This is a genomic window from Aquabacterium soli (genome assembly GCF_003933735.1).
Classification (GTDB): Bacteria; Pseudomonadota; Gammaproteobacteria; order Burkholderiales; family Burkholderiaceae_C; genus Aquabacterium; species Aquabacterium soli.
Genome location: NZ_RSED01000017.1, coordinates 1 through 56374, shown reverse-complemented (window position 1 = coordinate 56374; position 56374 = coordinate 1). Strand labels below are relative to the sequence as shown.

55 protein-coding genes (1 of these 55 cut by a window edge) are annotated in these 56374 nt (G+C 65.2%); 34 read left to right on the top strand and 21 right to left on the bottom strand.

Annotated elements, in window-relative coordinates; translation table 11 throughout:
- The 9 genes from EIP75_RS18255 to EIP75_RS18215 form a co-directional block, all read left to right on the top strand.
- Positions 1-148, top strand: the 3' portion of a protein-coding gene (locus EIP75_RS18255) for a hypothetical protein (protein ID WP_125244717.1). 767 nt of this gene lie to the left of the window's left edge; 148 of the gene's 915 nt are visible here — the last part of the coding sequence; its start codon lies off the left edge, out of view; the stop codon is at positions 146-148.
- A 7-nt stretch (positions 149-155) separates the two neighbouring features.
- On the top strand, positions 156-740 hold the full coding sequence (locus EIP75_RS18250) for a hypothetical protein (RefSeq protein WP_125244716.1): 585 nt from the start codon (positions 156-158) through the stop codon (positions 738-740).
- A 26-nt stretch (positions 741-766) separates the two neighbouring features.
- Positions 767-1357 (top strand): hypothetical protein, encoded by a 591-nt coding sequence (locus tag EIP75_RS18245; RefSeq protein WP_125244715.1) that lies wholly within the window; start codon positions 767-769, stop codon positions 1355-1357.
- Positions 1358-1393: 36 nt separating this feature from the next.
- Positions 1394-2035 (top strand): glutathione S-transferase, encoded by a 642-nt coding sequence (locus tag EIP75_RS18240; protein WP_125244761.1) that lies wholly within the window; start codon positions 1394-1396, stop codon positions 2033-2035.
- Positions 2036-2088: 53 nt separating this feature from the next.
- Positions 2089-2601 carry a hypothetical protein gene (locus EIP75_RS18235; RefSeq protein WP_125244714.1) on the top strand — a complete coding sequence of 171 codons (513 nt, stop codon included), beginning with the start codon at positions 2089-2091 and terminating at the stop codon, positions 2599-2601.
- 25 nt (positions 2602-2626) lie between these two features.
- Entirely contained in the window at positions 2627-3406 is a 780-nt protein-coding gene (locus tag EIP75_RS18230; protein ID WP_125244713.1) for a hypothetical protein, read from the top strand.
- Positions 3407-3467: 61 nt separating this feature from the next.
- Positions 3468-3857: a VOC family protein gene (locus EIP75_RS18225; protein ID WP_125244712.1), complete on the top strand. Its 390-nt coding sequence runs from the start codon at positions 3468-3470 to the stop codon at positions 3855-3857.
- Between the two features lie 13 nt (positions 3858-3870).
- On the top strand, positions 3871-4449 hold the full coding sequence (locus tag EIP75_RS18220; protein WP_158622902.1) for a pyridoxine/pyridoxamine 5'-phosphate oxidase: 579 nt from the start codon (positions 3871-3873) through the stop codon (positions 4447-4449).
- A gap of 23 nt (positions 4450-4472) precedes the next feature.
- The gene (locus EIP75_RS18215) at positions 4473-4652 is read left to right on the top strand and encodes a hypothetical protein (RefSeq protein ID WP_125244710.1); all 180 of its coding nucleotides are present in this window, start codon (positions 4473-4475) and stop codon (positions 4650-4652) included.
- Positions 4653-4659: 7 nt separating this feature from the next.
- Here EIP75_RS18215 and EIP75_RS18210 read toward each other — a convergent pair whose 3' ends face one another.
- Positions 4660-5142 (bottom strand): GNAT family N-acetyltransferase, encoded by a 483-nt coding sequence (locus tag EIP75_RS18210; protein WP_125244709.1) that lies wholly within the window; start codon positions 5140-5142, stop codon positions 4660-4662.
- Positions 5143-5201: 59 nt separating this feature from the next.
- Here EIP75_RS18210 and EIP75_RS18205 point away from each other — a divergent pair, with 59 nt between their 5' ends.
- The 12 genes from EIP75_RS18205 (at position 5202) to EIP75_RS18155 (ending at position 14124) form a co-directional block, all read left to right on the top strand.
- Positions 5202-5456, top strand: a complete 255-nt coding sequence (locus EIP75_RS18205; RefSeq protein WP_125244708.1) for a hypothetical protein — start codon at positions 5202-5204, stop codon at positions 5454-5456.
- 44 nt (positions 5457-5500) lie between these two features.
- Positions 5501-6109, top strand: coding sequence for a DUF1444 domain-containing protein (locus EIP75_RS18200; RefSeq protein ID WP_125244707.1), 609 nt, complete (start codon positions 5501-5503; stop codon positions 6107-6109).
- Between the two features lie 4 nt (positions 6110-6113).
- Entirely contained in the window at positions 6114-6683 is a 570-nt protein-coding gene (locus EIP75_RS18195) for a DNA-3-methyladenine glycosylase I (RefSeq protein WP_125244706.1), read from the top strand.
- A gap of 110 nt (positions 6684-6793) precedes the next feature.
- Positions 6794-7420, top strand: coding sequence for a hypothetical protein (locus tag EIP75_RS18190; RefSeq protein ID WP_125244705.1), 627 nt, complete (start codon positions 6794-6796; stop codon positions 7418-7420).
- Positions 7421-7435: 15 nt separating this feature from the next.
- Entirely contained in the window at positions 7436-8047 is a 612-nt protein-coding gene (locus EIP75_RS18185) for a transglutaminase-like domain-containing protein (RefSeq protein WP_199758647.1), read from the top strand.
- A gap of 145 nt (positions 8048-8192) precedes the next feature.
- A complete protein-coding gene (locus EIP75_RS18180) occupies positions 8193-8939 on the top strand; it encodes a hypothetical protein (RefSeq protein WP_125244704.1) in 747 nt (248 codons plus the stop codon).
- Positions 8940-9141: 202 nt separating this feature from the next.
- Positions 9142-9771 carry a hypothetical protein gene (locus tag EIP75_RS24370; protein WP_199758646.1) on the top strand — a complete coding sequence of 210 codons (630 nt, stop codon included), beginning with the start codon at positions 9142-9144 and terminating at the stop codon, positions 9769-9771.
- Between the two features lie 38 nt (positions 9772-9809).
- Positions 9810-10625, top strand: coding sequence for an MBL fold metallo-hydrolase (locus EIP75_RS24365; protein WP_199758645.1), 816 nt, complete (start codon positions 9810-9812; stop codon positions 10623-10625).
- Between the two features lie 62 nt (positions 10626-10687).
- Positions 10688-11578 (top strand): RNA polymerase sigma-70 factor, encoded by an 891-nt coding sequence (locus EIP75_RS18170; protein ID WP_125244703.1) that lies wholly within the window; start codon positions 10688-10690, stop codon positions 11576-11578.
- A 358-nt stretch (positions 11579-11936) separates the two neighbouring features.
- A complete protein-coding gene (locus tag EIP75_RS18165; protein WP_125244759.1) occupies positions 11937-12416 on the top strand; it encodes a carboxymuconolactone decarboxylase family protein in 480 nt (159 codons plus the stop codon).
- A gap of 39 nt (positions 12417-12455) precedes the next feature.
- Positions 12456-13214 carry an SDR family oxidoreductase gene (locus tag EIP75_RS18160; protein WP_125244702.1) on the top strand — a complete coding sequence of 253 codons (759 nt, stop codon included), beginning with the start codon at positions 12456-12458 and terminating at the stop codon, positions 13212-13214.
- 97 nt (positions 13215-13311) lie between these two features.
- Positions 13312-14124: a nitrilase-related carbon-nitrogen hydrolase gene (locus EIP75_RS18155; protein WP_158622901.1), complete on the top strand. Its 813-nt coding sequence runs from the start codon at positions 13312-13314 to the stop codon at positions 14122-14124.
- Here EIP75_RS18155 and EIP75_RS18150 read toward each other — a convergent pair.
- Positions 14045-15058, bottom strand: a complete 1014-nt coding sequence (locus EIP75_RS18150) for a DUF2804 domain-containing protein (RefSeq protein WP_233584937.1) — start codon at positions 15056-15058, stop codon at positions 14045-14047. The two genes, EIP75_RS18155 and EIP75_RS18150, sit on opposite strands and share 80 nt — an antisense overlap.
- Positions 15055-16056, bottom strand: a complete 1002-nt coding sequence (locus tag EIP75_RS18145; RefSeq protein WP_158622900.1) for an AraC family transcriptional regulator — start codon at positions 16054-16056, stop codon at positions 15055-15057. Before EIP75_RS18145 ends, EIP75_RS18150 begins: the two co-directional genes overlap by 4 nt.
- Before the next feature lie 189 nt (positions 16057-16245).
- Between EIP75_RS18145 and EIP75_RS18140 the strand changes: the two genes are divergently transcribed.
- Positions 16246-17235: a sterol desaturase family protein gene (locus EIP75_RS18140; RefSeq protein ID WP_199758644.1), complete on the top strand. Its 990-nt coding sequence runs from the start codon at positions 16246-16248 to the stop codon at positions 17233-17235.
- Positions 17213-18493 (top strand): RsmB/NOP family class I SAM-dependent RNA methyltransferase, encoded by a 1281-nt coding sequence (locus tag EIP75_RS18135; protein ID WP_125244699.1) that lies wholly within the window; start codon positions 17213-17215, stop codon positions 18491-18493. The genes EIP75_RS18140 and EIP75_RS18135 overlap by 23 nt, the downstream gene beginning before the upstream one ends.
- 82 nt (positions 18494-18575) lie before the next feature.
- On the opposite strand, the gene epsE is transcribed toward EIP75_RS18135, so the two are convergent.
- Both epsE and EIP75_RS18125 read right to left on the bottom strand, forming a co-directional pair.
- Positions 18576-19385 carry a polysaccharide export protein EpsE gene (gene epsE / locus EIP75_RS18130; protein ID WP_199758643.1) on the bottom strand — a complete coding sequence of 270 codons (810 nt, stop codon included), beginning with the start codon at positions 19383-19385 and terminating at the stop codon, positions 18576-18578.
- A 138-nt stretch (positions 19386-19523) separates the two neighbouring features.
- Complete coding sequence (locus EIP75_RS18125; protein WP_125244698.1) at positions 19524-21917, bottom strand: putative bifunctional diguanylate cyclase/phosphodiesterase; 2394 nt, start codon at positions 21915-21917, stop codon at positions 19524-19526.
- A gap of 183 nt (positions 21918-22100) precedes the next feature.
- Between EIP75_RS18125 and EIP75_RS18120 the strand changes: the two genes are divergently transcribed.
- Together EIP75_RS18120 and EIP75_RS18115 are read left to right on the top strand one after the other, a co-directional pair.
- Positions 22101-24428, top strand: coding sequence for an NADP-dependent malic enzyme (locus tag EIP75_RS18120; RefSeq protein ID WP_125244697.1), 2328 nt, complete (start codon positions 22101-22103; stop codon positions 24426-24428).
- 54 nt (positions 24429-24482) lie between these two features.
- Positions 24483-25391 carry a DMT family transporter gene (locus tag EIP75_RS18115; RefSeq protein WP_125244696.1) on the top strand — a complete coding sequence of 303 codons (909 nt, stop codon included), beginning with the start codon at positions 24483-24485 and terminating at the stop codon, positions 25389-25391.
- Between the two features lie 4 nt (positions 25392-25395).
- Here EIP75_RS18115 and EIP75_RS18110 read toward each other — a convergent pair whose 3' ends face one another.
- The 5 genes from EIP75_RS18110 to EIP75_RS18090 form a co-directional block, all read right to left on the bottom strand.
- A complete protein-coding gene (locus tag EIP75_RS18110) occupies positions 25396-27141 on the bottom strand; it encodes a sensor domain-containing diguanylate cyclase (protein ID WP_125244695.1) in 1746 nt (581 codons plus the stop codon).
- A gap of 41 nt (positions 27142-27182) precedes the next feature.
- On the bottom strand, positions 27183-28376 hold the full coding sequence (locus EIP75_RS18105) for an extracellular catalytic domain type 2 short-chain-length polyhydroxyalkanoate depolymerase (protein WP_125244694.1): 1194 nt from the start codon (positions 28374-28376) through the stop codon (positions 27183-27185).
- A gap of 108 nt (positions 28377-28484) precedes the next feature.
- A complete protein-coding gene (locus EIP75_RS18100) occupies positions 28485-29063 on the bottom strand; it encodes a VOC family protein (RefSeq protein WP_125244693.1) in 579 nt (192 codons plus the stop codon).
- A gap of 120 nt (positions 29064-29183) precedes the next feature.
- Entirely contained in the window at positions 29184-29831 is a 648-nt protein-coding gene (locus EIP75_RS18095) for an ANTAR domain-containing response regulator (protein ID WP_125244692.1), read from the bottom strand.
- On the bottom strand, positions 29818-30996 hold the full coding sequence (locus tag EIP75_RS18090; RefSeq protein ID WP_233584939.1) for a transporter substrate-binding domain-containing protein: 1179 nt from the start codon (positions 30994-30996) through the stop codon (positions 29818-29820). The genes EIP75_RS18095 and EIP75_RS18090 overlap by 14 nt, the downstream gene beginning before the upstream one ends.
- A gap of 379 nt (positions 30997-31375) precedes the next feature.
- On the opposite strand from EIP75_RS18090, the gene EIP75_RS18085 reads away from it, so the two are divergent.
- From EIP75_RS18085 to rpoH, 4 genes are all read left to right on the top strand, one after another.
- Positions 31376-32416 (top strand): aliphatic amidase, encoded by a 1041-nt coding sequence (locus tag EIP75_RS18085; protein WP_125244690.1) that lies wholly within the window; start codon positions 31376-31378, stop codon positions 32414-32416.
- 17 nt (positions 32417-32433) lie between these two features.
- Positions 32434-33258, top strand: coding sequence for a CbbQ/NirQ/NorQ/GpvN family protein (locus EIP75_RS18080; RefSeq protein ID WP_233584936.1), 825 nt, complete (start codon positions 32434-32436; stop codon positions 33256-33258).
- Between the two features lie 20 nt (positions 33259-33278).
- The gene (locus tag EIP75_RS18075; protein WP_125244689.1) at positions 33279-34976 is read left to right on the top strand and encodes a nitric oxide reductase activation protein NorD; all 1698 of its coding nucleotides are present in this window, start codon (positions 33279-33281) and stop codon (positions 34974-34976) included.
- Between the two features lie 221 nt (positions 34977-35197).
- Positions 35198-36124, top strand: a complete 927-nt coding sequence (gene rpoH, locus EIP75_RS18070; protein WP_125244688.1) for an RNA polymerase sigma factor RpoH — start codon at positions 35198-35200, stop codon at positions 36122-36124.
- A 78-nt stretch (positions 36125-36202) separates the two neighbouring features.
- Here the strand turns inward: rpoH and pgi are convergent, their stop codons facing one another.
- Together pgi and tal are read right to left on the bottom strand one after the other, a co-directional pair.
- Entirely contained in the window at positions 36203-37843 is a 1641-nt protein-coding gene (gene pgi, locus EIP75_RS18065) for a glucose-6-phosphate isomerase (protein WP_125244687.1), read from the bottom strand.
- Positions 37844-37874: 31 nt separating this feature from the next.
- The gene (gene tal, locus EIP75_RS18060; RefSeq protein WP_125244686.1) at positions 37875-38822 is read right to left on the bottom strand and encodes a transaldolase; all 948 of its coding nucleotides are present in this window, start codon (positions 38820-38822) and stop codon (positions 37875-37877) included.
- 100 nt (positions 38823-38922) lie between these two features.
- Between tal and zwf the strand changes: the two genes are divergently transcribed.
- Positions 38923-40389 carry a glucose-6-phosphate dehydrogenase gene (gene zwf / locus EIP75_RS18055; RefSeq protein WP_125244685.1) on the top strand — a complete coding sequence of 489 codons (1467 nt, stop codon included), beginning with the start codon at positions 38923-38925 and terminating at the stop codon, positions 40387-40389.
- Between the two features lie 4 nt (positions 40390-40393).
- Here the strand turns inward: zwf and EIP75_RS18050 are convergent, their stop codons facing one another.
- From EIP75_RS18050 to EIP75_RS18010, 9 genes are all read right to left on the bottom strand, one after another.
- Positions 40394-40681 carry an STAS domain-containing protein gene (locus tag EIP75_RS18050; RefSeq protein WP_125244684.1) on the bottom strand — a complete coding sequence of 96 codons (288 nt, stop codon included), beginning with the start codon at positions 40679-40681 and terminating at the stop codon, positions 40394-40396.
- A gap of 21 nt (positions 40682-40702) precedes the next feature.
- Positions 40703-41395, bottom strand: coding sequence for an MlaC/ttg2D family ABC transporter substrate-binding protein (locus EIP75_RS18045; RefSeq protein WP_125244683.1), 693 nt, complete (start codon positions 41393-41395; stop codon positions 40703-40705).
- A gap of 45 nt (positions 41396-41440) precedes the next feature.
- Entirely contained in the window at positions 41441-42511 is a 1071-nt protein-coding gene (locus tag EIP75_RS18040; protein ID WP_233584935.1) for an MlaA family lipoprotein, read from the bottom strand.
- Complete coding sequence (mlaD, locus tag EIP75_RS18035; protein WP_125244682.1) at positions 42511-42999, bottom strand: outer membrane lipid asymmetry maintenance protein MlaD; 489 nt, start codon at positions 42997-42999, stop codon at positions 42511-42513. The genes EIP75_RS18040 and mlaD overlap by 1 nt, the downstream gene beginning before the upstream one ends.
- Before the next feature lie 29 nt (positions 43000-43028).
- Positions 43029-43811, bottom strand: a complete 783-nt coding sequence (gene mlaE / locus EIP75_RS18030) for a lipid asymmetry maintenance ABC transporter permease subunit MlaE (RefSeq protein WP_125244681.1) — start codon at positions 43809-43811, stop codon at positions 43029-43031.
- A complete protein-coding gene (locus tag EIP75_RS18025; protein ID WP_125244680.1) occupies positions 43811-44659 on the bottom strand; it encodes an ABC transporter ATP-binding protein in 849 nt (282 codons plus the stop codon). Before EIP75_RS18025 ends, mlaE begins: the two co-directional genes overlap by 1 nt.
- A gap of 130 nt (positions 44660-44789) precedes the next feature.
- Complete coding sequence (locus tag EIP75_RS18020) at positions 44790-46265, bottom strand: glutamate synthase subunit beta (RefSeq protein ID WP_125244679.1); 1476 nt, start codon at positions 46263-46265, stop codon at positions 44790-44792.
- A 25-nt stretch (positions 46266-46290) separates the two neighbouring features.
- Positions 46291-50979, bottom strand: coding sequence for a glutamate synthase-related protein (locus EIP75_RS18015; RefSeq protein ID WP_420797178.1), 4689 nt, complete (start codon positions 50977-50979; stop codon positions 46291-46293).
- Positions 50980-51219: 240 nt separating this feature from the next.
- Positions 51220-51963: a transposase gene (locus EIP75_RS18010; RefSeq protein WP_125244677.1), complete on the bottom strand. Its 744-nt coding sequence runs from the start codon at positions 51961-51963 to the stop codon at positions 51220-51222.
- Positions 51964-52172: 209 nt separating this feature from the next.
- On the opposite strand from EIP75_RS18010, the gene EIP75_RS18005 reads away from it, so the two are divergent.
- From EIP75_RS18005 to flhD, 4 genes are all read left to right on the top strand, one after another.
- Positions 52173-53312, top strand: a complete 1140-nt coding sequence (locus EIP75_RS18005) for a ferredoxin reductase (RefSeq protein ID WP_125244676.1) — start codon at positions 52173-52175, stop codon at positions 53310-53312.
- 13 nt (positions 53313-53325) lie between these two features.
- On the top strand, positions 53326-54489 hold the full coding sequence (locus EIP75_RS18000; protein ID WP_199758642.1) for a fatty acid desaturase family protein: 1164 nt from the start codon (positions 53326-53328) through the stop codon (positions 54487-54489).
- Positions 54490-54492: 3 nt separating this feature from the next.
- The gene (locus EIP75_RS17995; RefSeq protein ID WP_125244675.1) at positions 54493-55692 is read left to right on the top strand and encodes a fatty acid desaturase family protein; all 1200 of its coding nucleotides are present in this window, start codon (positions 54493-54495) and stop codon (positions 55690-55692) included.
- A gap of 298 nt (positions 55693-55990) precedes the next feature.
- Positions 55991-56311 (top strand): flagellar transcriptional regulator FlhD, encoded by a 321-nt coding sequence (gene flhD, locus EIP75_RS17990; RefSeq protein ID WP_125244674.1) that lies wholly within the window; start codon positions 55991-55993, stop codon positions 56309-56311.
- Positions 56312-56374 lie beyond the last annotated feature (63 nt).

Here is a 56374-nt window from a genome sequence, read left to right as displayed (position 1 = left end):
CGTGCTCAGAGGCAACATGGACAACTGGGGCGGCACCGTGGGTGCGGCATCCCGGGAGATGCCCCACCAGGTCTGGATTTTCGTGAACCCGGCGCAGTACCGCTTCGATGCGGAGCCGCAGGAGCGGGTGGCCAACAAGCAACCGTGAGCATTCCATGAAGTACCTATCCCGCCGGCTGTTCATCGCCGCGACCGCATCGGCCATGGCCGGTTGCGCAACAAACTCGTTCACCTCCGTGAGCCCAGCCCCTGCCGGCCTCTCGCTCAGGAACACCAAGGTCTACGCCTATTCGTTCCTCGATCTGCGTGATCCCGAATTCGGCCCATCGATGCTGGACGAGCTCGACAGGCAGCTCACCGCGGCGTTTGAGGCCTCGGCCGTCACGCTGAAGGTGCTTCGCTTTCGGGACAGCGAGATCGGGCGATCGTATGCCTTGACCAACGGCGGCATGGCCGTTCCCATCCGGCAGACGATTGAAAGCAATGCCTACCGTGAAAAGGCATTGGGGAACGATTACCGCATCGTCATCTTCCCTAGAAGGATCGCACCGGCCGGTGCCTGGAAGAACTACGAGATCCGCTGGGACCTCATCGACGTGAGGACCGATCGCGTCGTCTGGTCAAGCATTTCCGAGGGCAGGCACCTGACCCTGTGGAAAGCCGACGAGGAGCCTCACGAGCGGTCCAAGGTTATTGTCGACAGCGTGATCAAGGAAATGAAGAAAGGTGAATTGATATGAGCATGAACAGAAGAGCGTGGTGGACCTTGCTGGCCGTCATCCTGGCCGTGGGATTGAGCGCGTGCGCGTCCAAGCCCAGATTCAATGAATCCACTCCGATTTATTCCGGCACCCAGCCGGTCACATCGTTGTTCATCTACTCGTTCCTGGATGTCCGCGAGCAATCGCTTGGCAAGAACTTCCTACGCGAGCTGGAGCGCCAGTTGAAGGATGAGCTGAGCAGCCATGGCGTCCAGAGCCGCCAGCTGTCATCGCTGGATTCGCCCTACATGGCGAGCTTCAGCCTGGGCTCCACCCAGACGGGCTATCTGAGAACAGGCATCTCTGTGCCCGTGGCAGAGGTGATCCAGGACAATGCGAGCGTTGAATCAGCGTCTGGTGCCAGCCATCGGCTCGTCATGTTTCCCAAACTGATCCATCGATATGGCGATGGCCCGCCGATCTACGAAGTCAACTGGGATCTCATCGACTTGCGAACCGGCCGGCTCAACTGGTCCGTCACGTCGTCCACCATGCACGGGGTGTGGCTCCACAATGACGAGAAGCCTGTGGAGCGCGCTCAATTGATGGTGCAAGGCATCATCGAGCAGATGAAAATCGGGCGCGTGCTGAAGTAGGCGGGCGCCTTCAGAGCCAACTGCAAGGACACCATGATGAAACTCATCGGCATGCTCGATTCGCCCTACGTGCGCCGCGTGGCGATCTCGCTGGATCTGTTGGGCGTGCCATTCGAGCACGAATCAGTCTCCGTCTTCAGCACCTTCGAGCGCTTCCAGGCCATCAACCCCGTGGTGAAGGCGCCCACGCTGATCGCCGACGACGGCACGGTGCTGATGGATTCGTCATTGATCCTGCAGTACGTGGAGGCAGCGCACACGAGCGGTCGCTCGCTGTGGTCAACCGACCCAGCCACATTGCTCGCGGAGTTCCGGGCCGTAGGCTTGGCGTTGGCGGCCTGCGAGAAGAGCGTGCAGATGGTCTACGAGCGCCAGCTGCGCCCGGCGGCCGCGCAGCACGAACCCTGGGTGCAACGCGTCCGGGGCCAATTGCTGGCAGCCTATGCCGCTCTGGAAGACCAAGTGAAACAGCGGCCCGCGCTGTTCAAAGGCAAGCACAGCCAAGCAGTGATCAGCGCCGCCGTGGCCTGGCAGTTCACGCAGTCCATGCTCGCGCATGAGGTGGATGCGAGCCACCACCCTGCTCTGGCGGCACTGTCTGCACGGCTGGAGCAAGAATCCGAGTTCCTCAAGTACCCGCCAGACGGGCCTGGCGTGCCGGCGGCCAGTGCTGCTTGAGCCCTGGCACATTCATCATCCCATTGATCCGATAGAACCCACAAGCCCTCGACATGAACCTCAACGCACTCGCCGCTGCGATCCTTATCAGCACCCTTGCGCCTACACTGGCCATCGCCCAGGAAGCCCCCGCTTCAAACGCCCAGGCCACCTCTGCCTCTCAAGCAGAGCCGTCCACAAGCCCATCTGCAGCGAGCACCGGCAACAGCGCCAGCAAAGTCGTACCCAACATCACCGTTCGCTGGGATTGCGGCAATTGTGAGGAGAACGCCAAGGTCGCCCCGTTGATCGAAAAGACCTACCAGGCAGAAGCACTCGCCAAGGGGCACACCGTGTCCGCCACAGAGACCGTGCAGGTCTCCATCAAGGAATACCACCAGCGCCACCCCGCCGCGCGATCGCTGTTCGGCGCTTTCTCGGGCAAGGACAAGCTGGCCACCAAGCTGAGCTTTCGCGGCAAGGACTACAGCGCTGAGGACTATTCGGCCAATGCGTTCCAGGGCATGAACAGCCTGTGTGAATCCATCGCGCGACAAACGCTGGCGCAGGTCATCACCGCCCAGTGATGCCCGGGCATCTCCTGAGTGAGCCGTGAAGCAGCAGATCAAGCCCTTCCAGGTGGTGCTGTACGGGCTCTTCATGGTGGTCATGTTGCCCTTGGCGTACCTGTTGCTCAGCACGATGCACACGGCGGTGCGGGACATCTTCCTGCCGGTGCCGCCGATATGGGCGTTGGAAGAGAAGACCGTGCCGCTCATCCAGTTGCACGGGTGCCAGCGCGTAGGGCGGTCGAAGCATGCCGTCATCGCGCGCATCCAGGATGGCGCACGCCAGCGGGATGTACACCTGCCGTGCTTTCCCGTGATGTACGACGAGCTGCCGGGGAAACCGGCGACCTTGAGGCTGCTGGAAGAGCCCCGCATCCCGTTCTACCTGCGCTCGGGCAGCACAAGGATGGTGTTCATCGACGGTGAGGAGCGTTATGTGGAAGACACGTCATCGCGCCGCGCTTTCGCGCTGTGGATGAGCGCTCTGGCGGCGGTCGTCCTGCCCATCGGATGGCAGGTTCTCAAATCGGCCGCGGCCTACCAGCGCGCGCTGCTCGCAGGCTTGCGGCAAGCGTTCGACGAGGCCTACCTGGGGCTGCGCGTGCCGGCCACGGTGGAGGGCCCCGTTTTCTCCGGCAAGGACGCCACCGTCATCCACGACAGGGAATTCCTCGACAAGCACCAGAACTACACCAGGACCGTGTACGCCCGCAACCACGCCGGCGAGTATTTCAAGTACCGCTTCGATGGTACCAAGGGTGTGCTGACGCACCTGCCCCGAAGCATCGCCAAGCTGGCGCTGAAAGACAAGTTCGTCGAATGACACAGGTGGGGTGATTCATCAAGGCTACGATCACCAGATCCGTCGACTCCAGGAGTTCGCCATGCCCCACCCTGCCTACAAGCCCCAGCAGTACACCTCCGTAGCACCCTACTTGGTCATCGACGGCGCTGCGGCCACCCTTGATTTCCTGGTGAAGGTGTTCGATGCAGAGCGCCTGCGCATCGTGCCGGGTGACAACGGCCGGCTCAGGCACGCCGAGGTGCGCATCGACGACACGGTGCTGATGCTGGCCGATTCGCTGGAGGGCTGGGGCGCCGTGCCTGCGCATGTGCACATCTACGTGCCCGATGTGGACGAGACCTACCGCCGCGCCATCGAGGCCGGCGCCACCGCCGTGCAGGAGCCTGTCAAGAAGGATGATGAAGACAAGCGGGGCGGCTTCCGGGATGCAGGTGGCACCACATGGTGGGTCGGTACACAAGTGGCATGAAAGACTGACACCCATGTCCAAACCCATCGATCTCTTCAAAGAGATCTGGCACCAGGCCAAACGCGAAGGCACGCTGAAGCACCGCAACGCCGTGTGCGTGTCGACCGTGGATGCAGACGGCTACCCCAACGCCCGCTTCGTCGACCTGAAAGAGGCCGAGGACACCGGTTTCGTCTTCTGCACGCACCTGGGCTCCGGCAAGGCGCACGACATCGCGCGCAACCCCAAGGCCGCCATCACGCTGTGGTGGGAGCACGTGGCCAGGCAGATCCGGATCAAGGGCCTGTGCGAGCCACTGCTTCCGCAAGAGGCCGATGCGCATTGGGCCAGCCGACTGAGGGATGCCCAGATCGCCACCGTCACGTTCAGCCAGAGCTGTGCGCTCGACAGCCTTGAGTCGCTGGAAGGCACGTATGCAAGGGCTGTGGCCGGTTTCGGTGAGGCCGACATCCCCCGCCCCGACGACTGGGGCGGCTTCAGGCTGCGGCCTGAGTACATCGAGTTCCTTGAGTTCAAGGAAAACCGCCTGCACCGCCGGACGGCCCATGCAATGGTGGATGGGCAATGGCACCAGCGCTTTCTGCAGCCCTGAAGCGCAGCGCCCTACGCTCACACATGCACATCAACCCGGACCACTTTCTGCAGACCGATACCGGCCGGGTCGTGACGCCCGAGCGCAACCGTGGGCGGCCGCCAGACGAAATCGTTGATGAACAGGCCATCCGCAACGTCTTCGCCGCGATGGAACCGCCGGGCCTGGACGAAGGCTTCGCTCAGGTCATCGAGGTAGCCTGAGCCAGTCTCACAGCTTCTTCTGCCAGAACAGCGCGCGCCCCATCCGCGGATCGAGCTGGTAACCCTCGAACCCCGCACGGCGGTAGGCGGTCTGCGCCACGGTGTTGCCCTCCAGCACCTCCAGGGTGATCTTGCAGCAGCCACGCTCGCGGGCGATGCGCTCCACCTCGGCCAGCAACTGCTTGCTTACACCGGTGCCGCGGTGCGCCGGCGCCACGACGATGTCGTGCAGGTTCAGCAGAGGCTCGCACGCGAAGGTGGAAAACCCCTCCATGCAGATTGCCAGCCCGGCGGGCTCCTCGCCCACATAGGCCAGCACCACATGCACACCCGGTCGCTTGCGCAGCTCTGGCACCAGGTTGCGCCGCACATGGTCGGGCAGTGCTTGCCCGCCGCCCATCTCGTCGCGTGCGTAAATATCTAGCAGCGCCACGACGGCATCGGCGTGCTCAGGATGGCCCAGGTCGGCCTGGATGATCTCGGTCCACATGCCCGTATTGTCCAACGGCGCCGGGCGAAACGCAGCGCCTGCTGATCTACCATTGGCGCATGAGCACAAAACACACCCTCTGGCAGGCCCGCTGGGACCTGGACCAGATGGCCAACCTCGCCACCCACGACTCCGGCCTGCGCGTGCGGCTGGAAGACGGCCAGGGCGTGGCCGAGAACGCCGACGAGATCGCCCTGACACTGGCGCCCGTACACGGCGACCACAACGCCAAGGCCATGGTGCAGCGGCTGGTTCGCGAGGGCGCTCAGTTGCTCATCGACCCATTTTCCAGAGGCTGGCGGGGAGGATCATGAGGTGGCACGCGACGGCGTGCGCAGCCGCGTTGAGCATGGCAGGCATGGCCGCATGGGCCTGTGAGTTGCCCAAGGGCGTCGATCCATCCCAGATCGTGCCCACCGTCTGGAAGCGTGCGGCCGCTGCAGCGCAGTTCGCCCCGAAGGGCGGCAAGGTCACCCCCACCCAGGACATCAACGAAGAGCTGACCGCCGTCTTCGCAGAGAACAAGAAAAGCGTCCTGTCGTACTTCCGGGTGCCTGCCAGCCAGGCCGCCTGCTGGAAGGAGCGGGGCACGCTGGCACGCCATCTTTCCGTCATGGTCCGGCAGATCCAGGCGATCAACACCACACAGTCTCCCGAAGGGGTCATGACGGTCGACGCAGGTGGCCAGTTCGACTCGGGCCTGATCCTGGCCCATCCGATCCTGGTCAGGGCATCGGGATGGAGCGTAGAACCACTGGCCGTGGGCATTCCGGCGCGAGATCAGCTTCTTGTCGCCGACCCGAGGCAAGCGCAGGCCATCGGGCACCTCAAGGAGATGGTGGCCAAGGCCTATCGCGAGCGGCATAACGCCATTTCCGACCAGGTATTTCTGGTCTCGAGCTGCCAGATCAGCGTGCTCAAGGACAGCCTGCCTGTCAGCGAGCAGGGTCACGCCTGCACGCACTGACACGATGACATCGACGCGAGAGCCCACCCACCGCTGCAGCTGGGCCCAACGTGACCCGCAGATGCGGGCCTACCACGACACCGAATGGGGCGTGCCCATCCATGACGCGCGCCTGCTGTGGGAAACCTTGATGCTCGAAGGCTTCCAGGCGGGCTTGTCCTGGCAGGTGATCCTGCGCAAGCGAGAGGCCTTTCGTAATGCCTTCGAGGGGTTCGACCCCGCGAAAGTAGCAGCCTTCGGGCCAGACGATGTCGATCGCCTGATGGGCAACGCGGGCATCGTGCGGGCACGGGCCAAGATCGAAGCCACCATCAAAGGCGCCCAGATCTACCTGGACATGCAGGCCCGTGGCGAAGACTTCACCTCCTTTTGCTGGTCGTTCACCCAGGGCCAGGTGATTCACAGTGAGCAGCATGACACCGAGACGGCCCTGTCGGCCACGATCTCGAAAGAGCTCAAGCTGCGCGGCTTCAAGTTCGTCGGGCCCACCATCGTGTACGCGTGGATGCAGGCCGTCGGCATCGTCAACGATCATGCGGCCGAATGTTTCCGGCGAGCGGAGATCGCCTCGTGACGCGCCGGTGCGACAAGCTGGCTTACATTTGAGGCACAAAAACACGCTGCATCGACGGGGACAGACTGCTGTTCATGGCCCGGCGATGGCAACCAACTCACGGCCTTGACATGAAAAAACCAACGTTGATCTTCGCAGCCGCGCTGCTCACCTTGTTGGCCGGTTGCGCCACCGAGCCGCCGAAGCCGTTTTTCACCGTCTCACAGGTTCAGCAAGTAGCCCCGCCACCACCAGATCAAGCGCAGCTTGTCTTGCTGGAGCCGATCAATTCCATCCAGGGCATGATTCCCGTTGGCATATTTTCGGTCAAGGACGACACGGCCAGCCTCATTGCCACAACGGGCGCTCGCAGCAAAGCGGTCATCAACCTGCCGCCGGGGCGCCATATGCTGATGGCCAACCAAGGCATGGGAGTGGCCCACTTTCTCGATGCCAACGTGGAAGCCGGAAAGCGCTATTACGTGCTGGTGCGCTTCATCTATGCCAACGGATTCCAGCTCAGGCCCATCCGCCTCACGGACGAATCCGACTATTCGGTGAAGAACAAGAACTTCCCCCTTTGGCTCCAGGACACGAACCTGGTCACCAGCACCGAGGAAAGCAGCTTGTACTTCAGCAAGTACAAGGAAAACGTCGACAAGGGACAAGCCTCAGGATGGAAAAACTGGCTGGCCAAAACCCCAAGCGAACGGGCGGAGCTGACACTGAACCCGCAAGATGCCATCAAGGACTATTGAATCGGCGGACCAGCCATGGACATGAAGTCCTATCTGTCAGCCAGCGCGTACATCGACTTCGACCATCCTGGCGTTGCCGCAGAAGCGAAGGCGTTGGCCCGTGGCGCCCACTCTGAACTGGCGCTGGTGCAGCGCTGTTTCGAGTTCGTCCGCGACGAGATCAGGCACAGCCACGACTTCAAGCTGAACCCGGTCACCTGCAAGGCCTCTGACGTGCTCTGGTACGCCACCGGCTACTGCTACGCCAAGAGCCACCTGCTTGCCGCCTTGCTGCGTGCCAATGGCATCCCCACGGGTCTGTGCTATCAGCGCCTGCCGGTCAACGACGATGGAGCGCCCTACTGCCTGCACGGCCTCAACGCGGTTTACCTGCAGCAGTTCGGCTGGTACCGCATCGACGCGCGAGGCAACAAGCCGGGTGTGCAAGCAGCATTCACACCGCCGGTTGAAGCACTGGCTTTTGCCATCAACGAGCCCTTGGCGCGTGACCTGCCGGAGATCTGGGCCGAGCCGCTACCTTGCGTGGTGGAGGTGCTGGAGCGGTACCAGGACGTCGATGACGTCCTGCGCCATCTGCCGGACGTGCCACTCCTCGACCCGCCAGCGGCCCTCCGGCACAAGCGCTGACGCGCTGCCACATATCCATCTGGAAATTCCGGCAGTGATACTGTGAGCCGTTTGGTCAGTGCAACCACCCGTGCGACAAGGCGGGTGATTTAGCTACAGTTCAGCAAGGTGCTACGCACCGAACGATGTCAATCGGGGGCCGCTCATGAAAGAAATACTGGGATTTCGAACGGACCTTGCCCAACTGCTGCTCATCGCACTGCCGTTGGCATCCGTTCACCACGCCCGAGCGGCCACGGACAGGTACTACGTAGGCGAATTCGGCGGGTCTCTCTATCTGCCTTGGACCCTGGACGGTTCGATCGTGGTCACACCCGGTGCATCAGGTGCCACTGCTCATTTCACCGGGCCGCGCGGCGGAGGCTTGATCCGCACCAGTGAACTGGCCATTGCCGCCAAATCATTCGACTTCCTTGTCGACGGAAGCTTCTCTTACGCGCCAGCGATTGTCACGGACAACCAGATCCATCAAGCCTTCACCAGCGACGTGTCGTTCTCGATGCAACTTCTTGATACGCCGTGGGCACCGTCGGATCAGTTGCTGAGCGGTGTGATCGTAGGAGGCAGCATCACAGGCCAGTTGGGAAGCACCACCAACATCCAGATTTCGCTCGAGATCGAGAACCTGACATCCAGCGTCATTGCTCTGGCGACCGACACGACCACCATCACCTGGACGGGGTATTCCCTCAAGGCACTGTCGACCACCTGCTTCACTGTGGGTGGGCAGTGCGCATTCTCGGACACCTACCTTGGCTCGCTCTCGTTGGGCAGCCTGACCTGGTCGCTGCCCAGTAGCGCCCTGGCCTCTGCCATACCGGAGCCGCAGATCGCTTGGACGTTCGGCTTAGGGCTGGCGTTGCTGGCAATCAGAAAAATCTGCGCCCAGTGAGGAAAGTCATCTGGTGGTGATTTTGTTGAGGCTGGCCGATTGGTAGCTGCTGATTGGCCAAGCGCCTGCGCAGCGAGGCTCGGGGATCGGTGAACATGAGCTCATGAGTTGATGACATCCACCGCATATGCATCTGAAAATTCATCGCTTGGCCTGAGCCAAACGCCTTCCTACAGTGCAGCCACCATCACAGGAGGCCCTCATGCACCGTTCGATTCGCTCGCTCAGCCGCACCCTGACCACATCCGTCGCACTTCCGCTGGCCTTGTCTGCCGTGGCGTTGGCCGCGCAGGCCGCCTCGCTTGAGACAGCGGCCCAGTCACTGGGCGTTGCGCAGGTGCAGTCGCTGGAGTTCTCGGGCAGTGGCCGCTGGTTCCAGTTCGGCCAGGCCCCTGCGCCTGGGCAGGCCTGGCCTCAGTTCGACGTGAGCCGCTACGTGGCCAGCGTCGATTACGCCGCGCCTGCTGCGCGCGTACAGATCAATCGACTGCAGACCATCGACCCGAACCGCGTGCGCCCCGTGCCCGTGGAGCAGAAGGTGGACCAATACGTGAGCGGTGCGCAGGCCTGGAACGTGGGCGTGGCCCCGGCCGCCGCCAATGCCACTGCGCAACCTGCCGCCGTAGAGGAGCGCAGCGCCGAGATCTGGTCCACCCCACAGGGCTTCCTGAAGGCGGCGCTGGCCAACAAGGCGTCATCCAAGCCGGCCAATGGCGGCGCGGAGGTCAGCTTCAACGCCGGAAAGTACCGCTACGTGGGCTGGATCACGACCAGGACCGTGTCGAGCGCGTACGCACCTGGATCGACAACCCCATCCTGGGCGATACCCTGATCGAGACACGCTTCGAGGGCTACAAGGACTTCAGCGGCGTGACCTTCCCGGCCCGCATCGTGCGGAGCCTGGGCGGCCACCCGGTGCTCGACATCAACGTGGCCGACGTGAAGGCCAACGGTGTGCCCGCCATCAAGGTGCCCGACAACGTCGCGGCCGGAGCGCCAGCCATCACCGTGACCGTCAACAAGCTGGCCGAGGGCGTGCTCTACCTGACCGGCGGTACGCACCACAGTGTGGCCATCGAACAGAAAGACCATGTCGTGCTGGTCGAGGCGCCGCAGAGCGAGGCGCGCGCCCAGGCTGTGATCGACAAGGTCAAGGAAGTCATCCCGGGAAAGCCCATCAAGTATCTGGTCAACTCGCACGCCCACTTTGACCACTCGGGCGGCCTGCGCACCCTGGTGGCCGAAGGCGCCACCGTTGTCACGCACCAAGGCAATGTGGACTACTACAAGAAGGCCTGGGCGGCCCCTCGCACCCTCAACAAGGACCGCCTGGCACAGGCCCCCAAGGCGGCAAAGTTCGAAGCATTCACCGGCAAGCACGTGCTGAGCGATGGCAAGCGGCAGATCGAGGTCTACCCCTTGGCCGGCAATACCCACAACGACGCCTTCGCGCTGGTGTACCTGCCGGCCGAGAAGATCCTGATCGAGGGGGACGCCTACACGCCACTGGCCGCCAATGCCAAGCCGCCTGCCACGCCCAACCCCTACGCGGTCAATCTGCAGGAGAACATCGAGAAGCTCAAGCTGGATGTGGAGCACATCGCGGCCCTGCATGGCCCCGGCGTGGTCAAGCTGGCCGACCTGAAGGCCTACAACACGCCCTCGGCCGTGGTCGGTAGCCGCTGAACGTCTGGCCGGGGCGCCCGCCCCTGTCACAAAACGGGCAGTTCGAACGTATAAGGGTCACCATGGACGACAAGACCCTGACCTTCAACCGCCTGCGCCCCCGGCTGCAAGGCATCGCCTATCGCATGCTGGGCTCGCTGGCCGAGGCCGAAGAGGTGGTGCAGGATGCCTGGCTGCGCTGGCATGAAGCCGATGCCATGGCATCCGACCACAGCGAAGCCTGGCTGGTAACGGTGTCCACGCGCCTTGCCATCGACAGGCTGCGCTCTGCCAAGGTCCAGCGGGAGCACTACACCGGTTTCTGGCTGCCCGAGCCTCAGTTGATGGCGCCGCCCAGTTCACCTGAGCAGATGCTCGAACGTGCCGACGATGTGTCGGTGGCGTTTCTGCGGGTGCTTGAACGCCTCGCCCCCGAGGCCCGTGCGGCCTTTCTGCTGCGCGAGGTGTTCGATGCCGATTACAGCGACCTGGCCGAGGTGCTGGGCAAGAGCGAGGTGGCCTGCCGCCAGTTGGTGAGCCGCGCCAAGACGCAGCTGCAGGATGATCGCCCGCGCTACTTGGTGACCCACGAGACACACCACCGCCTGCTCAGCGATTTTGCGCAGGCCATGACACGCGGGGATTTCGCCAGCCTGCGCTCGCTGCTGGCCGAGGATGCCCAACTGATCGGTGATGGCGGTGGACGCGTGCCGAGCTTCCCTTACCCGCTGCTGGGGGCACAGCGCATCGCCCAGCTGTTCTACGCAGCGTTGCTCAAGCATGGCGCCAAGGTGCGCATCGAGGTGGTCGGCATCAATGGCCATTGGGGTCTGCTGCGCTTCATCGATGGCGTGCTGGAATCGGCCCAGGCCTACGAAACCGATGGCCAGCGCATCACGCGCATCCTGGTGCAGCGCAACCCCGCCAAACTGTCGCGGCTGGCCGCCATTCTGGGCAGCCCGGTCTCCGACTGACGGCCATTCGGGGCACGCCCCAGCGGGTGTGTCACAAAACGGGTGGCCGGCACGTATAGAGGGTATGGACGCCCTCGATCACCCCTCATCACCCGGCTCAGCGCTGGCGTGCGCCGACGAGGCCACTGCCGCGCTGCTCCAGTGGCTGGAGTGCATAACGCCTGAAGAACGCACCGCCTTCATCCTCGGCGGCCTGTTCTCGGTAGGCGATGACGAGCTGGCCAGGCTGACGGGCTGGCGCCTTGATCAATGCCGGGCCTACATCCAGCAGGCCCGTGCGCAGTTGCGCACGCCTGCGCCGACATCCGCTTTCGTTACCTGCGCCCCGCAGGCGCTCAACCACCCCGAAGGAGCCACCATGAGCCAACGCCTCAACTACATGCAGCAATCGCCCCAGCTGTTCAAGAAGCTGATCGAGTTCAGCACCCAGGTCAAGGCCAGCGGCATCGAAGAGGCCATCCATGACCTGGTCAACATCCGCGCATCGCAGCTCAATGGCTGCGCTTTCTGCCTGGACATGCACATCAAGCAGGCCCACATCCGCGGCGAGCGTGACCTGCGCCTGCACCACATCGCCATCTGGCGCGAATCGCCCCTGTTCGAGCCGCGTGAACGGGCTGCTCTGGCCTGGACCGAACTGCTGACCCGCATCCCCGAGCATGGCGTGGCAGATGCCGACTACGAACAAGTGCGCGCCCAGTTCAGCGAGAAGGAACTGTCTGACCTGACCTTCCACGTGATGGCCATCAACGCCTGGAACCGCGTCAACGTGGCCTTCCAGACGGTGCCCGGCATCCACGACAAGGCCTTTGGGCTGGAAAAGGCCGACCTGTCCTGATCGAGCCTCCCGTCTATCAACCGATACTGAGAACACACCATGAAGATCGTCGTCATCGGAGGCACCGGCCTCATCGGTACCCAACTCGTCAATGCCTTGCGCGCACAAGGACATGAGGCCCTCGCAGCCTCGCCCAACACAGGCGTCAACACCATCACCGGCGAGGGCCTGGCCCAGGCGCTCGCCGGTGCTCAGGTGGTGGTGGATGTGGCCAACTCACCTTCTTTCGAGGACCAGGCTGTGATGGCCTTCTTCGAGACCTCTGGGCGCAACCTTCTGGCGGCCGAAACGCAAGCAGGCGTGGCACACCATGTCGCATTGTCGGTGGTGGGAACGGAGCGCCTGCAGGACAGCGGTTACTTCCGCGCCAAGCTGGCGCAGGAGGCGCTGATCAGGTCCTCATTGGTGCCTTACACCATCGTGCGTGCCACGCAGTTCTTCGAGTTCATGGGCACCATCGCGGGGTCTGCGGCAAGGAACGGCTCGGTGCACCTGTCGCCTGCGCACATGCAGCCCATTGCCTCGGCCGATGTCGCCGAACTGCTGGCCGCGGTGGCCTTGGCCAAGCCATTGAATGGACTGGTGGAGTTGGCTGGTCCGAAGCGCCTGGGCATGGCGGCATTCGTGCAGCAGTACCTTGCTGCCACGGGCGACACGCGCCAGGTGGTGGAAGATGCAGCGGCGCCTTACTTCGGCACCGTGCTGGATGACGGGTCGCTCACGCCGGGTGATGCGCCGCGGCTGGGCGCAAGAACATTCGAGTCCTGGCTGGTGGCGCAAGCCCAGCACGCCGCCTGACGCCACGGGCACGCCTGCCTACGTCAATCGACGTATTGCCGCTGGCGCCCACGCCGCCGATCCTGTGGACCATCGAGAGAGCCGCAGGAGACAGGCCGTGCCCCAGAACGACACACCGGCCAGCGACGATGCCGTTGGCGTCGCGGTCGTGAACTACAAGATGCCCCGGCTTCGTACCCGGGCCGAGGTACTGGCCAACGCGAACAAGATCCGCCAGATGATCGAAGGGCTGAAGCTGGGCCTGCCCGGCCTGGACCTGGTGATCTTTCCGGCGTACAGCACTCATGGCCTGCCGCAAGGTGATGGCCATGACGACGATGCCATGCTGAACACGGTGGGCAGCATCCCCGGCAACGAGACCGCCGTGCTGGCGCGTGCCTGCAGAAACGCGCAGGTGTGGGGCGTGTTCTCGCTCGGCTGCCCCGCCGAGCACACGCTGGTACTGATGGATGACCAGGGCGACATCGTGCAGGCCCACCGAGGCACGGACTGTGACATGCCCAGCGTTTGCGCTGGGCCCAAGGGCATGACAGTGTCCCTGTCGGATGGCCATTCGGCCAGCGCCGCAGAACTGATCGTGGGGTGCCCCGTCGAGTCCACCGCACTGCCAGCTCCACAGGCGCTGGCCCTGGCACACCACAGCTACGTGGCGGTGGCCAACGCGGCGGGCTTCGACGGCGTGCGCTGCCACTTCGGGCGCTCAGCCGTGATCGGGTTCGATGGCCACACCTTGGGCGAGTGCGGCGAGGAGGACTACGGCATCCAGTTCGTGCAACTCAGCAAACGGCTGATCCGCGAAGCCCGCGGGCAAGCGGTGCCGCCCCAGGGCATCACCAGCGCGAGCTGTGGTCCTCGGTCACACCCAGCAAGTCGTGCACCGGCCGAGGCGCCGCACCATCCGAGGCCCTGACATAGCCGCTGAAGGTGCCGACGGGCTGCACATAGCGGCTGGCCACCAGGCCCAGGTTGCGCTGCTCTCCACGAGCGCCCTCGGGCTGGAAGTCCAGGTCCAGCAGCCCATCGTCTGTGCGCACGCGCCATGGAGCCAGTGGATCGGCCGCATCGAAATCAAAACGTGCCGCACCCAGCGGGATCAGTTGGCCGTCCAGCCACAGGGCGTTCTCGTGCGCACCGAAATACCCGGCCTGCAGGTTGAAGCCCAGCCCGGGACGGTGCGCACAGGCCCATTGCCAGGCAGTGCAATGCGCCAGCAGGCCGTGCGAGCTGTCCAGGCTGGCCACGGCATTCGCCAGATCGAAACGCTGACCACCCGCCTGGGCCCAGCCTTGCACGGGCAAGGCAGAAGTCTTCTGCGTAGCGTGGGCCAGGCCATCGCCCGCCTCTCCGATCGGGCCTATAGCCAGCAGCAAAGGCGGCGCATCGGACAGAGACACGGTGGCCTCCAAGGCCAGGCCGGGCACTGCCACATGCACATGCAGGCTGTCTGATCTGGCATCGTGCTGCCAGCTCAGACGCGCGCCTGGCCCCCTGAAATGGACACGACTGCCCGTCACCGGTGCGTCTGACACGGCTCCCGACCAACCCTTGATCCCATCCTGGGACCAGTCCGCAAGCAGCGTGCGTGAACCACGCTCAAACAAGTAGGCAAAGGCTGTGCAGCCCCAACCCAGGTCCACGATGGCCAAGCCGACAAACAGGTGTTGAGAACCGATGCCCAGGTACTGCCAGCGCTTGTGCCGTAGCGTGCGCCACCAGAATGGCCGGCGGTCGGCCGCGGCCAGTCCGCCCCAATCCAACCGAGCGATGCGCCCCTCGTAGCGCCCCGTGGCCGCCGTGCCGTCGGGCAACAGCACCGATGAAGGCGCACGGGCCAGCAGGCTCACGGGCTTACCTGATTCTTGTTGGCCAAGGCCTGCTTGCGCCACTGTGCCGGCGCCAGCCCGGTCCATTGACGAAAGGCACGGGTGAAGGCGCTCTGCTCCGAGAAGCCCAGCAGCAAGGCGATCTCGGCCAGGTCCAGGCCATGCTGCCGCATGTAGCCTTCAGCCAGATGCTGACGTGTGTCGTCGAGCAGGCGTTGGAAGCCCAGCCCTTGCTCGGCCAAGCGGCGTTGCAAGCTGCGCGGGCTGAGGTGGTGGGCGCGAGCCAGATCGACCAGGGCAGGCCGCCCCTCGCGGATCAACACCACCAAGGTGCGGCGCCAGGCCTCCACCTCGGCCGGCACCGATGCCACGCGGGCCAGCAGCGCCTCGGCCTGCTGGTCCATCAAGGCCAGCAGGGCAGGGTCGGATTTGCGCAATGGCAGCACCAGGTGCTCGGCCGCCAACACCAAGCGCGTGACCTGTGCGCCGAACCGCACCAGGCCACCGAAAAAATCCTCGTAGGGGCGCACGTCATCGGGCCGCGGGTTGACAAAGCTGACCTCCATCACCGGCCAGACATGACCCGTCATGTCCCGCGCCAGTTGCACCAGGGAGGCGATGGCGGTTTCGTCCACCAGCGGGCCGGGCTTGCCACGCGAGACACCCCATTCGATGCTGATGCCCTCTGGCAGGTGGCGCACCACAGCCGGGTTCACGTCATACACGGACGCGTGATAGCGCTCCAGCCGCAGCAAGGCCTCACCCAGCGTGGCACAGGCCAATGCGGCATAACCCACCACGCCGAAGTGCCGAGGGCTGATGCCCGCGGCAACACGCAAGCCCAATCCCGGTCGGCCTTCCAGATCCTGCACACGTGTGAGCATGCCCTGCCAGGCACTCAGCGGCACGAAATGCTGGTCTGCCGGAGGCAGTGGGCCGAGCAGACGCTCGGCATCGACGTCCTGCGCCTGCAGGTAGTCGTAGAGCAGGCGGACATACGTCGCGGCAACGCGGGACACGGGCTCAGCCATGACGGGGGGGCATTCAGACGTGAGATGACAACGGGGCGCGGAACATGATGACGCTTGTGACGATCCGTGACCATCAGGAGTTTTCGCGGGGGTGCGAGGACCACATTGGCGCGATGCGTCAAGAATTGGGCAGGCATCGTCAAGCCGCAAAACACGTCTTCACGCACCATGAGTGCCATGGATGCAAGCCCCCTTCACACTGTGCCCCCCACCTTGCTGCTGAGCACCTGGCTGCCACAGGTGGCGGTGCAAGCCCTGCCCGCCTGGTTGGCCCACCTGGATCTGCGCGACGCCCTTTTGCTGCTGTTGACTCCGCTGTTCATGAGCGTGGTGGCCTTGGAATGGTGGCGATTTCACAAGGTGAGAAACGCAGGGGTCTACGACCTGAAGGATTCGCTGGCCAGCATGAACCTGGGTGGCGCCTACATGCTGCTGGACGTCGTGATCGTGGTGTTTGCCGTGATACCGGCGATGGACTGGGTCTACACGCACCGCTGGCAGACCGTCGAGATCACGCCATGGACTTTCGCGGCCTTGTACCTGGGCGTGGAGTTCTGCTACTACTGGTTCCACCGCGCCAGCCACCGCATCCGCTGGTTCTGGTGCGCGCACGTGGTGCACCACGGCTCCGAGCACATGAACTTCACCACCGCCATGCGCCAGAGTTGGCTGTACAGCTTCGCAGGCAACTGGCTGTTCTACACGCCCATGGTGTGGCTGGGATTCGAGCCCCGCTGGGTGCTGTGCGCGCTGTCGCTGAACCTGGGCTACCAGTTCTTCGTGCACACGCAGTGGGTGGGCAAGCTGCCCCGGCCCATCGAGTTCATCTTCAACACGCCTTCGCACCACCGGGCGCACCACGGGCGCAACCCGGTGTACATCGACCGCAACTATGGCGGCACCCTCATCGTGTTCGACCGTCTGTTCGGCACCTTCGTCGAAGAGCGGGAAGCGGTGGATTACGGCCTGGTGCGCCAGCCCAAGAGCAACAATGCGCTGTGGCTGACCGTGCACGAATGGGTCGACATGATCCGCGACATCGCCCGCCCCGGCCCCTGGCACCAACGGCTGAAACACCTGTGGGCCCCCCCTGAATGGGAACGCGACCAACCCGGGAGCGGCGCCACGCGGGATAATCCTGCCCATGTACCCCAAAGAACTTCTTGACCTGACCGGCGGCCTGCTGCGTGAGGTCCTCAAGCTCGACGCCCCGGCCGACAGCATCGTTTCCTACTTTTTCCGCAAGAACAAGGCCCTGGGCCAGCGCGAACGACACGCCCTGGCCGAGACGGCCTACGCTGTGCTGCGCCAGAAGCTGCTCTACCAGCACCTGGCCCAATCCGGCCACGGCCCGATGGACCGGCGCCTCACGCTGCTGGCGTGGCAAGGCCTGCCCCATGTGCTCAAGATGGGTGCCACTGTGGACGAACTGGCCTGGCTGGACCGGATCGCCAAGATCGACCGCAGCACCCTGCCCGACAAGCTGCGCCACAACCTGCCCGACTGGATCGCCAACCGCCTGCGCGACCAGTTCGGCAAGGATGAAGAAGGCACAGCCCAGTTCTGGGCCCTGATCGATACCATGTCCGCGGGCGCGCCGCTCGATCTGCGCGTCAACGCTGTCAAGGCCAAGCGCGAGGCCGTGCTGGCTGCCTTGGCCGAGGCCGGCATCGAAGCCACCGTCACGCCCTTCTCTCCCTGGGGCATCCGCATCGATGGCAAACCACCGCTGCAGAAACTGCCGCTGTACACCGGCGGCGATGTCGAGGTGCAGGATGAGGGCAGCCAGTTGCTGGCCTTGCTGACTGGCGCCAAGCGCGGTGAGATGGTGGTGGATTTCTGCGCCGGCGCTGGCGGCAAGACCCTGGCCCTGGGCGGGATGATGCGCAACACAGGGCGCCTGTACGCCTTCGATGTGTCCGGCCACCGGCTGGAGGCGCTCAAACCGCGCCTGGCGCGCAGCGGCCTGTCGAATGTGTACTCCACGCAGATCGCCCATGAACGCGACGAGCGCATCAAGCGCTTGAGCGGCAAGATCGACCGCGTGCTGGTGGATGCGCCCTGCTCCGGCCTGGGCACCCTGCGCCGCAATCCCGATCTGAAGTGGCGCCAGAGCCCCAAGGCCATCGACGAACTGCAGGTCAAGCAGCAAGCCATCCTGGCCAGCGCCCAGCGCCTGCTCAAGCCGGGCGGCCGCCTGGTCTATGCCACCTGCAGCCTGCTGACCGACGAGAACGAGCAGATCGCCGCGGCTTTCAGCGAGCAGTTCCCGGATCTGGTGCCTGTGAACGCCCGCCAGGTGCTGGAGCAGGCTGGCGTGGAGCGCGCTGGCGAGCTGACCACGCCGCTGGGGCACCTGCGCTTGTGGCCCAACCGCCATGCCACGGACGGCTTCTACGCTGCCGCCTGGGAAAAGAAGGCCTGAGCGCTCTCGGAGCAAGCTGGCCCAAGAAAAAAGCCCGGCGCCTTGCGGCCCGGGCTTTTTCAATGCTGAACCGATCAGGCGATCAGAACAGGCTTTCCTTCACGTAGACGACGTCATCCTTCTGGAGGGTGTCGTTCATGCCGGGCTGCACGATCTTGATGGAGCCATCGGGCTGGCGACGGTGCACCTTGATACCCTTGTCGGTACCGCGCAGGGTCAGGCCACTGGCGGCTGCCAGGGCCTGGGTCACGGTCATGTCGCGCTCCAGGCGGACCGTGCCAGGGCGTTGCACTTCACCGTAGACGTAGATCATGGGCACACGGTCCACATAAACCGTGTCGCCGTTCTGCAGGATGATGTCCTCAGCCGGGTTGGCGGGGGCGAACACCATCGGGAAATCCACCTCCTTGCGGAAAGGCTGGCCGTTGCGGGTGCCGGTCACGATGACCGAATCCGAGCCAGACCCAACCATGATGCCGCCACCGTTGGCCAGGGCTTCGCTCAGACGGGTGTTGGTGGTTTCAAGCGGATAGCGGCCAGGACGGTTCACAGCGCCCAGCACCGAGACCTGGTTGCCTTTGACGATGGCCACCAGAATCGACACTTGCGGCTGTTTCAGAAAATTACCTTCGCGCAGGCCGTCGGCGATCTTCTTTTCAGCGGCGGAGACCGAAAGCCCGCCCAACTTGATGTTGCCGAGCAAGGGGTAAGAGATCACTCCGCTTTCAGAAATACGCGTCTCCAGCGTCAGGTCCACGTTCTGATAAACCGAAATCTTGATGACGTCGCCTACGCCCAGCACGTAGTCGTTCGCAGGCGCGGCCTGGGCCGCCATCGTTGCCATCAGCATCCAGGCCATCAGGGCCCGAACCACATTGCGCATCCACTTCATACGAAAGATCCTCGCATCATCTAGAAACTGTTGATCTCCGCCCCGAGGCTGTCATGCCGCGCGGCCGGTCTGTCGACTGGCAATGTACCACCGCACCATGGCTCACGAGGGCACATTCAGCGCCCATACCACCCCCGATCAGGCGGGCGTCAGGACGTCGGCGCTGCGGGCCAGATAAGGCATGACCTGGCCTGCCGGCATCGGCCGGGAGATCAGGAAGCCCTGCACATCGTCGCAGCCCAGGGCGCGCAGCATCACCATCTGCTCCTTGGTCTCGACGCCCTCGGCCGTGGTGTCCAGGCGCAGGGCCTTGGCCAGGCGGATGATGGCCGTGACCACGGCCTGGGCATCCTGGTCGCTGTCCAGCGAGCGCACGAACATGCCGTCGATCTTGAGCTTGTCCATCGGGAAGCGGCGCAGGTAGGCCAGCGAGGAATAGCCTGTGCCGAAGTCATCCAAGGCCACGCGGATGCCGCGGCTGCGCAGGGCCATCAAGGTGGCCTGGGCGCCCTCGTGGTCCTCGATCAGCGCCGATTCGGTCACTTCCAACTCCAGCCGGTCAGGCGGCAGGCCACTGTCGGCCAGGGCCATGTCGACGACGTCGACCACGGACGAGCTGCGGAACTGCACCGCCGAGAGGTTGACCGACACCCGCAGATGGGCAGGCCAGTGCACGGCATCCCGGCAGGCCTGGCGCAGCACCCAGGTACCCAGAGGCACGATCTGGCCCGTCTCCTCGGCCACGGGGATGAACTCGCCGGGGCCGATCAGGCCGCGCTCGGAGTGCTGCCAGCGCACCAGGGCCTCGAAACCGATCACCTCGCGGGTGAGCAGGTGGTACTGGGGCTGGTAATGCACCGCAAACTGCTCCTTGGCCAGCGCCACGCCCAATTCATGCTGAAGGCGCACGCGGGCACGGGCGTTCTCGGCCATGGCCGTGTCGAAGAAGCGGTAGGTGTTGCGCCCGCCCGCCTTGGCGGCATACAGGGCCAGGTCGGCGCACTTGAGCAGGGACTCTGGATCGGAGCCATCGCGTGGCGCCAGCGCGATGCCGATGCTGGCCCGCACTTCCACACGCACGTCTTGGAGTTGATAGGGCTCGCCCAGGGCCTCCAGCATGTGGCGGCACAGGGTGTCCACCGCCAGCGGATCGGTATGGGTCCACAGCAGCAGAGCAAACTCGTCGCCCCCCAGGCGGGCCAGAACCGTGCCGTCGCGCACCATGCCCCGCAGGCGATCACCGACACACCGCAGCAACTGGTCGCCCACGGCATGACCGAGTGAATCGTTGATGTTCTTGAAGTTGTCCAGATCCAGGAACAGCAAGGCGCAGTTGGGTGCCTGTCCCTCACCGAGTTCGTTCAGCCGGGACAACTCGCGCCCGAAGCGGTAACGGTTGGCCAGGCCGGTCAGCGCGTCCACGTTGGCCAGGCGGGCCAGTTCATCGCGGGCACGCCGCGCCTCGGTGATGTCGGAGCCCACGCCACGCCAGCCTGCAGGTGCGCCGCGCTCGTCCACCAACGGCTTGGCCGTGAGCGACCACCAGCGCTGCTCGCCCCCCACCATCACGGGCATCTCGAGATCGCGGAAGGCCTGCCACTGCGTCATGCAGCCCTTCAGGCGGGCATGGGCCTCCAGGGCTTCGGGCAAATCAGCCGGCAGACGCGCTTCCAGCAGGTCCAGGAAGGACACCTGGGCCAGGGACCCCGGGCGCAGCGCGAGCGCCTGTGCCTGGCGGGCAGACACATGGCGCAACTGCCCATGGACGCCCGTTTCCCACAGCCAGTCGCTGGCGTGCTCTTCGAAATCGCGCAGCAGCAGGTCAATCAGTTGGGTCTGGCGCTCGGTTTCTGCCTCCGCACGCAGGCGGCTCATGTAGACCCGCGCGCTGGCGACCACCATGGCCATGATGGTGCCGGCGTACACCACGAGCAGGCTCAGCAGCGCCACCTGGGTGGCGTAATGCGACATCACCAGCGCCAGCATCGAGCCCAGCGCCATGATGGCGACATAGGCACACGCCGCACGCACATGAGCGGACAGGATGAAGCCGCCCGCGCACAGCATGCCCACCGTGACCGTGCCCAGCAGCATTTCGCCGGAATGGTCAGCAGAAGGGAACACGGTGACAGGCACGACCATCCAGATGGCGGCATACATGGCCACCTGCACCGTGAGCGTGCGCATGGCGCGCGGGGATGCCGTGACGCGCCCCTGGGCACTGCGCCGCAGGAAGGTACCCCACCACACCTGGGCCACGCCCAGGCCCAGCACCACCACCGCAGACCACAAGGCCAGCCACAAGGTGCCGATGTGGCCCCAGAACGTGGCGGCGATGGCCACGGTGTTGACCACGTTGCCCAGGATCACGAGCGGGAAAAGGCGACGCACCGCCGTGATCTGCATCGCGCGGAAATGAGCGGCCTGCGGGCCATCGATGGATTCGTGTGCGGTGACGGCGTTGCGAGCGGCTTCCCATCGTGGGCGCCAGCGCACCGACCAGTTCTCCCGCAGGAGATGGAGCAAGCTCATGAAATCTGGATACTGCTGTGTCCACTCATTGTCGGTGCCGTGCCGCGGCACTTGAGTTCTCGTGGACCCTAAGCACCCCTCAGGGCGGGGGGCCGCGTGCAAGCGTCACACCCTGTAGGCGCCGGCCGACACTTGGCGTACCATGACGCCCCTCCGCGTCGAGAAGCATTACGAATTTCAGCCATGAGCTCTTCCAAGCCCCTGTCAGATGCCGAACAGGCCCTGCGCGATGCTGCGCTGGACTACCACCGCTCTCCCAACCGGGGCAAGATCGCCGTCATGCCGATCAAGCCGCTGACCAATCAGCGCGACTTGTCGCTGGCGTACTCGCCCGGCGTGGCCTACCCCTGCCTGGCCATCGAACAGGATCCGAACCTGGCTGCAGATTTCACATCGCGGGGCAACCTGGTCGGCGTGATCACCAACGGCACCGCCGTGCTGGGCCTGGGCGACATCGGCCCGCTGGCCTCCAAGCCGGTGATGGAGGGCAAGGGCTGCCTGTTCAAGAAGTTCGCCGGGGTCGATGTGTTCGACATCGAACTGGCCGAGCGCGACCCCGACAAGCTGGTCGACATCATCGCGGCGCTGGAACCCACGCTGGGCGGCATCAACCTGGAAGACATCAAGGCGCCCGAGTGCTTCTACATCGAGAAGAAGCTCAGCGAGCGCGTCAACATCCCGGTGTTCCATGACGACCAGCATGGCACGGCCATCATTTCCAGCGCAGCGCTGCTGAACGGTCTGGAACTGGTGGGCAAGCAGATCGGTGAAGTCAAGATCGCCGTGTCGGGCGCAGGCGCGGCAGCGATTGCCTGCCTGGACCTGATGGTGGGCCTGGGCGTCAAGCGCGAGAACGTGTTCGTGTGCGATTCGAAAGGCCTGATCCACACCGAGCGCACCGACAAGCTGGACGACTCCAAGCGCCGCTATGCGCAGCCCACCAACGGCCGCACGCTGGCCGATGCCGTGAACGGCGCGGATGTGTTCCTGGGCTGCTCGGCGGCCGGCACACTCACGGCCGAGATGGTCAAGACCATGGGCACGCAGCCCATCATCCTGGCGCTGGCCAACCCCGAGCCTGAGATCCGCCCTGAACTGGCCAAGGCCGCCCGTCCGGATTGCATCATCGCCACCGGCCGATCCGATTACCCGAACCAGGTCAACAATGTCCTGTGCTTCCCGTACATCTTCCGCGGCGCGCTCGATTGCGGTGCCACCAAGATCACCGAGGCCATGAAGCTGGCCTGCGTGCGTCAGATCGCCGATTTGGCCAAGGCCGAGACCAGCGATGAAGTGGCCGCGGCCTATCCAGGCCGCGAACTGCGCTTCGGCCCGGATTACCTGATTCCCACGCCGTTCGACTCACGCCTGATCCTGCGCATCGCGCCGGCCGTGGCCGAGGCGGCCGAAGCATCCGGTGTGGCCACGCGCCCCATCAAGGACCTGGCCGCCTACCGCGAATCGCTGTCGCGCTTCGTGACCAACACGGGCCTGTTCATGCGGCCGGTGTTCCTGGCCGCCAAGGCCGCGCCCAAGCGCATCGCCTATGCCGAAGGTGAAGACGAGCGCGTGCTGCGCGCCGCCCAGGTCGCCATCGACGAAGGCATCGCCAAGCCGATCCTGGTGGGCCGCCCCGACGTGATCGCCACGCGCATCGAGCGCGCGGGCCTGCGCCTGCAGCCCGGCGTGAACTGCGAGGTGGTCAACCCCGCCAACGACGAGCGCTTCAAGCAGTACTACGAGGCCTACCACCAGCTGCGCGGCCGCGATGGCATCTCGCCCGACCTGGCCAAGGTGGTGGTGCGCCGCTCCAACTCGCTGATCGCCACGCTGATGGTGCACCTGGGCGATGCCGACGGCATGATCTGCGGCGTGATCGGCCGCTACGACCTGCACCTGGAGCAGATCCGCGAAGTGATCGGCACGCGCCCCGAGGCCCATGGCCTGGCCGCCCTGAACGCGCTGATCCTGGACCAGTACTCGCTGTTCATCGCCGACACCTTCGTCAACGAAGATCCGACCGCCGAACAGCTGGCCGACATCGCCGTGCTGGCGGTGGAAGAGGTGCAACGCTTCGGCCTGCCGCCGCGCGTGGCCTTCCTGTCGCACTCGATGTTCGGATCCAGCACGCGGCCCTCGGCCCGCAAGATGCGCCGCGCACGCGACCTGTTCATCGAGCGCATGCCGCACGTGCCGGCCGATGGCGAGATGCAGGGCGATGCCGCCTTGAGCGAATCGGTGCGCCACAAGCTGCTGCCCGGCTCCACGCTGGACGGCACGGCCAACATCCTGATCCTGCCCAACATCGACGCCGCGAACATCCTGTTCAACGTGCTGAAGATGACCGGCGGGCAGGGCGTGACCGTGGGCCCGATCCTGCTGGGCGCAGCCGCACCGGTGCACATCCTCACGCCCTCAGCCACCGTGCGCCGCATCGTCAACATGACGGCCGTGGCCGTGGCGCACGGCGCGCAACTGCAAGCCGAGCAAGCCGAGCAAGCCGCTCGCTGAGGCCAGAGCCCTCAGGCCGGCAGCACACGCCATGGGCCGCTAGACTGGCGGCCCATGCTGTCTGCCAACCGCCCGAATTCCCTGATGCAGGGATACATCGCCGCCCTGACCACCGTCGTGATCTGGGCCGGCTTCATCCTCATCTCGCGCCTGGGTGGCAAGACCGCCCTCACCGGCTGGGACATCGTCGCGCTTCGGCTGGGCACGGCCGCCCTGTTCCTGTTGCCGTTCTCTCTGCGGCTGCCCGCGGGCACGTGGCGCAACCCGCGGCTGTGGATCCTGGCCTGGGTGGGTGGGATCATCTTCCTGGGGTTCATCTACGCAGGCTTCAAGCTGGCGCCAGCAGCCCATGGCGGGATCCTGTTGCCCGGGATGCAACCTTTTCTCGTGACGGCCCTTGCCTGGGTCCTGCTGGGCTCGCGCCCTGACCGGCAACGCCTTTGGGGTTTGCTGCCGATCGCACTGGGCGTGGCTTGCGTGGCCGTCCCGCAGATCACCGGCGCCCACCATGGCCAGAGCACCCTGGCCGGCGATGCGCTGATCCTGTGCGCCTCGGTGGCCTGGGCGGCCTACAGTGTGCTGGTCAAGAAGTGGGCCTTCGACCCCTGGCTGTTGACACGCTTCGTGGCGATCGCCTCGGCCCTGGTCTATCTGCCGGTGTACTGGCTGTGGCTGCCGCGCCATCTCGACCAGGTGCCCATGTCGATGCTGGTGCTGCAAGGGCTTTACCAGGGCCTGGGGCCCACCATCATCGCGATGATCATGTTCCTGCGGGCCGTGGAGATCCTGGGGGCCGAGCGCACAGGTGCGCTGGTGGCACTGGTGCCCGTGCTGGCCGGGCTGGGTGCCGTGCCGCTGCTCGACGAGCCGCTGACCGTCTGGCTGGTGGCCGGTCTGGCCCTGGTGTCCCTGGGCGCCTACCTTTGCGCACGCCCGCCGCGGCAGGCACGCGCCACACCCTGAGCCCTCAGGCGAGTTCGCCCACCTCGACCCGGTTGCGCCCCGCGTTCTTGGCACGGTAGAGCGCCTGGTCTGCGGCCTCGATCAAGGGGCCTGGCGCCATGCCGCCCTGGGGCACGAGGCTGACCAGCCCGACGCTGATGGTGACGCGTGGCACAGGTCCCACGGGCATGGAGGCCACCCATTCCAGCACCTTGCGGCCCAGCAGTTCTCCACCTCGCTGGTCGGTGTCCGGCAGGATCAGCAGGAACTCCTCGCCTCCCATGCGCGCCACGAAATCCGATGCGCGGCAGGTGACGGACATGCGCCGGGCCACCTCGGCCAGCACTTCGTCGCCCACGCCGTGTCCATGGGTGTCGTTGATCGCCTTGAAGTGGTCGATGTCCACCACCATCAAAGTCAACGGGGTCTGGCTGCGGCGGTGGCGCGCCAGTTCGTGCAGCAGGCGCTCATCGGCGGCGCGGCGGTTCGGCAGCTTGGTCAGCGCATCGTGACGCGACAGGTTGTCCAGCTCGGTGTTGGCGCGGGCCAGTTCGGCATTGCTGGCCTGGAGTTCGGCCGTGCGCTCGCGCACCTTGCGCTCCAGCTCGTCGCGCGAGGCCACCAGGGCCTGCTCGCGCTGCAGCAACTCCCGGGTCATGTGGTCCACGGCAGCCGACACCTGCATCAGCTCGGCCGCACCGCGGTGGTGGCCCATGTGCACGCTGCGGTCTCCGGCTGCGATGCGGTCGGCCGCCCGGGCCATGTCGACCAGAGGCCGGTTCAGTCGCCCGGCCAGCCACCAGACCATCAGCACCCCGAGCACGCCCACCACCACGCCCACGGCGATCACCGTTTTCTGAACCTGCACGGCCAGCTTGATGGCCACTTCGGGTGGCTGTCGCACCACCACGGTCCAGCCCAGGTCCGTCAAGGCATTGCGCGCCGGCACGCGGGCCAGAGCCGTGAGGTAGCGCCCGCCATCAGGCCAGTCCATCACGGCAGCACCATGCGCCAGCCCCTTGGGCATGGACAAGGCTTTGTCCAGACCCGTCAGGCCCTTGGGCTGGTGGATCACCAGGCCACCCTTGTCCAGGATAAAGACCTGCACTTTCTCGTATCGCGATCCTTGCGGCAGCAGCGATTCGATCACATCCTGAGCCCAACGCCAGCTGCCGTGCACGCCCAGCACCCCCACCACCGTGCCGTTGCTGTCGATCAGCGGGGCGGAAAAATCGATGAAGCGCCAGGGTTCGTTGTCAACCTGCGTGGGCAGCAATGTGGCCAGCAGCTTGGCAGGGTGCACATCCCCTGCGGCCGGGCCTTTCAAAGCGGCCTTGAACCAAGGCCTGGCGGACACATCCTTGCCTTCGAGCAGCCCGTGGGCGGCCACCTTGACGACCCCTTGTGCATCGGTCACGCCCAACCAGGCGAACTGGGGCCGGGTCTCCTGCATCTTCTCCAGCACCGGCAACCAGCCGTCCGGCTTGATCACGCCTCCGCCATCCTGCGTCAAGGCGGCTGACGAGGCCAGCAGATCCACCTCGCGCATGCGTTCGTACAGGCCTTCGGCCAGCATCACGCTGGTGCTGGCCGCCTGGGTATGGAGTGTCTGGCCCTGGTCGCTCACGGCCTGGCGCGCCATCAGCAGGTACACCACCAGCGCCAGGGTCGCCGTCAACACGAGCACCAGCCCACCGAACAGCAGGGCCGACTGCGCCCGAAAACTGGCCAGGGCCGAGAATCGGCGCGAAAGAATGGATAACAGCTTCACCCCGTCGTTGTCGGCGCTCCGGGGAGGAGCTTGAGCACCATTCAGGGAGCTTTGAGCAGATCGTCGATCATCGCCTTGACGGCGCGCATCTGCGGGGCGGACTTCTTGGCGAAATTGGGGGCGCCCGCGTTGTTCGCGGCATATTTCTCGGTATAGCCCCAGAAATCCCAGCACCCCTTGGGGTTGAACTGGTAGGGCTGGTAGAAGCTGCCGCGTGTGCTCGGCTTGACCTGCGGGTACAGCACCACGACACGGCCGGCCTCGGCCCAGCGGTTGTAACCCGCACCTTTGACGAACTGCAGGCCGTAGGCGCCCTGCCCTTCACCCTTGAAGCTCTGCCCCTGCTCGCACCCGTGGAAGGCCACATGCAGCCGGCAGCCCACGCCAGGCTCCTTGCAGGCCTTGGGCACATAGACCCAGCCGGTGGTGTCCATGCTGGTGAACGCCGATCCCGCGGTGTAAGGGCGCTGGCTGAATTGATAGAGGGCGCCTTCGTCCGCATCGACGGGCGTCACGGCCGCCAGATCGGGGTGCAGCCACTTGAGCAGCTCACCCGCTGTGTCCACCTGGCACTGGTTGATGAAGGGTGATTTCGTCACCCCGCAGGCTGCCGTGGCCTGCAGGCTGGGAAAGGCGTGCCCAGCCTTGGGCAGGTGTTCATGGTGGATCTGCGCCTCAGGCACCCCCAGATGCCGGTAGAGCAAACCGGCCGCGTCGACCAAGTTGCGCTCGACCACGTGATCCTGCCCTCCGGAGAGCAGGTAGATGCGGTGCCGTTCAAGGTGAGTGGGATCGTCGATGGCGCCCCGGTTGCCCTTCACCGCCCGTTCGCTGAACACCTCGTACACCCCGGGGCTGAAGGCCGTGCAGGCCATGCCGGGAAAAGCCTGCAACAGGCTGAGCATCAAGGGCTTTTCAGCCGGGCAGGAGCACCCCAGCATGGCCGTGCTGACGGACCCGCGGGAGCAGCCATACGGCCCGCCTGCCAGTACTGCCGCCCCCGACAGCGACGCCGAATAGGCCACACCGAACTGGCCGGCCATGTAGGCGCCGGAAGACAGGCCGGAGACCGTGACCTCATCGACCTTCAGCGCAAGCGAAGGCAGGTGGGGCAGCACCTCGGCCTTTACCGTGCCCAGCAGGGTGGCCAGTACTGCAGCACCCAGCGCCAAGCTCCGCACCACGTCCTTCAACATGCCGCGCGCACGGCGCAGCCCGATGGCATCGGCACCCATGGTTCACCCCCGCTTTCAGTGGCTCGTTGTTCTTGCTGCACCGCAGCATGTGCCTCAGCTTAAACGGCGAACCCGGCGGGTGTAAAGGGCCATCACCCCCCTAATGACTCAACGGCCCGGCTGCCAAAGCTTGACCTTGGCCTTTTCTTCGTAGGCCATGCCTTTGGGATACGAGATGAGCTCCAGCTGCATACCCCAGGGGGTGAGCACATACGTGATCGATTGCCCCGCTGCCGGACCGTCGGTGATGGGAAACGGCCCGATGAAGGTCTTCACCCCCAGGCTCCTGGCCTGCTTGACGGCACTGGCCAGGTCTTCCACATAGAACGCCACATGGTGACCGCCTATGTCGCTGTTCCTGGGTTGTGTTGCGGCCTGGTCCGGCGTCTTGTATTGGAAGATCTCGATGTTGGACCCTGCCCCACACCGCATCATCACGATCTGCTGGATCTCGGCCCGCGGGTTCACGTTGACCAGATCCTGCATCAACGTGCCTTGCTCATCCTTGATGGGCCCGAACCTGAAGGCCTCTTCGCACCCAAGGACCTCATTGAAAAAGCGGACGGCGGCATCGGCATTGGGAACGGTGAAGCCCACATGGTCCACCCCGCGGACGCCCGGCAATGGGCTGGCAAACGCCGCTGCGGACATGGATGCGACGAAGGCAAGGCTCAACAGCTTGTGCATGAACTCTCCAATGGTTTGGGAACACGCGCTCAGCACCAAACGAGCGCTGGCCATCTTTGAATCGACGGCGGCGATGCGCTATCCCAAAACCGAGGTTCACCTATCCACTTGGCGCCGGCTTCAATCGCGCTCGCGGTAGTTCAGCACCGCATCGGCCTGGATGATGGCGCTGGCGATCTCTTCCGTGCCCACCCGCTTGCTCATGGCCTGCTCACGGATCAGGCGGTAAGCCTCGGTATCGCTCACCTGGCGGGTGCGCATCAGGATCAGCTTGGCCTCGCTGATCTGGTTGGCGGCCAGCAGCTTCTTCTCCAGGCGGGCCACGCGCTTGCGGCCCTCTTTCATCTCGTCGTTCACGGCCAAGGCCATCACCAGCGACGACAGCACGCCGGACGAGCGCAGTGGCGTGGTCAGCACGGCCTGTGCGCCCAGCTCCAGCACGGCATCGAGGATGGTGGGGTTCTCATAATCGATCACGGCCACGATGGCCGGGGGCAACTCGGCCCGGGCCCAGGCATAGTTGCGCGCGGCCAGTTCGGGGCGGACAGCGCAGAACACCACGTCCACCGTGTCGGGCAAGACCTCCAGCGGTGGCCAGAAGGTGAGCGCGTGGCAGCCGATGCGCTGCAACTGCCCCGTCAGCATCTCGCCATCGGCGTCCTTGGGGTGGAACACCGCCACACGCAGGTGGCGCAGCTTCTTGAGCAGATCGGGCGTGGCGCGCTTGCCCCGCCCGGACACACGTGGCTTGGCATCAGGGGCGGCCATGGCGTGCCCCCTTCAACACCTTGAGCACCAGCGGATCGTTCCACTCGCCCACGGAATGGTTGACCAGGTAGGGATCGGGCTCGATGCCCTGGGCGGTTTCGGCCAGCACCTCGTACTGCCCTTGCGCATCGACACGGCCGATGCGCGGGTACAGACGGGTGTGGTGGTTGGCCGGGTCGATGCGCACGCGGCCCTGCGGCGCATCGAGCTCACTGCCCAGCAAGCTGGGCAACAGGCGATCAAGCTGATCGCTGCCAGCCGCACGCAAGGCATTGGCGAACAGGTGCACCTGGAAGTACGCGGCCTCCCAGCACATGTTGGGCTGCACCTCGGATCCGAACCGCGCCTTGAAGCGCGCCAGACATTCGTGGTTGAGCGCGGTGTCCAGCGACTGGAAATACGGCGCCGCGGTGATGTGCCCCTGCGCCACCGAAACGCCCATCTCCGCGGCTTCGACCTCGCAGGTGGTCAGGCTGGCGATGGGCATGCGGCGCGGGTCCAGTCCGGCCTCGGCATAGGCCTGGTAGAGCAGGCGCGTGCCGGCGCCCACCACGGTCGAGAAGATGAAGTCCGGCTGCTTGTCGAGGATGTCCTTGATGATGGGCGCGAAATCCTTCTCGGTGGCATCGAGCCGCACATAGCGCTCGCCTACCTTGGTGCCACCAGGCCGCGTCAGCACGAAGTCGCTCATCAGGCGGTTCGACTCGTATGGGTAGATGTAGTCGCTGCCCACCATGTAGACGCGCGATCCGAAGTGGCGCGTCATGTAGTCGGCCAACAGCACGCTGTTCTGGTTGGGCGCCGCACCCGTGTAGATCACGTTGTTCGAGAACTCGAAGCCTTCGTACAGCGTGGGGTAGAACAGCAGGCGGTTCCACTTCTCGACCACCGGGATCACGGCCTTGCGTGTGCTCGACATGTAGCAGCCGAAGATCACGTGCACACCGTCATCACGCACCAGCTGCGTGGCCAGTTGCTGGTAGCGCTGCAGGCTGGACTGCGGATCGCGGTGCACGGCCACCAGCTCTCGGCCATCGATGCCGCCAGCGTCGTTGATCTCGTGGATCGCGAACAAGGTACCCAGAAGTTGAGACCGTTCGATCCCCGCGGTGGTCCCCTCGCTGGAGAACAGAACGCCCACGTTGATGGGACTGGTGTTGGCCACGGCTACAGCATTCAAGGTGGTTGTCGTTCCTTTCATTCTCGCAAACGTGCAAGCCCGGCCACAATATTTTCGTGGCCTGCTCAAGCATGCTTGACAGGGCTTGAAGGCCGCCCTTATATTGATTCCACCGCAGTGCCCGCGACAACATCGTCGGGGCGCTGCCAAGGCAACAAGGCCTGATCGCGCAGACATGCGCTGTCAGGCCTTTTTTCTTGTTCGCTTGATGCCTGCATCGCGTGCCCTCCAGACACGCACCGCCACACCAGCGTGGCGCCTTCGCAGAGCGTTTCACCTCCCTGCCTCCTCCATCCCATCTCGCATGCGGATGCAGGCGAGCTCGTCCCTTCGTTTTCTGTTTGACACACCAGGAGCTTTCCAAATGATGCACGGCGATATTTCCAGCAGCAAGGACACCGTCGGCGTGGCCGTCGTCAACTACAAGATGCCGCGCCTGCACACCAAGGCAGAAGTGCTGGCCAACGCCCGCAAGATCGGCGAGATGATCGAGGGCATGAAGCTGGGCCTGCCCGGCCTGGACCTGGTGATCTTTCCCGAGTACTCCACCCACGGGATCATGTACGACTCGAAGGAGATGTACGACACAGCGGCCGCCATCCCGGGCGAGGAGACCGAGATCTTCGCGGCCGCCTGCCGCAAGGCCAAGGTGTGGGGCGTGTTCTCGCTGACCGGCGAGCGCCATGAAGAGCACCCCAACAAGGCGCCGTACAACACCCTGATCCTGATGAACGACCAGGGCGAGATCGTCCAGAAGTACCGCAAGATCATGCCCTGGGTGCCCATCGAGGGCTGGTACCCCGGCAACTGCACCTACGTGAGCGAAGGCCCCAAGGGCCTGAAGGTCAGCCTGATCATCTGCGACGACGGCAACTACCCCGAGATCTGGCGCGACTGCGCCATGAAGGGCGCCGAGCTGATCGTGCGCTGCCAGGGCTACATGTACCCCGCCAAGGACCAGCAGGTGCTGATGGCCAAGGCCATGGCCTGGGCCAACAACAGCTACGTGGCCGTGGCCAACGCGGCCGGCTTCGATGGCGTCTACAGCTACTTCGGGCACAGCGCCATCATCGGCTTCGACGGCCGGACGCTGGGCGAATGCGGCGAAGAGGACTACGGCATCCAGTACGCCGCGCTGTCGACCAGCCTGATCCGCGATGCGCGCCGCACCATGCAATCGGAAAACCACCTCTACAAGCTGCTGCACCGCGGCTACACCGGCAAGATCAACTCGCGTGAAAACGCCCACGGCGTGGCCGCCTGCCCGTATGACTTCTACACCAAGTGGGTGACCGACCCCGAGGGCACGCGTGAGATGGTCGAGTCCTTCACACGCTCGGCACCCGGCGTGGAGGATTGCCCCATCCCCGGCATCCCCAACGCCACCGACCTGCAGCACCGTTGATGAGGGGCGGCCACGCCATGCCACCGAGCACGCCGATGGACGATGCCGACCTGTCGGGCTACCGCATCGCCCAGGAACCGCATTACCGCGCGCAAGGCGACGAGATCACCTTGTTCGAAGCCGCCTGGCGCACGCGCATGCCCATGCTGCTCAAAGGTCCCACCGGTTGCGGCAAGACACGCTTCGTCGAGCACATGGCCTGGCGGCTGGGGCGCCCGCTGATCACGGTGTCCTGCCACGAAGACCTGACCGCAGGCGACCTGGCCGGCCGGTGGCTATTGGAGGACGACAGCACGCATTGGCAGGACGGCCCGCTGACGATGGCCGCACGCCACGGTGCCATCTGCTACCTCGATGAAGTGGTCGAGGCACGGCAGGACACCACCGTGCTGATCCACCCCCTGGCCGACACCCGGCGCCAGTTCACGCTGGACCGCAAGGGCGAAGTGCTGACAGCACACCCGGACTTCATGCTGGTCGTCTCCTACAACCCCGGCTACCAGAGCCTGTCCAAGGACCTCAAGACCTCCACCAGGCAGCGCTTTGCGGCCATCGACTTCGACTACCTGGCCCCGCAACAGGAGGCCGAGGTGGTGGCCACGGAAAGCGGCGTTTCGCCCGACATGGCCCAGCGCCTGGTGGCCCTGGGCGAACGCACACGCCGCCTGCGTGGACATGGCCTGGAAGAAGGTGCCTCCACCCGCATGCTGATCCATGCGGGTGCACTGATCGCGGGGGGCATCGCGCCCACCCTGGCCTGCCGCACCGCCATCACGGCACCACTGGCCGATGGCGAGGACATGCGCCTGGCCCTGTCGCAGGCCATCGACGCCCTTCTCTGAGCCTGCCGCAGCCACGCGCCATGCACGAGACCCTGGCCCCGCTGCGCACGCCGCTCACGCACTACCTGCGCCTGCTGTGGGGCACGCCACCGCCTTTGCACGACATCCCCGGCGCGCTGGACACCACCCGGCCCTTCATGTCCAACCTGGGCCTGCACCTGCCCCAGCAGCAACGCGGGGTGCGCGGCGTCCTGGCCGAACGCATGTACTTCGCCTCCGTGGCGCACGCCGCGGCGCACCGGGCCTTTCCGGCTACGCCGCACCAGGTGGGCTCGCTCAAGCCCTTGCAGCGCGTGCTGGTCGGCCTGCTGGAAGACGCCCGGGCCGAGGCCCTGGCCCTGCGAGAAATGCCCGGCCTGCTGCGCCTGTGGGGGCCGCTCCATGACACCGGCCCGGACGATGGCGGAGAGGTGCGCGTGCTGCTGGCCAGGCTTGCCCGCGCCCTGCTCGACGCGGACTACCAGGATCCTCACCCATGGATCGCCAAGGCTCGCCAGTTGTGTCGCGATGGCGCGCTGGCGCAACCCGCCTCGCTGCGCCAGGCCGCCTCGCTGCTGGGCCATGACATCGGCCAGATGCGCCTGCAGTTCGACGCGCGCAATTGGGTCGCCACACCCGCCTACCGTGACGACAATGCCCACCTGTGGCTGCAGGATGACGCCGCCGATGAGCCGCAGACCGCGGAGCTGTCCGAGGGCGCGCGGGCCACGGCACAGGCAGACACCGTCACGCAGCGCATCGATACCGGCGCGGAGCACGTGACGGCCTTGCGCGAACGCCCCGCACAGCCTGAGCAAAGCCCGTCACCACCGCCTGAGCTGCAGGCCCGGCCACCGCGTCGCTACCGGGAATGGGATCGGCTGATCGCGGCCTACCGACCGGAGTGGAGCACCGTGATCGACAGCTCCGTGCCCACACCCGAGCCAGGTGCCGATCAAGGAACGCCTGCAGGCATCAGCACCGCCCTTCAGCACCTGCTGCGTGCCAGCCAGGCCGAACACCCTGTTCGCCTGCGCGCGCAGCGCCATGGCGACAGCCTGGATCTGGACGCCGTGATCGAGCGCGCACTGGCCCGCCGCCGCGGTGAGATCGGCGAGCATGGCGTCCATCTGCAGACGCGGCGCCGGCGCCATGACATGGCCGTGCTGCTGTTGCTGGACCTGTCGCGCTCGATCTCGCAGCCCTCCCCCGAGCACCCAGCCGGACTGCTCCCACTGTTGCGTGACGCCGCCGAGCTGCTGGCCCAGGCCATCGAGCGCCAGGGCGATCGGTGCGCCATCCACGGGTTCCGATCGGCCGGCCGCCGGGATGTGCGCTACCTGCGCTTCAAGGACTTCAAGGAACCCATGACCCCGGCCATCACCGCCCGCCTGGCTTCGGTGCCGGGCGACTGCTCCACACGCCTGGGCGCCGCCCTGCGCCATGCCACCACCCTGGCGTGTGCCGAGCGCGCCGACCACCGCCTCGTCATCGTGTTGACTGACGGCGAGCCCTACGACATCGACATCCACGACCCGCGCTACCTGCTGGAAGATGCCCGCCGCGCCGCGCTGGAGGCCGCCTCGCACCGCGTGGCCGTGGGCGGCGTGAACCTGCTGGGGGATGACGCGGCTGGCCGCATGGCGCAGGTATTCGGCCACCGCCGCCATGTCGCCGCGAAACGCCTGCAGGATCTGCCAGACGCCCTGCGGGGGCTCTACGAGCGCATCGCCACATGAAAAAGTGGATTTCCGGAAATTGATCCTGCAAACCCGCCCTTCAAAAACCAACACCCAGCCCCATTTGCTATGCAATGGAGGCCCTCTCCGAGCACCGGCTCTTGCAGCCAGGCCCGGGCACCGCTTTTGCCCTCCGCCTTTCGGGAACTATTTCCGGCCTTTAGCACTCCCTTGCATGGAGTGCTAATATTGATTCGGAAGGAGCCCGAAAGGAGCCATTCATGACCACAGCCACCGCCATCGCCCCCCGTGACCCCTGGAGTTTGGTGCCCTCGTTGGGCAACCTGGACGCGTACATCCGTGCCGTTCAAGCCATCCCCATGCTGGAAGCCGACGAGGAGCAAGCCCTGGCACGCCGCCTGCGCGATGAGCAGGATGTGCAGGCCGCCGGCCGCCTGGTGCTGTCGCACCTGCGCCTGGTGGTGTCGATCTCGCGCCAGTACATGGGCTACGGCCTGCCCCAGGGCGACCTGATCCAGGAAGGCAATGTCGGCCTGATGAAGGCTGTCAAGCGCTACGACCCGGACCAGGGCGTGCGGCTGGTCAGCTATGCCATGCACTGGATCAAGGCCGAGATCCACGAGTACGTGCTCAAGAACTGGCGCACGGTCAAGGTGGCCACCACCAAGGCCCAGCGCAAGCTGTTCTTCAACCTGCGCTCGCTCAAGCACCAGTTCAAGAACGAAGCCGACAACACCCACGTGGGCCGCGCGGGCCTGAGCGAAGCCGAGATCCAGCGCGTGGCGCGTGAACTCAACGTGCGTCCTGAGGACGTGATCGAGATGGAAACGCGCCTGGCCGGCGGTGATGTGGCCCTGGAGGCCCCCACCGACGACGACGGTGACAGCCCGGTGGCCCCGCTGGCCTACCTGGCCGACGAAGGCAGCGAGCCCACCCGTGTGATCGAGTCCCGGCGCCGCGACTGGCTGGCCAGTCAGGGCATCGTCAACGCGCTGGATGCGCTGGACGACCGCAGCCGGCGCATCGTCGAGGAGCGTTGGCTCAAGGTCAACGACGACGGCTCGGGCGGCATGACGCTGCACGAACTGGCGGCCGATTACGGCGTCAGCGCCGAGCGCATCCGCCAGATCGAGGTCGCGGCCATGAAGAAGATGCGCAAGGCATTGACCGAGGGCGAACCAGCCTGAGCTGGCTGCTTCGCCGCTGACGTGACACCGGGGCCCTTGAGGCCCCGGTTCTTTTGGCGTCAAGCCCTTTTCGGGGTCTCAGGCCAGTCGTTCGATCAAGGCAGCCGTGGCCGCATCCAGACCCGACACATCGCCAGTGGCCAGGCGCGGCAGCAGGTCCTTGCACATGGCCTTGCCCAGTTCCACACCCCACTGGTCGAAACTGTTGATGCCCCACAGCGCACCACTCACGAAGGTGCGGTGCTCGTACAGGGCCACCAGCGCGCCCAGCGAGGCCGGGTTGAGCTGGTCCAGCAACAATGTGATGCTGGGTCGGTTGCCGGGGAAGGTGCGGTGGCGGGCCAACACGGCCGGGCTCAAGGTCTGAGAGGCGGTGGGGGCAGACTCTGCCGCAGCCTCCTGCGTGGTCTTGCCCACCATCAGTGCACGGGCCTGGGCCAGGCCGTTGGCCAGCAGCATCCGGTGTTGCTCGTCCATTTGCGCCCGCAAGGCCGGCGACCATGTCGAGGCATCACGGTGGCTGGGCCGCTTGGCCAGGATGAACTCCACTGGCACCACGTCCGTGCCCTGGTGCAGCATCTGAAAGAAGGCGTGCTGGCCGTTGGTGCCAGGCTCTCCCCAGACCACACTGCTGGTCTGGTAAGGCAAGGGGTGGCCTTCGGCGTCCACACGCTTGCCATTGCTTTCCATCACCAACTGCTGCAGATAGGCCGGAAAACGCACCAGCCCCTGGTGATAGGGGGCGATGCAACGGCTGCCAAAACCATGGAAATTGCGGTTCCACAGATCCATCAGGCCCAGCCACACCGGCACATTCGATTCCAGCGGCGCCTCGGCGAAATGCCGGTCCATCGCATGGGCGCCAGCCAGCAGCGCCCGGAAATGCTCGGCCCCCAGCGCCAGCGCAATCGGCAGGCCGATGGACGACCACATCGAGAAGCGCCCCCCCACCCAGTCCCAGAAGCCGAAGGTGGTCTTGATGCCGAAGGCCTTGGAGGCCTCCACGTTGGTGGTGGTGGCCACGAAGTGCCGGGCCACATCGGTGCCACCCTGGTCGAAAAACCACTGCCGCGCGGCATGCGCGTTGGCCATGGTCTCTTGCGTGGTGAAGGTCTTGGAGGCAACGATGAACAGCGTGTGCTTCGGGTCGATGCGCCGAAGCACCGGTGCCAGGTCATGGCCATCCACATTGGACACGAAGTGGAAGCGCAGCTTGGGGTGCACCCAGGCATCCAGCGCCGGCAGCACCATCTGCGGGCCCAGGTCGGAGCCCCCGATACCGATGTTGACCACGTCGTGGATCTCACCGGGCTGCAGGCCGCCGGCGGTGGCGCGCACCTGCTCCACGTAGGCCAGCATCTGGTCCAGCACGGCATGCACGGCGTAGCTCTGCGGTCCCTGTCCCTTGGGCGCGCGCAAGGCTGTGTGCAGCACCGCGCGGTCTTCGGTGTGGTTGATGTGCTCGCCGGCCAGCATGGCATCGCGCAAGGCTTCGAGCCCACACTCGCGCGCCAGGGCGATCAGGTGTTGACCCGTGGCCACATCCCAGCGCACGCGGGACATGTCCACCAGCATCTCGGGTGCGGACAAGGCCCAGCGCTCGAAGCGCCGCGGATCCTGTGCGAACAAATCGCGAAGATCAAGGTCTCGGCCGTGTGCCTGCCAATGCCCCTGCAGGGCGGCCCAGGCCACGGTCTGGTCACAACGTTTGCTGCTCATGTCAGGCGGTCCTCCCAGTCGCCATGCATGCTCAGCGCTGCGCTTCGATCAGGCCGTCGAGCTTGCCCGCATCGACGGCGAAGGCCCGGATGCCCTCGGCCAGCTTCTCGGTGGCCATGGCATCTTCGTTCAGGGCATAGCGGAAGGCCGCTTCGCTCAGGGGAGCGAGCGCGGGTTTCACGTCGTCGACCGGCACCAGTTGGCGGGCCACCGCCCCATCGGACGCCTGCAACTGGGCCAGCAGATCAGGGCTGATGGTCAGCAAGTCGCAGCCCGCCAGCGCCAGGATCTGGCCCACGTTTCGGAAGCTGGCGCCCATCACCTCGGTGCGGATGCCGTGCTGCTTGTAGTGCGCGTAGATGTTCGCCACCGATTTGACGCCCGGGTCGTTCAGGCCCGCATTGGCAGCCTCGTCCCAGGTGCTGCCCGCCGACTTCTTGTACCAGTCGTAGATGCGACCAACGAAAGGCGAGATCAACTGCACGCCCGCATCGCCACAGGCCTGCGCCTGCGCGAACGAGAACAGCAGCGTCAGGTTGCAGCGAATGCCCTCCTGCTCCAGAACGCGCGCCGCCTGGATGCCCTCCCAGGTGGCGGCCACCTTGATCAGCACGCGCTGGCGGTCGGTACCGGCGGCTTCATACAGGCCGATGATGCGCCGCGCGCGGGCCAGCGTGGCCTCGGTGTCGAAGCTCAGCCGCGCGTCTACCTCTGTGGACACCCGCCCAGGGATCACCTTGAGGATCTCCTGGCCGAAGCGCACCAGCGTGTGGTCCACGATCACATCGAGCGGCTCACCTTTGTGCACGGCCACCGACTCGGCCAGCAACGGCGCGTAATCGGCCTTCTGCACGGCCTTGAGGATCAACGATGGATTGGTCGTGGCATCTTGAGGGGCGAACTGCGCCAGTTGCTTGAAGTCGCCGGTGTCGGCCACGACCGTGGTGAAGGCTTTGAGCTGATCGAGTTGCGAAACCATGGAAAGCACCCGTGCAGGGCATTGATTTGTTCGTTGACAGGGTCAATTCTGAGGGTATTTTGAAGACAATCGTTCACACCCAGAGCCTCAAATCATCCTCATGGCCTTTGACCTTGTCTTTTTCGGGGGAACCGGCGACCTCACCTGGCGCAAGCTGATGCCCGCGCTGTTCCAGGCCTGGCGCCACGGCACCCTTCCCCTGGGGGGCCGAATCCTGGCCGTGGCCCGTGATGAGCGCGACGATGCCGGCTACCGCGCCTGGCTGAAAGAGCGCCTGGCCGAAGCGGACAGCGCCAAGCGCCCTTCGGATGATGAGTTCGAGCAGTTCTCGCGTGCCATCCACTACCTGCGCATGGACCTGTCGCAACCGGCCGACTACGCCCGCCTCACGGCCTGGCTGGCCGAGCGTCACGCCGACACGGTGGTGATGTACCTGGCCACGAGCCCGCACCTGTTCCCGCAGATCTGCGAACAGCTGGGTGCGGCAGGGCTGAACCACGACCGGGTGCGCGTGGTGCTCGAGAAGCCGCTGGGCCATGACCTGGCCAGTGCGCAGGAGATCAACCGCGTGGTGCGCTCGGTGTTCAGCGAACGCCAGGCCCTGCGCATCGACCACTACCTGGGCAAACCGGCCGTGCAGAACCTGATGGCCCTGCGCTTCGGCAATGTGCTGTTCGAGCCGCTGTGGCGGCGCGAACGGGTGGCCAACATCCAGATCACGCTGGCCGAAAGCCTGGGCGTGGGCACACGCGGTGACTTCTACAACCGCACCGGCGCGTTGCGCGACATGATCCAGAACCATGCGCTGCAGCTGTTGACGATGATGGCCATGGAGCCCCCTTCCAGCGCCGATGCCGATGCGATCCGCGACGAAAAGCTCAAGGTGCTGCGCTCGCTCAAGCCCTTCGATGCCGTGTCCGTGGCACGCGATGTGGTGCGTGGGCAATACCGCGCAGGCAACGTGATGGGCCAGACGGTGCGGGGCTACCAGGAAGAAGAGAAGGTGCCCCCCCACAGCCACACCGAGACCTTCGTGGCCATCAAGTGCGAGGTGCAGAACTGGCGTTGGGCCGGTGTGCCCTTCTACCTGCGCACGGGCAAGCGCCTGGCACAGCGGCACTCGGAGATCGTGGTGAATTTCCACCCCACGCCCCACCCCATTTTCCCGGGCAGCCACGCGCCCAACCGGCTGGTGATCAAGCTGCAGCCGGAAGACGGCCTGGAATTGCACCTGCTGGCCGCACGCGGCACCGAGCGCAGCGTCTTCAACCATGAGGGGCTCGAGGCGCTGTCGCCCGTGTCACTGGATCTGGATTTCGACAAGGCCTTCCCGACCGAGCGGGTGGGGGCCTATGAGCGGATGCTGCTGGACGCGATCGCGGGGCGACTGAACCTGTTCGTGCGCTCTGACGAGCAGGAGCAGGCCTGGCGTTGGGTGGAGCCTGTGCTGCAGTCCTGGAAGCACGATCCTTCAGGCGTCAAGAGCTACACGGCAGGCACCTGGGGGCCGCCGGCGGCCAGTGCGCTGGTGGCGCGGGATGGGTTTGCCTGGGCTGAGGAGGCTTGATCGGTCAGGCTGACTGCAGCAACCCATCCACCCCATAGAGCTTGGCCAACTCCGTCAGCCGCTTGGGCAGCGACTGGACAGAGAAAGCCCGTCCCTTGGCACGCGCCATCCGCTGGCATTCCAGCAACACGGCCAGCGCGCTCGAATCGAAGTGCTGCAAGGCCGATCCATCGACAGTCAGCAGCACCGCATCCTGCCCGCCTGAAGCGGCCGCCTGGTCCAGCGTTTCACGGAACAGGCGCAGGATGTCACGCACCTCAGTGTGCGTGAGGATGGCAGGCAACATCAGCATGGGGTCAGTCGACTCAAAGGCTTACTGCTTCTTGGCGGCCAGCTGCTTGTTGCGCTCGACCAGCTTGGCGATCAGGCCATCCACACCGGAGGCGGACACCTCTTGCGCGAAGCTGCTCTGGTAAGTCTGCACCAGCCAGGCTCCCATCACGTTGACGTCGTAGATCTTCCAGCCGTCAGCCGTCTTCTCCACCCGGTAATCCAACTGGATCGGTTCACCCTGGCCGCGCACCAGCGTGCGCACCACCAGGTCGGTGTCTTCAGCACGTGCACGCAGGGGCCTCACCTCCACGGACTGGTCCCGGATCTGGCTCAAGGCACCGGCATACGTGTAGATCAGCAGGTTCTTGAACTCGTCCTGCAGGCGCTTTTGCTGCTCGGGCGTGGCCTGGCGCCAGTTGCGCCCCACGGCAGACGCCGTCATGCGGTGGAAGTTCACGTTGGGCAGGACCTTGGTATCCACCAGGGCCACCACCTTGCGTGTGTCGCCAGACTGCAGGCTCTTGTCAGCGCGGATGGCGTTGAGGACCTCGGTGCTGATGTTCTTTATGAAGACATCGGCCGTGACGCCGGTCTTGGCCGCCGCTGTGGCGACGGGTGCAGCGGCCTGCTGGGCCTGGGTGGCGGGCGCGAACACGGCCAAGGCGGTCGAAGCGACCACCAGACCGGCGATGAAGCGCGAGCGTGAAGCTCGTCGAGTTGGCTTGTCTGTCATGTCTTGTCCTTTCATGGCCTCCACATCGTCCGAGGCCCAGATGTCTTAACGCACGCCCGCGTCCGCGCGCAGACCGCGCAGCTCTTCAAGCGTCGGCGCAATGGCCTCAAATCGGTTGTTTCCGGACAAATTGGACCGAATCACCAGGCCAGCAGCCTCGGAGGTGCGGGTTCCGCTGTCGATACTGGCCTGTCGGGCCCCTGCCTGCAAAGGCACAGCCAATACCTGGCTGGCCAGGGCCGACGGTGTCAGGCTGGCGCCCAGATCGTCGGCCAAAGCCAACTCACGGCGCCACAAAACGCTCATGGGCGACACTTCGGGCAGAAGCAGGCTTTGCGGCTGGGCAGGCAGAGCAGGCGCTTCTGACGTATCCGGGGGGGCATAGCTGCCACCGTCGTCATACTGCACCTCATCGTCATCTGGTGGATCACCGTTGTAGATCAGGCTCTGGCGGCGCTGCAGGTAGGCATCCCGCAGGAAGGTGTACTTGTCCAGGGCGATGTCGCCCAGCAGGTTGGTGGCCGTGAGTGCCTGGGAGCGCGCATTCACCAGCGTGAGCACGGTCACCGGATTGGCGTCTCGCGGCTCGCGGAACAGCGTGCTCGGCGTGAAATACATGTCGGCAGGCAGGCCCACCGCGTCACGCACGGTGGATGGTCCCAACAGCGGCAGCACCAGGTAGGCTCCCTGCGGAGCACCCCACACGGCCAGGGTCTGACCAAAATCCTCGTTGTGACGCTCCAGCCCCATCGGGCGGGCAATGTCGATGAAGCCTGCCATGCCCAAGGTGCTGTTCAGGCTGAAACGCAGCACTTCCTGGGCAGCCTCACCCGGGCGCCCTTGCAGCACCAGGTTGACGGCCGACCATACATCCTTGATGTTGTTGACGAAATTGGTGACGCCCGTGCGCACCGGCTGCGGCGTGACCTTCACATACCCTGTGGCGAGCGGCCTGAGCACGGCGTCATCCACCGCGTCATTGAAGCTGAAGATCTTGCGGTTGAACGATTCCAGCGGGTCCTTGTTTTGCGCCGTGGCGCAGCCTTGCAGCGCGGCCACGCTCAGGATGAGCATGGACAGCGCACAGGCCCGGGCGACCGAGCTCGATGAATTCATTACTTCTTCTCCCCTGAGGCCGGCTCGGGAGCGCCATCAGCAGCCTTGCTGTACAGGAACTGGCTGATCAGGTTCTCGAGCACGATGGCCGACTGCGTTTGTTTGATGGTGTCACCCTGCGCCAGGTTGATCTGGTCGTAGCCAGGCTCAAGCCCGATGTACTGCTCGCCCAGCAGGCCAGCGGTCAGGATCTTTGCTGAGGTGTCTTTCGGAAACTCTACGCCCTTGTTGAGGGTGAGTTCCACCTGGGCCTGGAAGGTTTTCGGGTCGAAAGTGATCGATTTGACGCGGCCAACCACCACGCCGGCGCTCTTGACGGCCGCCTGCGGCTTGAGGCCCCCGATGTTGTCGAAGCGGGCCACGACGGTAGAGCCGCTGTCGAAGGACAGGGTCAGCAGGTTGCCGGCCTTGAGGGCCAGGAACAGGATGGCGGCGCCGCCCAGCAGCACGAACAGGCCCACCCAGATATCCACTTTTGAACGCGGCATTCGAAAACCTCCAGACGCGGATGTGTCGCTCAGAGCGAGAACATCATCGCGGTCAACACAAAATCCAGCCCCAGCACGGCCAGGGAGGCCATCACCACCGTGCGGGTGGTGGCGCGCGACACCCCCTCGGGGGTGGGCTGACATTCATAGCCCTGCAGCAGCGCGATGAAGGTGACGGTGATCCCGAACACCACGCTCTTGAGCAGGCCGTTGCCGACGTCCTTCCAGACATCGACCCCATTCTGCATCTGCGACCAGAATGAGCCCGAATCGACGCCGATCATCACCACGCCCACCAGGTAGCCGCCCAGGATGCCCACGGCAGAGAACACCGCCGCCAGCAGGGGCATTGCGATCACGCCGCCCCAGAAACGCGGCGCGAGCACACGGCGCACCGGATCGACCGCCATCATTTCCATGGCGGCCAATTGCTCGCCAGCCTTCATCAGGCCGATGCCGGCCGTGAGCGAGGTGCCGGCGCGCCCGGCGAACAGCAAGGCTGCCACCACCGGGCCCAGCTCGCGCACCAGCGACAAGGCCACCATCAGGCCCAGCGCCTCGCTGGAGCCATAGCGCTGCAGGATGTAGTAACCCTGCAGGCCCAGCACGAAGCCCACGAACAGGCCGGACACCGTGATGATGGCCAGCGAATGGTTGCCCAGGAAATGGACCTGGTCGGACAGCAGGCGCCCGCGGCGCAGCGTGGGGCCCAGGAGGGAGACCAGGCGCAGCAGCAGGCGGGTGGCAAAACCCAGGTCAGCCAGCTTGGCCCGAATCTGGTAGCCCAGGTCGGCCGGGTGCAGGAACTTCATCAGCGCACTCCGAAATCCACGCCCGCGTCGACGGCCGGCTGGTGGAACTGCACGGGGCCATCGGGCCGGGCATGCACGAACTGGCGCACCAGCGGGTCTTCGCTGGCGCGCAGTTCCACCGGCGAGCCCTGGGCCACGATGCGGCCATTGGCCAGCAGCACCACATGGTCGGCAATCAGGAAGGTTTCGTCCACATCGTGTGAGACCACCACCGAGGTCAGGCCCATGGTGTCGTTCAGATCGCGGATCAGCCGGGCGGCGATGCCCATGGAGATCGGGTCCAGGCCGGCGAAAGGCTCGTCGTAGAGCACGAGCTCGGGATCGAGCGCAATGGCACGGGCCAGGGCCACGCGCCGCGCCATGCCGCCGGATATCTCGCTGGGCATCAGGTCACGTGAGCCGCGCAGGCCCACAGCGTTGAGCTTCATCAGCACCAGATCACGGATGATGGACTCGGGCACATTGGTGTGCTCGCGCAGCGGGAAGGCCACGTTCTCGAACACGCTCAGATCGGTGAACAGCGCGCCCTGCTGGAACAGCATGCCCATGCGTCGGCGCATGGCCTGGCAGCCTTCGGGCGACAGCTTGGCCACGTCCTGGCCATCGAACAGCACCTCGCCGCTCATGGCCACCAACTGGCGGCTGATCAGGCGCAGCACGGTGGTTTTGCCACCGCCGGACACGCCCATCAGGGCCACCACGGCCCCACGCGGCACGATCAGGTCGATGTCGCGCAGGATGACGCGGCCACCATAACCGCAGGTCACCGAGCGCAACTCGATGAACGCCTCGGGCTGACGTGACGGCAGGACGGTGTCAGGCAGCTGAAATTGGGGTGGAGGCGGCATGGGCAAAGAAAAAGGGCTGGCGTTTTCTGAACGCCAGCCCGTCATCATAGGGTAATCAGCGCCCGCTCGCTTTCTTTACGATGGATGGGCACAACATCACACTAAAGGGGGGATATACCCCCATCTTCGGTCATCGAGGCAGCGTGCTAGCCCCCATCAGGAACTCGTCGATCGTGCGTGCGGCCTGGCGTCCTTCACGGATCGCCCACACCACCAGGGACTGCCCACGGCGCATGTCGCCAGCCGCGAAGACCTTGTCGACATTGGTCGTGTAGCCGCCGATGAAGTCGGTGCTGGCCTTGGCGTTACCGCGGCTGTCCTTGTCGACGCCGAAGCCGGTCAGGATGGTTTCCACCGGGTTGGTGAAGCCCATGGCCAGCAGCACCAAGTCGGCCTTGAGCGTCTGCTCGCTGCCGGCGACTTCTTCGAATTTGCCGTTCTTGAACTCGACGCGCACCGTCTTGACGCCGGTGACCTTGCCGCCTTCGCCGATGAATTCCTTCGTGGCGATGGCGAACTCGCGCTCGCAGCCCTCTTCATGGCTGGACGAGGTGCGCAGCTTGTACGGCCAGTAGGGCCAGGTCAGTTCGCGATTCTCCTGCTCGGGCGGCATGGGCATCAGCTCGAACTGCACAACGCTCTTGGCGCCATGGCGGTTGGAGGTGCCCACGCAGTCGGAGCCGGTGTCGCCGCCGCCGATCACGATCACGTTCTTGCCCGTGGCCATGATCTGGTCCTTGACCTTGCCGCCGGCGTTGACCTTGTTCTGCTGGGGCAGGAACTCCATCGCGAAATGGATGCCGGCCAACTCGCGGCCGGGCACGGGCAGGTCACGCGATTGCTCGGCACCGCCGGTCAGCAGCACGGCGTCGAAATCCTTCTTGAGCTGCTCAGGGCTGACCGTGGTGGTCGCCCAGTTGGTGACCTTGCTGGCCGCGCCGGTCTTGGGCAGCTCGCCGACCATGGTGTTGGTCTTGAAGACCACGCCTTCGGCTTCCATCTGCTTGACGCGCAGGTCGATGTGCGACTTCTCCATCTTGAAGTCGGGGATGCCGTAGCGCAGCAGGCCGCCCACGGTGTCGTTCTTCTCGAAGACGGTCACCTCATGGCCGGCACGGGCCAGTTGCTGGGCCGCGGCCAGGCCGGCGGGGCCGGCACCGACGATGGCGATCTTCTTGCCGGTCTTGACCTTGGGCAGTTGAGGTTTGACCCAGCCTTCGGCCCAGGCGCGATCAATGATGGCGTGCTCGATGGACTTGATGCCCACCGCGTCGCCATTGACGTTCAGGGTGCAGGCCGCCTCGCAAGGTGCGGGGCAGATGCGGCCGGTGAACTCCGGGAAGTTGTTGGTGCTGTGCAGCACCGTGATCGCGTTCTTCCAGTCGCCGGTGTAGACCAGGTCGTTGAAGTCCGGAATGATGTTGTTGACCGGGCAGCCGTTGTTGCAGAAGGGCGTGCCGCAGTCCATGCAGCGCGCACCCTGGATCTTGGCCTGCTCGGCGTTGAGGCCGATGACGAATTCCTTGTAGTTCTTGACGCGCTTCTCGACGGGCTCATAGCCCTCTTCCAGTCGGTCGAACTCCAGAAAGCCAGTGACTTTTCCCATTTCAGTGAACTCCTAATCGTCGGGCTCAGGCCTTGGCCTTGCCGGACTTCGCCTTGTCATCGCCGCCCTTGTCACTCTTCGCCTTGGCGATCGTGGCAGTGGCTTCCACCTTGGCACCCATCTCGGTCAGGGCGCGACGGTACTCATGCGGGAAGACCTTGACGAACTTGCCGCGCGCGGTGGCCCAGTTGTCCAGGATCTCGCGGGCGCGCAGCGAGCCTGTCCAGCGGTGGTGGTCTTCGACCAGCTTCTTGAGCAGCGCTTCGTCGGCCTGACCACGGTGGGTCGGGATGCCGGCGTCAGCCTGCTCGGCCGCGGTCAGCACCTTCTCGAGCGACACCTGGGCGGTGTTCACGCGCTTGGCGAACTGGCCGTCTTCGTCGAACACATAGGCCAGGCCGCCGGACATGCCCGCCGCGAAGTTGCGGCCGGTCTTGCCCAGCACCACCACGGTGCCGCCGGTCATGTACTCGCAACCATGGTCGCCCGTGCCTTCGACCACCGCCGTGGCGCCCGACAGGCGCACGCCGAATCGCTCGCCGCCCACGCCGCGGAAGAAGGCCTCACCCTCGGTGGCGCCGTACAGCACGGTGTTGCCGACGATGATGTTGTCGATGGCGTTGCCACGGAAATCGATGCTGGGGCGCACGACCACGCGGCCGCCGCTCAGGCCCTTGCCGGTGTAGTCGTTGGCTTCACCGATGAGGTACAGCGTGATGCCCTTGGCCAGGAAAGCGCCGAACGATTGGCCGCCCGTGCCTTCCATCTGGATGAACACGGTCTGGTCAGGCAGGCCATCGGGATGGTGCTTGATCAGCTCGCCCGACAGCATGGCGCCGACGGTGCGGTTGACGTTGCGGGCCTGCTCCATGAACTGGACCTTCTCGCCGCGCTGGATGGCGGGCTGGGCCTTCTCGATCAGGCGCTGGTCCAGGGCCTTGTCCAGGCCGTGATCCTGCGTGCTGACGTGCAGGCGCGGCACCTCGGCGGGGGCCGGCGGCAGCGCGAAGATGCGTTCGAAGTCCAGGCCACGGGCCTTCCAGTGCTCGATGCCCTTCTTGGTGTCCAGCAGGTCGGCGCGGCCGATCAGTTCGTCGAACTTGCGGATGCCCAGCTGGGCCATGATCTGGCGGGCCTCTTCGGCGACGAAGAAGAAGTAGTTCACCACGTGCTCGGGCTTGCCCGAGAACTTCTTGCGCAGCACGGGATCCTGCGTGGCCACGCCCACCGGGCAGGTGTTCAGGTGGCACTTGCGCATCATGATGCAGCCCTCGACCACCAGCGGTGCGGTGGCGAAGCCGAATTCATCGGCGCCCAGCAGCGCGCCGATCACGACGTCGCGGCCGGTCTTCATCTGGCCGTCGGCCTGCACGCGCACACGGCCGCGCAGGCGGTTCAGCACCAGGGTCTGCTGGGTTTCGGCCAGGCCGAGTTCCCACGGCGTGCCGCAGTGCTTGATGGACGACCAGGGCGAGGCGCCCGTGCCGCCGTCATGGCCAGCGATCACGATGTGGTCGGCCTTGGCCTTGGCCACACCGGTGGCCACCGTGCCCACGCCCACTTCGGACACGAGCTTGACGGACACATCAGCAGCAGGGTTGACGTTCTTCAGGTCGTGGATCAGCTGGGCCAGGTCCTCGATCGAGTAGATGTCGTGGTGCGGCGGGGGCGAGATCAGGCCCACACCCGGCACCGAGTGGCGCAGCTTGCCGATGTACTCGGACACCTTGCCGCCGGGCAGCTGACCGCCCTCACCGGGCTTGGCGCCCTGGGCCATCTTGATCTGGATCTGGTCGGCCGACACCAGGTACTCGGTGGTGACACCGAAGCGGCCCGAGGCCACCTGCTTGATCTTCGAGCGCAGGCTGTCGCCCTCCTGCATCTCGTAGTCGACCTCGACCACCTTGGCACCGATCACGTCGGACACCTTGGTGCCCTGCTTGATGGGGATGCCCTTGAGCTCCTGACGGTAGCGGGCCTTGTCTTCGCCGCCTTCGCCGGTGTTGCTCTTGCCGCCGATGCGGTTCATCGCCAGGGCCAGGGTGCTGTGGGCTTCGGTACTGATCGAGCCCAGCGACATGGCGCCGGTGGCGAAACGCTTGACGATGTCGGCCGCCGATTCGACCTCTTCGACCGGGATGGCCTTGGCGGGGTCGATCTTGAACTCGAACAGGCCGCGCAGCGTCAGGTGACGGCGCGACTGGTCGTTGATCAGCTGGGCGTATTCCTTGTAGGTGTCGAACTTGCCGGCACGCGTGGCGTGCTGCAGCTTGGCGATCGCATCAGGCGACCACATGTGCTCTTCACCGCGGGTGCGCCAGGCGTACTCGCCGCCGGCGTCCAGCATGGTTTCCAGAACAGGGTCGTCGCCGAAGGCGGCCTTGTGGTTGCGGATGGCTTCTTCAGCCACCTCGAACACACCGATGCCGCCAACCTGCGTGGGGGTGCCACGGAAGTACTTGTCGATCAGCGGCTTGTTCAGGCCGATGGCCTCGAACAGCTGCGCGCCGCAGTAAGACATGTACGTGCTCACGCCCATCTTGGACATGATCTTGGACAGGCCCTTGCCGATCGCCTTGATGTAGTGGTAGATGGCCTTGTCGGCCGACAGATCGCCCGGCAGGTCCTTGGCCATGGTGGCCAGGGTTTCCATCGCCAGGTAGGGGTGCACGGCCTCGGCGCCGTAGCCGGCCAGCACGGCGAAGTGGTGCACTTCGCGGGCGGTGCCGGTCTCGACGACCAGGCCGGTGGAGGTGCGCAGGCCCTTGCGGACCAGGTGGTGGTGGATCGCCGACAGCGCCAGCAAGGCGGGGATCGCGATGTTGGCGCGGTCCATCTTGCGGTCGGTGATGATCAGGATGTTGTGGCCGGACTGCAGGGCCTCGACGGCCTCGGCGCACAGCGACGCCAGACGCGCCTCGACACCCTCATGGCCCCAGGCGGCCGGGTAGGTGATGTCGATCTCGTAGGGCTTGAACTTGCCACCGGTGTGCTTCTCGATGTTGCGCAGGCGTGCCATGTCGTCGAAGTCCAGCACGGGCTGGGAGACTTCGAGGCGCATCGGCGGGTTGACGGCGTTGATGTCCAGCAGGTTGGGCTTGGGGCCCACGAAGGACACCAGCGACATCACCACGGCTTCGCGGATCGGGTCGATGGGCGGGTTGGTGACCTGGGCGAACAACTGCTTGAAGTAGTTGTACAGCGGCTTGTTCTTGTCCGACAGCACGGCCAGGGGCGAATCGTTGCCCATGGAGCCAGTGGCTTCTTCGCCGTTGGTGGCCATCGGGGCCATCAGGAACTTCAGGTCTTCTTGCGTGAAGCCGAAGGCCTGCTGGCGGTCGAGCAGCGACTCACCGAACTCACCAGGGGTGCCGGTGATGTCGATGGTGTCCAGCTTGATGCGGACGTTCTCGATCCATTGACGGTAAGGCTTGCCCTGCGTGAACTGGGCCTTGAGCTCTTCGTCGTCGATGATGCGGCCTTGCTCGAAGTCGATCAGCAGCATCTTGCCGGGCTGCAGACGCCACTTCTTGACGATCTTGTTCTCGGGGATGGGCAGCACGCCGGATTCGGAGGCCAGCACCACCAGATCATCGTCGGTGATCAGGAAACGGGCGGGGCGCAGGCCGTTGCGGTCCAGCGTGGCGCCGATCTGGCGGCCATCGGTGAACACCATGGCGGCGGGGCCGTCCCAGGGCTCCATCATGGCGGCGTGGTACTCATAGAAGGCGCGGCGGCGCTCGTCCATGGTGGTGTGCTGTTCCCAGGCTTCCGGGATCATCATCATCGCGGCCTGGGCCAGCGGGTAGCCGGCCATCGTCAGCAGTTCGAGCGCGTTGTCGAACGTGGCGGTGTCGGACTGGCCGTCCATGCTGATGGGGTACAGCTTCTTCAGGTCATCGCCCAGCACGGGCGACTTCATCACGCCTTCGCGGGCGCGCATCCAGTTGAAGTTGCCCTTGACGGTGTTGATCTCGCCGTTGTGGGCCACCATGCGGTACGGGTGGGCCAGCGGCCATTCGGGGAAGGTGTTGGTCGAGAAGCGCTGGTGCACCAGGGCCAGGGCCGAGACCACGCGCTCGTCGCCCAGGTCGAGGTAGTACTTGCCAACCTGGTCGGCCAGCAGCAGGCCCTTGTAGATGATGGTGCGGCACGACATGCTGGGCACGTAGTACTCGCTGCCATGCGTCAGGTTCAGGCTGGAGATCTTGCTGGAGGCCGTCTTGCGGATGACGTACAGCTTGCGCTCGAGCGCGTCGGGCACGAGGATGTCCGGGCCACGGCCCACGAACACCTGGCGGATGACGGGCTCTTTCTCGCGCACGGTGGGCGACATGGGCATGTCGCGGTCGACCGGCACATCACGCCAGCCCAGCAGCACCTGGCCTTCGGCCTTGATGGCGCGTTCCATCTCCTGCTCGCAGGCCTGGCGCGAAGCGCTTTCCTTGGGCAGGAAAATCATGCCGACGCCGTATTCGCCTGGCGGGGGCAGCTCGACGCCCTGCTTGGCCATCTCGGCGCGGTAGAACTCGTCGGGGATCTGGATCAGCAGGCCCGCGCCGTCGCCCATCAGCGGGTCGGCACCCACCGCGCCGCGGTGGTCGATGTTTTCCAGGATCTTCAGACCCTGTTGCACGATGCTGTGCGCCTTCTGGCCTTTGATGTGGGCCACGAAGCCCACGCCGCAGGCGTCATGCTCGGCGTTGGCATACATGCCAAGCTCAGCCGCGTTCTTGATTTCTTGGGACGTGGCGGCCGTGAGGGCTGCAGCGGTGGGGAACGGGGTTCCCGAAGTCGCCTGGGTCATGGGGGCGCTCCAGTGATAGTGGAGGGAAAACAACAAGGGGGAGTCCGAGGATACCTCGGGTTGGACCTCAGTTCAAGGCCTATAAATAAGGGTCTGACCCCAATTAATATACGTCACCGAAAATCCACACAACAAATAAGGGACACATCAAAAATCTGGGGACTCGACGCCGACTACCTTGGAATCGCCATCGGCAACCGGTTTGCGTGGCCGCCCCCGGGGTTTAGGCGCCACCCGGCGATCAGACTGCGCTTGCAGCGACGCCAGAAAAGAAGCCTCCCCCAAAGCCCAACCCGAATGGGCCGCTTCGGCCAGCCGGGACACCAGAGGCGCCCCCTGCCCTTCTTCCAGCCGCCGCTTCCAGGCGGCCTCGCGCTCGAACGGGGTGTTGCCCAAGGTCCAGAACACGGCGTGGTCCAGCACCAGCGGATCCGTTCTCTGGCCCAGGTGGTGCGCCAGGCTGCTGCTCATGACTGGGCCTGCGGCCACCGGCGATTCGACGAGGCCCATGCGCCAACTCGCCAGCTCAATGAAGACCATGGCATCAAGCAAGTAGCGGGCCGGCTCGATGACCGTGGCACGGTAACGGCCCGCCCACAGGCCACCCTGGCGGCCATGGCGGCGGTTGAACCCGGCCACATAGCGACGCCCCACCGCCTGCATGAACAGGCTCAACCCTCCGGCCCTGGCCGGTGTGGCCAGCAGCAGAAAGCGGTCGGGCAGCACCGCATAGGCATGCACCGTCACGCCGTGAGGCCGCGCTGCCTCAAGCAAGGCGGCATGCAGAGCCTGCTGATCCTGCGCCCCTGGGGCCAGTACCTGACCGGGCAACACGGCCTGCACCACCAGGTGCGGCAATGAGGGGAATTCCAGTCGGGGAAGGCGGGCCATGCCCCGATTGTGTCAAATGCACGGGCACATCAAGACGGCACGCCCACCGCCCCCTCACTCACGGGGGAACCGCCTGGTTTCCAGGGCTACCCCCGATGGCTGGAGGACGACTGTCTCGTAACCTCCAATCCGTGAACGTTAGATGTTGCCGGGCCCCTTGCGCCCACCGTCGATGCTCACGGAAGTCCCGCTGTCTGGAGATCGTCTGAATGTCTGAAACCTCTTCGCCCACCGCGGCCGTGTCGGCCACCCAGCGCGTTGCCTCGTGGCTCACGCACATGGGGGTGAGCACCTACGCGTTCGACGACACCCTGGGCCTGGTCAATCCCCTGTGGACGGTCAACCGCCTGCATGCCCGCGTGGTCACCAAGACGCCGGAAACCGCCTCCGCCACCACGGTGGTGCTGCAGGCCGGCAGCGCATTCAAAGGCCTCAAGCCCGGGCAGTTCGTGATCATCGGCGTCGAGATCAACGGTGTGCGCCACCGCCGGGCCTACTCGCCGCGCGCCATCGATGGCCGCCGTGACCGTTTTGCCATCACCGTGCAGCGCCAGGCCGGCGGCAAGGTGTCCAACTTCGTGCACGACCAGCTCCAGCCCGGCGACATCATCGAGATCGAACAAGCCGGCGGCGACTTCACCCTGCCCGCCCAGACACCCGCCGAGGTGCTGCTGGTGGCTGGCGGCAGCGGCATCACGCCCTGCATGTCCATCCTGGAGCAACTGCGCCGCCATCAATCGGCCACGCGCGTCACGCTGATCTATTTCGCACGCAGCCGCGCCGACCGCATCTTCGCCCGCACGCTGGAGACGCTCGCCACGCAGTGGCCGGCCCTGCGTTACGTGCCGCTCGAAAGCGTGGTCAACACGCCAGGTGCGGCGCCTTCTGCTGCCGCGGCCGCCACCCTGAGCACCGAACTGCTGTCCGAGCTGCAGCCCCAGTGGGCCGCCCTGCCAGCCTACTGCTGCGGCCCGGCCCCGCTGATGGACGCCGCCCGCCAGATCTGGAAGGACGCCGGCGCCAGCGAGCGTCTGCGCCTGGAGGCCTTCGCAGCCGCCCGCCCCAGTGGTGATCCCAATGTGCGTCACCAGATCCGCATCGTGCGGGGCGACCAGCCCATGGCCTTCGAGGCCCCTGCCACCGAGACCTTGCTGGTGGCGGGCGAGCAGGCCGGCCACGCCATCAAGCACGGTTGCCGCCAGGGCATCTGCCACGAATGCACCTGCCGCCTCAACAGCGGCGCCGTGCGCGACCTGACCACGGGCGAACAGATCCATGGCGAAGGCCAGCCGGTGCGCCTGTGCGTGTCGGCCGCCCTGAGCGATCTGAGCCTCGAATCACTGAACTAACAAGAGCACCACCATGAGCGCCACACCCGCCGCCGCCGCGAAGTTGATCGGCCCCCGCTCGATGCAGGAGATGGCCGCCTTCCAGCAGGAGCTGGACACCATCCACCACGAGACCCGCCAGACGCTGGGCGAGCGCGATGCGCGCTACATCCGCCGCATCCTGCGCACCGTGCGCCTGCTGGAGGCCGTGGGCCGTAGCCTGCTGATGTTCGGCTGGTTCCCCCCCACGTGGCTGCTGGGCGCCGCGATCCTTGGCATCGCCAAGATCATGGACAACATGGAGCTGGGCCACAACGTGATGCACGGCCAGTACAACTGGATGAACGACCCGCGCTTCCATGGCGACACCTTCGAGTGGGACAACACTTGCCCGAAGGAAGAATGGCGCCACTCGCACAACTTCCTGCACCACAACTACACCAACGTCATTGGCAAGGACCGCGATTTCGGTTACGGCATGCTGCGCCTGTCCAATGATCTGCGCTGGAGCTGGCTGCACCCGTTCCAGTTGCTGCTGACGATGCTGCTGGCCACCTACTTCCAGTGGTTCGTGGCCATCCACGACATGCAGATGGACAAGGTAGCCATCGGCCGCAAGAAGTGGTCGTCGGTGCGCCCGCAGTGGCTGCTGGTGCGCGCCAAGATCCGCCGCGTGATCGTGCGCGACTACATCCTGTGGCCGCTGGCCGCCGCGGCCGTGGGCGCCTTCTTCGGCGAGGCGCTGCAGTTCGGCCTGGCCATGTTCGCCGGCCAGGCCGTGGCCAACCTGATCCGCAATGTGTGGGCCTGGGCCATCATCTTCTGCGGCCACTTCACCGAAGACATCTACACCTTCACGAAGGAATCGATCGAAGGTGAAAGCAAGGGCCAGTGGTACCTGCGCCAGATCCTGGGCTCGAGCAACATCAGCGGCAGCAAGCTGCTGCACCTGCTGAGCGGCAACCTGAGCCACCAGGTCGAGCACCACCTGTTCCCGGACCTGCCCGCCAACCGTTATGCCGAGATCGCGCCCCGCGTGCGCGCCGTGTGCGCCAAGTACAACGTGCCCTACAACACAGGCGCCTTCATCCCGCAGCTGTTCACGGTGTTCAAGCGCATCGCACGCTACAGCCTGCCCGGTGGCCCGCAAAAGGCCGTGACCATCGAGATGGACTCGATGCTGCCCGAGAAGGCCTGATCCATGCCGCAAGCGGTACCCCGGCCAGCGCCGGGTGCAGGGCCCAGCGCCGCGGCCCGCCGCGCGCCCGGCCCGCAAACGCCTGAAGCCTTCGAAGCCTTTGCCCGTGAACTGGACCAGTTGCGTGAAGACACGCGCCTCCAGCTCGGCGAGGCCGATGCCCGCTACATCCGCCGCCTGCTTTATGCCATCCGCGCCTGTGAATCGGCCGGCCGCGCCCTGCTGACGCTGGCAGGCCCCTGGTGGCCGGCCTGGCTGCTGGGCACCAGCCTGCTGGGCCTGGCCAAGTGCCTGGAGAACATGGAGTTCGGGCACAACGTGATGCATGGCCAGTACGACTGGCTGCATGACCCGCGCTTCCATGGCAAATCCCATGAATGGGACAACGCCTGCAGCAAGGAAGACTGGCGCCACTTCCACAACCACATGCACCACCACCACACCAATGTGCTGGGCGTGGACCGGGATTTCGGCTACGGCATGCTGCGCCTGTCCGACGACACCCCGTGGGAGCCGCGCAACCTCACGCAGGGCCTGTACGCCGTGATCGTGGCCCTGACCTTCGAATGGGCCATTGCCATCCACAACCTGGAGGTGGAGCAACTGCGCGTGGACCGAGAAGCCACCAAGGCCCGCATGAAGGCGCTGTGGCCCAATGTGCGCGCCAAGATGTGGCGCCAGTTCAAGAAGGACTACCTGCTGTGGCCGCTGGTCGGTGGCCTGGCCGGCCTGGCACTGGGCACCGGCTTCGTGCCGGCGCTGCTGGCCTCGCTGGCCGGCCATGTGGTGGCCAACGTGATCCGCAATGTGTGGACCTTTGTGGTGATCTTCTGCGGACACTTCACGGACCAGGTCCACACCTTCGACCCGGCCGAGACGGCCACCGAATCCAGGGGCCAGTGGTACCTGCGCCAGTGCCTGGGATCGGCCAACATCAGCGGTGGCCGCGGCTTCCACCTGATGACCGGCAATCTCAGCCACCAGATCGAACACCACCTGTTCCCGGACATCCCTGCACGCCGCTATGCCGACATGGCGCCGCGCGTGCGCGAGATCTTCGCCGTGTACGGCGTGCCCTACAACACGGGCTCGCTGCCGCGTCAGCTTGTAACCGTGGTGTGGCGCATTGTTCGGCACTCCTTTCCGGGAGGCCGCGCGGCCTTGTCTTCATTGGGCAATGGCACCACCCGCGTGCATTCGTGATGGATTGCACGAATCAGGCGTGACGGGGCCTTGCAACCCTTTCACCACACAAGAATGGCCCGGCGACCCCGGGCTTTTTTATGCCTGGGTTTCTGCGGCCTTTGCGGCCCTTCAAGTCGACGATGTCAGGTTTTTACCTACACGAATGACAGCGTGCTTTGGACGCCGCTTACAGCGACCGACCTATTCAGAAATCCGGGGTGGGTGTCCAGAATCCGTTTCATGCTGAGACGCAAGTTCGGCAAAAGCGAAAAAAGAACCCCAATCAACCTGTCCTCCACCTTTGCAGGAGCCTGACATGAGCGCCGATCAAATCCTGATGGAAATCCGCGAAGCCAACCTCTCATATCTGATGCTGGCTCAGAACCTGATCCGCACTGATCGCGAACAGGCCCTGTTCCGCCTGGGCATCTCTGAAGAGACCGCCGACCTGGTGGGCATGCTGAGCCCTGCGCAGATCATGCGCATCGCCAGCAGCAACACCCTGCTGTGCCGCATGCGTGTCGACGACGACATGGTGTGGAGCCTGCTGACCAACCACGGCAAGAGCAGCAACGACAGCGTGACCCGGCTGCATGCCAACATCCTGATGGCCGGCCGCCACCACGAAGCGCTCTGATCCGGCGGCACCTCCCTGTTCTGACACACCGATAAAAATCCTGGAGACACACCATGCGCACCA

Excerpts from the sequence above, each read along its gene's own strand:
- EIP75_RS18250 (WP_125244716.1), top strand. The coding sequence starts at position 156 with ATGAAGTACCTATCCCGCCGGCTGTTCATCGCCGCGACCGCATCGGCC.
- EIP75_RS18240 (WP_125244761.1), top strand. The coding sequence starts at position 1,394 with ATGAAACTCATCGGCATGCTCGATTCGCCCTACGTGCGCCGCGTGGCG.
- EIP75_RS18235 (WP_125244714.1), top strand. The coding sequence starts at position 2,089 with ATGAACCTCAACGCACTCGCCGCTGCGATCCTTATCAGCACCCTTGCG.
- EIP75_RS18225 (WP_125244712.1), top strand. The coding sequence starts at position 3,468 with ATGCCCCACCCTGCCTACAAGCCCCAGCAGTACACCTCCGTAGCACCC.
- EIP75_RS18220 (WP_158622902.1), top strand. The coding sequence starts at position 3,871 with ATGTCCAAACCCATCGATCTCTTCAAAGAGATCTGGCACCAGGCCAAA.
- EIP75_RS18215 (WP_125244710.1), top strand. The coding sequence starts at position 4,473 with ATGCACATCAACCCGGACCACTTTCTGCAGACCGATACCGGCCGGGTC.
- EIP75_RS18210 (WP_125244709.1), bottom strand. The coding sequence starts at position 5,142 with ATGTGGACCGAGATCATCCAGGCCGACCTGGGCCATCCTGAGCACGCC.
- EIP75_RS18205 (WP_125244708.1), top strand. The coding sequence starts at position 5,202 with ATGAGCACAAAACACACCCTCTGGCAGGCCCGCTGGGACCTGGACCAG.
- EIP75_RS18200 (WP_125244707.1), top strand. The coding sequence starts at position 5,501 with ATGGCCGCATGGGCCTGTGAGTTGCCCAAGGGCGTCGATCCATCCCAG.
- EIP75_RS18195 (WP_125244706.1), top strand. The coding sequence starts at position 6,114 with ATGACATCGACGCGAGAGCCCACCCACCGCTGCAGCTGGGCCCAACGT.
- EIP75_RS18190 (WP_125244705.1), top strand. The coding sequence starts at position 6,794 with ATGAAAAAACCAACGTTGATCTTCGCAGCCGCGCTGCTCACCTTGTTG.
- EIP75_RS18185 (WP_199758647.1), top strand. The coding sequence starts at position 7,436 with ATGGACATGAAGTCCTATCTGTCAGCCAGCGCGTACATCGACTTCGAC.
- EIP75_RS18180 (WP_125244704.1), top strand. The coding sequence starts at position 8,193 with ATGAAAGAAATACTGGGATTTCGAACGGACCTTGCCCAACTGCTGCTC.
- EIP75_RS24370 (WP_199758646.1), top strand. The coding sequence starts at position 9,142 with ATGCACCGTTCGATTCGCTCGCTCAGCCGCACCCTGACCACATCCGTC.
- EIP75_RS18170 (WP_125244703.1), top strand. The coding sequence starts at position 10,688 with ATGGACGACAAGACCCTGACCTTCAACCGCCTGCGCCCCCGGCTGCAA.
- EIP75_RS18165 (WP_125244759.1), top strand. The coding sequence starts at position 11,937 with ATGAGCCAACGCCTCAACTACATGCAGCAATCGCCCCAGCTGTTCAAG.
- EIP75_RS18160 (WP_125244702.1), top strand. The coding sequence starts at position 12,456 with ATGAAGATCGTCGTCATCGGAGGCACCGGCCTCATCGGTACCCAACTC.
- EIP75_RS18140 (WP_199758644.1), top strand. The coding sequence starts at position 16,246 with ATGGATGCAAGCCCCCTTCACACTGTGCCCCCCACCTTGCTGCTGAGC.
- EIP75_RS18135 (WP_125244699.1), top strand. The coding sequence starts at position 17,213 with ATGTACCCCAAAGAACTTCTTGACCTGACCGGCGGCCTGCTGCGTGAG.
- epsE (WP_199758643.1), bottom strand. The coding sequence starts at position 19,385 with ATGAAGTGGATGCGCAATGTGGTTCGGGCCCTGATGGCCTGGATGCTG.
- EIP75_RS18125 (WP_125244698.1), bottom strand. The coding sequence starts at position 21,917 with ATGAGCTTGCTCCATCTCCTGCGGGAGAACTGGTCGGTGCGCTGGCGC.
- EIP75_RS18120 (WP_125244697.1), top strand. The coding sequence starts at position 22,101 with ATGAGCTCTTCCAAGCCCCTGTCAGATGCCGAACAGGCCCTGCGCGAT.
- EIP75_RS18115 (WP_125244696.1), top strand. The coding sequence starts at position 24,483 with ATGCTGTCTGCCAACCGCCCGAATTCCCTGATGCAGGGATACATCGCC.
- EIP75_RS18105 (WP_125244694.1), bottom strand. The coding sequence starts at position 28,376 with ATGGGTGCCGATGCCATCGGGCTGCGCCGTGCGCGCGGCATGTTGAAG.
- EIP75_RS18100 (WP_125244693.1), bottom strand. The coding sequence starts at position 29,063 with ATGCACAAGCTGTTGAGCCTTGCCTTCGTCGCATCCATGTCCGCAGCG.
- EIP75_RS18095 (WP_125244692.1), bottom strand. The coding sequence starts at position 29,831 with ATGGCCGCCCCTGATGCCAAGCCACGTGTGTCCGGGCGGGGCAAGCGC.
- EIP75_RS18085 (WP_125244690.1), top strand. The coding sequence starts at position 31,376 with ATGATGCACGGCGATATTTCCAGCAGCAAGGACACCGTCGGCGTGGCC.
- EIP75_RS18080 (WP_233584936.1), top strand. The coding sequence starts at position 32,434 with ATGCCACCGAGCACGCCGATGGACGATGCCGACCTGTCGGGCTACCGC.
- EIP75_RS18075 (WP_125244689.1), top strand. The coding sequence starts at position 33,279 with ATGCACGAGACCCTGGCCCCGCTGCGCACGCCGCTCACGCACTACCTG.
- rpoH (WP_125244688.1), top strand. The coding sequence starts at position 35,198 with ATGACCACAGCCACCGCCATCGCCCCCCGTGACCCCTGGAGTTTGGTG.
- pgi (WP_125244687.1), bottom strand. The coding sequence starts at position 37,843 with ATGAGCAGCAAACGTTGTGACCAGACCGTGGCCTGGGCCGCCCTGCAG.
- tal (WP_125244686.1), bottom strand. The coding sequence starts at position 38,822 with ATGGTTTCGCAACTCGATCAGCTCAAAGCCTTCACCACGGTCGTGGCC.
- zwf (WP_125244685.1), top strand. The coding sequence starts at position 38,923 with ATGGCCTTTGACCTTGTCTTTTTCGGGGGAACCGGCGACCTCACCTGG.
- EIP75_RS18050 (WP_125244684.1), bottom strand. The coding sequence starts at position 40,681 with ATGCTGATGTTGCCTGCCATCCTCACGCACACTGAGGTGCGTGACATC.
- EIP75_RS18045 (WP_125244683.1), bottom strand. The coding sequence starts at position 41,395 with ATGACAGACAAGCCAACTCGACGAGCTTCACGCTCGCGCTTCATCGCC.
- EIP75_RS18040 (WP_233584935.1), bottom strand. The coding sequence starts at position 42,511 with ATGAATTCATCGAGCTCGGTCGCCCGGGCCTGTGCGCTGTCCATGCTC.
- mlaD (WP_125244682.1), bottom strand. The coding sequence starts at position 42,999 with ATGCCGCGTTCAAAAGTGGATATCTGGGTGGGCCTGTTCGTGCTGCTG.
- mlaE (WP_125244681.1), bottom strand. The coding sequence starts at position 43,811 with ATGAAGTTCCTGCACCCGGCCGACCTGGGCTACCAGATTCGGGCCAAG.
- EIP75_RS18025 (WP_125244680.1), bottom strand. The coding sequence starts at position 44,659 with ATGCCGCCTCCACCCCAATTTCAGCTGCCTGACACCGTCCTGCCGTCA.
- EIP75_RS18020 (WP_125244679.1), bottom strand. The coding sequence starts at position 46,265 with ATGGGAAAAGTCACTGGCTTTCTGGAGTTCGACCGACTGGAAGAGGGC.
- EIP75_RS18015 (WP_420797178.1), bottom strand. The coding sequence starts at position 50,979 with ATGTATGCCAACGCCGAGCATGACGCCTGCGGCGTGGGCTTCGTGGCC.
- EIP75_RS18010 (WP_125244677.1), bottom strand. The coding sequence starts at position 51,963 with ATGGCCCGCCTTCCCCGACTGGAATTCCCCTCATTGCCGCACCTGGTG.
- EIP75_RS18005 (WP_125244676.1), top strand. The coding sequence starts at position 52,173 with ATGTCTGAAACCTCTTCGCCCACCGCGGCCGTGTCGGCCACCCAGCGC.
- EIP75_RS18000 (WP_199758642.1), top strand. The coding sequence starts at position 53,326 with ATGAGCGCCACACCCGCCGCCGCCGCGAAGTTGATCGGCCCCCGCTCG.
- EIP75_RS17995 (WP_125244675.1), top strand. The coding sequence starts at position 54,493 with ATGCCGCAAGCGGTACCCCGGCCAGCGCCGGGTGCAGGGCCCAGCGCC.
- flhD (WP_125244674.1), top strand. The coding sequence starts at position 55,991 with ATGAGCGCCGATCAAATCCTGATGGAAATCCGCGAAGCCAACCTCTCA.